We start from the raw sequence: 57,671 nt of genomic DNA, 5'->3' as shown, positions 1-57,671 counted from the left end.
TCTCTTGTCACGCCACTTCGATTAATCGCTCTGCCAACTGCTTCTTCATTTAAATAAGAGGCAGCGGTATCTATCAAACGATAGCCTGCCATAATAGCGTCATAAACGCTTTGTTCACATTCATTTGCATCTTGGATCTGATAAACACCAAAACCGAGTATAGGCATCTCAACCCCATTGTTCAAAGTTACTTTTTGCATATAAAATCCTCCAGTATTTTTAATTATTATGTGTAAATCAACTACAATCCATATTCATAACAGACACCCACTTCACATCCTTATTATGCACCAGATGACAAAGCGATCGTTATCCCGTTCGTGCCAAATGTTTGCCTAATCCTCTCACTACCACCTACAACTTAATTTAATTCGGGGTTCAACTAACGGAAAACGATAGTTGAATTTAGAACAGGGAGCACACTGCCGCGGCAAATGCTCCCTCTTTCATTGAAGTAACAGGCAGATTGGTGCAATATCCGTCAAAATTAAATACACAAAAAAATTGACTTCGAGTGTACTCGAAGCCGTAGACTATCTTCTAAGATCAAGCATGAACTTTTGACGCTGATTTGATATGTTCCGGTATATCGTACTTTTCTCCACATTCTGGGTTATTGTTAACTGGATTCCAGGTATCGTCTAATTGACCAGCCAAAACACTTTCGTAGTAAGCCTTCTTCTCTTTTATGTGCATTAATTGAAGGTTGTACTCATGGATCTTCGCTTCTAGTTCTTTTTCTTGTTTTACAACAAGCTCAGCCCTTTCAGGAATCGTCTCATCACCTTGCAAACACATAGCAATGTAATGTTTGACTTCTGAAATCGGTAATCCTGAAATACGAAAGCAATGCACCATTCGCAACCAATCCAGATCATGTTCAGAGAATAAGCGATTGTTTCTGCCGTCTCTCGAAACGAAAGGTATTAATTGTTGGTCATCATAGTAACGGATCGTATGTTTTGTAAGGCCAGTTATTTCAGATACATCTTTTACCGTATATTTTGGTTCATGTAATGTCTGATTCAAAATTTCGAACCTCCTTGCTATTGACTTCGAGTTACTCGAATACTTTATGATGTCATTGTACCAATGTTGTGAGCGCTCATCAACTGGTAATCTCCTCTGGGAATGCGAATAAATGCTTTAACTTAAGACAACAATTACTACAGTTTATAAATGAATAACTAGAAAGAGGTTAGAAAATGAACGCAAAATATAACAAACTATTTGAATCCTTTACACTCAAAAATGGAATCGACCTTAGAAATCGAGTCATTATGGCGCCTATGACAACTTGGGCCAGTAATGACGATTACACGATTTCAGATGAAGAAGTAAATTATTATAAAAAAAGAGTGAACGGTGTAGGTTTGGTTATAACAGGCTGTACGCATGTCCAACCAAACGGTATAGGTTTTACGCATGAATTTGCAGGCTATGACGATACCTTTATTCCAAGTTTACGAAAATTAGCCGATGCGGCGAAAAGTGGAGGAGCTCCTGCGGTACTTCAAGTTTTCCACGCAGGCAACAAAGCACTTCCGACCTTAACTCCAAATGGAGATGTGGTAAGTTCCAGTGCTGTACAGACTGAAGCTACGGCATTTGCTCCTTCTGTTTTGCCGAGAGCACTTTCACATCATGAGATCATGGAAGTAATTCGTGCATTTGGAGAAACAACAAGACGAGCCATTGAAGCAGGATTTGATGGCGTTGAAATTCATGGTGCACATGGATTTTTGCTGCAAAACTTCTTTTCTCCATTCTTCAACAGACGTGAGGATCAATGGGGAGGTTCTTTAGAAAATCGCTTGCGCTTTCCGTTGGCGGTTATTCAAGAAATGAAAAATGTGATTCGGAAATTTGCAACAAAACCGTTTATATTGGGTTACAGGCTTTCTCCTGATGAACCAATTGAAGGTGGTCTGCGAATGAAAGATACCTATACATTAATTGATCACCTGATTGAAGAAGGTGTCGATTATGTGCATGCTTCACTCGTAAATGCGTTCTCGTTAAAGCCGTTCGATAGTCAGGATGAAAAAACATATCTTGAATTAATTGTAGAGCATGTAAATGGCAGATTGCCTGTAATGGCAGCTGGTGCTATGGACACTCCGGATGACGTTGTAACGGCTTTAGATAAGGGGCTGTCCTTAGCGGCTATTGGTCATACGTTAATCATGAATCCAGACTGGGTAGAAAAGGTTCAAAGTGGACAAGAGTCTGAAATCCAAACAGCGATAAAGGCTTCAAAAGTTAGTGAGCTTGAGCTTCCGGAAAAACTTTGGGGTGTCATCCAAGCTTCAGGTCCATGGTTTCATATCGAAGAATAACATTTTTATTGTTATCACGTTTTCATCAAGAAAGGATGTGAATTATATGTCAAATATTCAAGATAAGGTTGTCATTATTACAGGTGCCTCAAGTGGAATTGGAGAAGCGACTGCAAAAGAACTTGCCTCTAAAGGTGCGAAGCTGGTACTGGCCGCTCGTCGTGAAGCTCGTTTGCAAAAGCTGCAAGAAGCAATTCAAAATAATGGCGGGCAAGCTGTTTATAAAGTGACGGATGTTTCCTCACATGAGCAGATGGAAGAGTTAGCGGATTATGCGCTTAAAGAGTTTGGAAAAATAGACGTAATGGTCAATAATGCAGGAGTCATGCCGTTATCCCCTGTTCATGAAAAGAAAATCAAAGAATGGGATTTGATGGTGGATGTTAACATAAAGGGTGTACTTTATGGTATTGCTGCCGTTCTTCCAACCATGAGAGAAAGAAGAGAAGGGCATATCATTAACGTTTCCTCTATAGCAGGGCACTTAGTATTCCCTGCTAGTTCAGTTTATAGTGGTACAAAGTTTGCTGTGCGTGCCATTACAGAAGGCCTTCGTAGAGAAGAGTGTATCAACAATATTCGAACGACTATTGTCTCGCCAGGATCGATTGATACAGAATTAACAGCAGCAATTTCAAACTCAGAGTTAAAAACAGCAATTAATGAGGATATGAGAATTGCTATCGAGCCTTCTAACATTGCTCGTGCCATAGCATTTGCAATTGAACAGCCAGCCGATGTAGCAATTAATGAGATGATTATTCGTCCAACAATTCAAGAACTATAAAAATAGAAAAATAATGAGACTGTTGATACTGCCCTAAAAATAGATTTTGGGGCAGTATTTATATTTGTACGGTTTACATGCCCCTTGCTATTGCTATGGGATAGATATGATTTGTTAGCTCTATAAAATGGGGGTTGACCAATACAAAGCATACCATTGGAATCAGCCCAGTTTATAGATGCTTTCAGCAGATTTTCCCCATACCCTATCCCCAAAATTCTTTACATACGCAGACTCCAAATTCTACTTTAGGAGCGAAACTATCTTAATAAATACCCTCGCATCTGAAAACCCAACGTATCGATTCCCCACTACAGCAGCTCAAAATAAATTCTCGATTTTATAGTGTCCGTTTGTATGATTTGTTCAAACCCCGATGTATCTAAAAATGCCTCCTTGCTCTCTATCTAAATTTCATTCTCTCCATCATCTGTAATCTTAATTCAGATAAATCTGTCGTAGCTTGGTTGATTGCCGATCTAACAGTATCCCTCTATTAGGTTGAAATCCTATATAAATCGGTTGAAAATGTTGATTTTACCAATGGACAAGGATTTGTACAATAGAGTTGTAACGCTTACATTTCCAAGGAGGTTGCGGCGAAATGAAGAGACTTCAGGTGATTGGCAAGCAAATCAGGACCCCGAGATCCAAAAGGAGGCCGTGTTGATGAAATTTAAGGGAATATTGGCGGCATTTTTGTTTTTAACCACAGCGTCTGTGTTGTTTGGGACGCATACGGCAGAGGCCCATGAACTATCCAATGACAAGCTGACGATTCAGACAGGTGAGCACGGTGAAATTTCATCCATACGTATCAAGGGAGATGCTTTCCCGACAGAGTACGTGATGAACGCAACGGTTACACCTGAGCAGAACACCGCAGATCATCAGTGGCTAGGGGAGCTGATGTTCACGTACCGCTTGGATGGAGGCAGCTGGACGAAGGCATGGACGAACAAGTCGGCAGACGCACGTAAGATCACAACCAGTGGTAACCGTGTCACTGTCACGTACGAGAATTCTACTAACGCAGAAGGCATACGCAATTTTAAAGTCATTGAAACGTATTCGGCAGAGTCGAATGGTTCGGTGCTGTGGAATATACAGGTGCAGAATACAAGTGGAAAAAAATTGGAGATTGGCGATTTCGGTTTGCCTCTGCCTTTTAATGAGCAGTGGACCAACGGTGATGCGATCTACGAAACTAGAGTGGTGACGCATTCCTTTGTCGGCAATAACAGCTCCTATATTACAGCTGGGCGTCCCAGCGGCATTGGTTCTTCCCTGCTGCTGATTCCTGATTCCACAACAGGTGCGGGTTTTGAATATCAGGATCACTGGCGGGATGAGGAGCATCCGGGCAGCAAATGGGCCTGGAATCCAGCCAACGAAGGCAAATGGCTGGAAGGACTCAATGTATTTTATATTCATTCCAATGTCATCAAGTCCACGAATCGGGGGTATTTGCCCAATACAAGCCTGATCCTGAATCCTGGTCAAAGCAAAAACTATGGCTTCAAGTTTCTGGCGGTGAAGGACGAGCATGATGTAAAAGATACGTTGTACCAAGAAAACTTGGTGGATACAACAGTCGTACCCGGCATGATCGTGCCTACGAATCAAAAGGCGAAGGTGGACCTGCGCTCCAAGCAGGCGATCAGCAAAGTAACCTATCCAGACGGAACCGTTATTCCGCAGACAGATAGCAAGGCCGGAGGACATTACATTTATGAACTGAAATTTACTAAGCTGGGTCCGAACTTCATAACGGTAGAATACGGCAACGGCAACAAAACGGTGTTACAGTTCTATGCCATCGAGCCGATTGATCAGGCGTTGCAACGGCATGCTACATTTATGGTCGACAAAACCCAATGGAATGTACCGGGTGATCTGCGCGACAAGGTATTTGATGATTGGATGATGCATACCAAATCCAAACGCAACATTTTTAACGGCTATTGGGGTTGGGGAGACGATTGGGGTCTGACCCACGGACAGTTCCTGGCTGAGAAAAACACACTGTCTCCAGTCGCCAAAGAGGTGCGGGCAGTAGACGATTATTTGGAGACGGCGATCTGGACAAATCTGATGAACGGACATCATGAGGATTATTTAATTCATGATTTCTTGATGCCAGAGCCTAACGATACACCGACCTATCGAGGGTATGCGTATCCGCACGTATACAACACGTATTTCAGCATGTACAAGATTGCCAAGGAATACCCGGATCTTGTCACTTACAAGCATCCAAAGGAAACCTATTTGCTGCGGGCGTATAACATTTTCAAAGCATTGTATGAAGGGCCAGTCGCGTACAACTGGGAAACAGGTTTGATGGGCGAACTGACCACACCGGATATTATTCAGGCACTTCATGATGAAGGCTATGATGATGAAGCGAATGATCTCAAGGAAAAAATGGATCGTAAATATAACAATTTTAAAAATACAAAGTATCCTTACGGTTCTGAATATAGCTATGACAATACAGGGGAAGAGGCTGTATATACGTTAGCCAAGCAGAATATAGATACAGAGGGCGAGCAAAGTAAAGCCCTGGAAATGATGAGTAAAATTAATGCCAAAACCCGTGCGGCACGCGGTCATATGCCCGTATGGTACTACTACACCGATCCGGTGACGATTACCGGGGAGAACTGGTTTAACTTCCAGTACACGACTTCGCTTGCCGGATATGCGATGGATGACTGGATTCGCCATCATGAGGACAATCACCGTGAGGAACAACAGCGGTTGTCCTATGCAGCTAAAATTGCCAATGTTGGAGCGATTAACTCCGGGCAAATCAGCTCCGACCCTGAAAACATCGGGGCGGTCGCATGGACGTATCAAGCGGAAAAAGGCAATAACGGCACGAACGGCACTGGCGGCGGTAAAAATGTTCCGCTCTTTAACGGCTGGCGCGGCATGAGCGGTGAGGCTGATCTCGGATTGTTCGGTGCGCTCAAAACATTAAGTGCTGATATCGCGATTGATCCTATTTTTGGATTGACGGGCTACGGTGCAGAGGTGAGCAAAAGCGGCAACGTGTATACGATCAAGCCACTGGACGGCCTGTTCAAGCGGGTCAATCTGATCACGGAAAAGCTGTATATCGAGCTGGAAAAGGACCAATATACAGAAGCCAAGTTGGCAACATCCAAGGATTATGTATGGTTCCAACTGAAAAATCAAACGCCGGGCCAAGCCCATTCCACGTACGTTACATTTGACGGTTTGAAGAAAGGAACGTATCTGGTTAAAGTGGGCGGTCAATCGCAAGGAAAGTTTAATGCGTATGCGACCACCAACAAACTTAAATTGGAGATTGGTACAGCATCCTCCTATACGATAGAGCTGACACCGACCACACCTGATCCGAACAAAGCACCTATCGTGGATGCTGGCAAAGATTCGAAGGTAAAGCTGCCGGATCAGATCATTCTGAAAGGCACGGCTACGGATGATGGACTTCCACAAGGTAAGGTGACGAGCGAGTGGAGTCTGGTCGAAGGACCACAGGACGCGAAGGTCACATTCAGTAACAAAACATCGCTGCGCACGAAGGTGGACGTTTCCGAGCCAGGAACGTATGTGTTCAAGCTGACAGCCAGCGATTCTCAGTTGTCAGCTGAGGCTAAAGTAACGGTGGTAGCTGAAGCGGCGGCTCCGTTACTTGAACAGCTTGCAGTTTACAAGTTTGATGAAACAAGCGGTTCTATAGTTGCGGATTCATCGGACAGTGGCAATGATGCTGCCGTGAAGGGAACGGCTGCATGGGCTGCGGGTAAAACAGGCAATGCTGTCAGCCTGAACGGCAAGGACAGCTATGTGCAGCTTCCGGCGGGTATTGTCAGTCGGACACAGCAATTGACCGTATCCGGCTGGGTCAAAGCGAACAGCCTGAGCGATTATGTGCGGATTTTTGACTTCGGCTCCGGGACGAATGAATATATGTTCCTGACGCCTAAAGCAGGAAACACCATGCTGTTTGCCATTACCAACCAAGGCAACGGGCAGGGACAGGAGCAGACGATTGAAGGCCCTGTACTGCCAACAGGCGTATGGAAGCATGTTGCGGTCACGCTTTCGGGTTCCACAGGTATTTTATACGTGGATGGAAAAGAAGTGGGACGCAATACCAACCTGACCTTGAATCCTACCAGTCTGGGTCAGACCAAAAATAATTTCATCGGCAAATCTCAGTACCCTGATCCGTACTTCAATGGTCTGGTGGATGAATTCCGTATCTACAGCCGTGCTTTGAATGCAACCGAGGTGGCAGGACTGGCCTCTGGTACAGCACAGAATCTGGCGGCAACTGAGAAAATCACCGCGTTAAAAGAAGTAAACGTGACGACTCGTGCGGGTGAAAAACCCGAACTGCCAAGCGTCGTGGAAGCTACGTATGGAGAAGGCTTCACCAAATGGGTGGCTGTGGAATGGGAGGATATAGACCCTGCACAATATGCTGCTCCAGGTTCGTTTGAGTTGAAGGGTAAAGTAGAAGGGACAGAGTTAAAGGCAATTGCGAAGGTAACTGTGATTGAGGCTGGGGCTGCGGATTCATCGGTAACACCGGTTAGTCCGGAGAATTCAGTAACCCCGCCAACTACGACACCCTCGGTAACATCTGCCTTACCGCTTCGGCCTGTTAGCTCCGCTAAATCAGCGGGGGTATCCTGAATGGGAGGCAACAACGCATAGTTATGAGTAACCTTTCCCATCGTCACTTTCCTCCTGTAAAGGGGAGAGTGGCGGTGGGTATCCTTGCATTTGGAGTGCAAAGCTGCGAACAAAAATGTGAATGGGGGGAAAAAGTATGAGCAAGATTACATTTCTGGGTGCAGGCAGTACGGTATTTGCTAAAAATGTGCTTGGCGATTGTATGTTGACGCCTGCTTTGCAGGGCTTTGAGTTGGCGTTGTTCGATATTGACCCCGTAAGGCTGAAAGATTCGGAAAATATTTTATCCAATTTGAAAAAAACAACAGGGAGCACCTGTGTGATTCGCTCCTACACTGACCGCAAGGAAGCACTGCGTGGGGCGACCTATGTGGTGAACGCCATCCAGGTAGGGGGCTATGATCCGTGTACAATTACGGATTTTGAAATTCCTAAAAAATACGGCCTGCGCCAAACGATTGCCGATACGGTTGGTATTGGCGGTATTTTCCGCAATTTACGTACGATTCCGGTGATGCTCGATTTTGCGGCAGATGTACGCGAGGTTTGCCCAGATGCATGGTTTCTCAACTACACGAATCCGATGGCAGTGCTAACGAATGTGATGAACGTTTATGGCGGTGTCCGTACGGTAGGGCTGTGTCATAGCGTGCAGGCGTGTATACCGGAACTGTTTAAAAGCCTCGGGCTGGAGCAGGAAGGTGTAAAGGCAAAAATCGCAGGCATTAATCATATGGCGTGGCTGCTCGAAGTGAGCAAGGACGGTGTGGATTTGTATCCTGAGATTAAAAAACGAGCCGCCGCTAAGCAGCAGGAAAAGCATCATGATATGGTGCGCTTTGAAATGATGCTAAAATTCGGCTATTACATTACGGAATCGTCCGAGCATAATGCGGAGTATCATCCGTATTTTATCAAACGGGCATACCCTGAGCTGATCGAGCGCTTCAATATTCCTTTGGATGAATACCCGCGTCGCTGTGTGAGCCAGATTGCACGATGGGAAACGATGCGTGAAGAGCTTTTGGGTAATCAGGATCTGCGTCATGAACGGTCAAACGAGTATGCCTCTTATATATTTGAGGCGATCGAAACGAATCAGCCTTTTGCCATTGGCGGCAATGTGATGAACACAGGCTTAATTACCAATCTGCCGAAGGAAGCCTGTGTGGAGGTACCTTGTCTGGTGAATCGTAACGGGGTTACGCCAACCTTTGTCGGGGATTTGCCACCCCAATGCGCTGCGCTGAACCGGACGAATATTAATACCCAGCTGTTAACGATTGAAGCTGCAATCACCGGGAAAAAGGAGCACATTTATCATGCTGCTATGTTGGACCCGCACACGTCCGCAGAGCTGTCCATGGATGATATCGTTTCTCTGTGTGATGACCTAATTGCAGCCCACGGGACATGGCTCCCAGCCTATGTGTAAGGGAGGCAGATGAATGGGAGGCCGTGGTCGTCAAAAGTTCGCCGGGATTCCTACAATCCGTGGGAAATTCATTGTACTGACGCTGGTACTCACCGTCATTCCGATGGTGGTACTGACCTTTACCTTTTACCGGATCGCGGCCCATTCCCTAGGTGAGAAATCGGAAGCGCTGGCTATGCAGTCCCGGCAAATGAGTGAAAATTACGTCAATGCGACGCTCTCCGATTTGAATGATCTAACCAATGCCATTCTCAGCAATCCTGATGTGCAGTCCACACTGGAGACCAAGCCGGAAGATGATTATGAATATTTACGGAACGATGAAACACTCAGTATGGTTGTCCGTACGCAAACCCAGACCAAGCCGTATATCACGTCCTCTCTCATATATGCCGCCAATGGCGGGCTTAAGCATTCTCTCTATCAGGGGAATGTTTCGGTCCGTTTTGGCGGCCTTCCTACATTAGAGGAAGCACGTGTGTACTATCGCCGCCTACTCGCCGAGCGGCCCATGATGTGGATGGCTCATTCGCCGTTTGAATCAGGACGCGGAATGGCGGAGGATCGCATCTATGTGGGGAAACTGCTCCGAAAAACGACTGGAGATTATGCACCACTCGGATTTTTGCTGCTGGAAATCGACAAGGCCAGTCTGTTTCGGGGGCTTGCTTTTCATGAAACAGATGGCAATACCCAGATGTGGGTGCTGGATCAGGAGGGCGAGCCTGTATACCGATTGCCGGAGCAGGGTGTTGCGGATCAAGCGCTATTGCGGCAGATTGCCAAATCGGCTGTGGATAGGCCTGTGCTTACGAAGGACTGGAGAACATGGAACGGCCGCCAGACGATGATCTCTTACGGCCCGTTAAATGAAGGACAATGGACGCTGCTGCAAAAAGTCGATCAGTCTGTGCTGTTCGAGGATGCGCGGAAAATTGGTGCCTGGACCATCTGGACTTTTTTGATTGCACTGATGTTGGGCTGGATGCTGTCTTATCGGCTGAGTGACACGATTCGTCGTCCCCTGCTTCAATTGAGCCGATTAATGGCGGTCGATGGGAGTGTGAGCGCTACAGGCTCAGCCCAAGCTTTCGAAGCTCCTACTTCCGTTGTTTTTAATCCTAAGGATGAGGTAGGGCAGATCGGGGAGCGTTTTCTTCATATGATGCAAAAAAATCATGAACTGTACGGTCAGGTCTACGAAGCGTTGCTGTCGCGTAAGCAGGCTGAGTTCCGCGCGCTTCAGGCGCAGATTAATCCACATTTTTTGTACAACACGCTAGAATCCCTGAATGGAATGGCCTTGGCGAATGGGCAACGGGATATGGCAGAGGTAATCGGTGCCTTCGGAAAATGCTTTCGCATTTCGCTAAGTTATGGCCGAGAGCAAATCAGTTTGGGACAGGAAGTCGAGCATGTAAGCGCCTATGTGAAGGTGCAGCAGTTCAGGTTTAGGAATTCGTTCGAGTGGATTTGCGAGGTCGAGGAGGATATTTGCGGATTTTATGTACCCAAACTGATCCTCCAGCCACTCGTCGAAAATGCTATTTACCACGGCTTAAAAGGGCGTACCGACCGTGGCTATATCATGTTATCCGGTACAAGGGAAGGGGATATGTTGCGTTTGACGGTCAGTGATGATGGGGGCGGTATTGGAGCCGAGCGTCTGAACGATATCCGGAAGTCGCTGGATGCGGAACGGGGGAATGCTATTGGCTTTGGGCTGCGCAATGTGCATGAACGTCTTCGGCATTATGGTCCGCAATATGGACTGTCCGTGACAAGCGAGCCGGGTCAGTACACCTCGGTTACCTTACTGGCACCCATTCGAACCGAATAAGAAAGGGGAGGATGGCATGTACCGGCTGCTGATTGTGGACGACGAATATCATATTCGGGAAGGACTGAAGCTGATGGTGGCGGAAAGTGGCCTGTCAGTGGAAGTCAGTGATGTGGCGGAGGACGGCACAACGGCATTACGTTTGTATACGGAGCAGCGACCGGACATGATTTTACTGGATATTAATTTACCGGATATGAGTGGACTGGACGTAGCAAAAACCATTCGGGAAAAGGATCAGCGGACCCCGTTATTATTTCTAACAGGGTACGAATCTATGACATATATTCGTCAGGCAGTTTCGCTTCAAGCGGTCGATTATTTGCTCAAGCCGGTGACCAGCGGGGATTTCGAAGCGGCTTTGAGCCGGGCTGAGGATCGCATTGCGCAATGGCGAAGAAGCGAGGAGGAAGCCATTCACCGCCATCGTTCATTGGAGCCATTGTACAGGGAGCATCTACTGCTGGATTTGCTCCAGCAGCGGCGTCCTGCAGCCGAGGTCATTCGGGAGATGGACGGGCTGGGATTTTTCGGCGAGACGAGTGGATCACCTTATACCGTGCTGTGCTGCGAGCTGGAGGAGGCGTCGCAGCAGGAGGCAACCGCCACTAGCAAGCCACACGGTTCCATGCATAAAAGCAGCCATGTATTCGCCGGACTGGCTGGGGAGGCTGCGGCAGCAGCCGGGGCGAAGGCGCATGGTGCGGCGGTTTCCCGCGATCGGCATGTTGTGCTGCTGGCGACGGCATCTTGCAGGGCGGCGGAACGGACGGCACAGCAGATTCGGCAGGCCGTGCAGGAACGATTGAGCCAGGGCGTGTCCATCGGGATTAGCCGTCCCGTACAACGGATGGAGCAACTTCCCGAAGCGTATGAGGAAGCTGTGCAAGCGGCGGAGCATCGGGGGTGGGTGGGCTATAGCCAGATCATCCCCTATGAGAGCATTCAGGCGGCCGAGCCGAACAGCAGTCAATTACTGGAGAAGGAACTGCTAATGATTACGGAAATTCGAGCAGGCAATGATGCTGCCGTACATGCGATTTTACAGGAATGGTCAGGACAGTTGGCAGGGTTGCCCGTCAAGCAGGTGAAAATGATTGTCACTCAGCTCGTGCTGTTCGTCATGCGGATCGTTCAGAGTGATGCATCTGTAGGACAAACGTCCATGCAGGAGCAGGACCCGTTGTTGGAGCTGTCCCGATTACGGCATGGACCCGAGATGATTGATTATGTATCGCGCTATTTTGTCCGGGTGGGTCGTCATGTCCGAGAATCACGTGAGAAGGGGATTCCACGCAAATTCCAACGGGCCAAGGAATGGATTCGGGAGCATCTTCAGGAGGATGGTGGGCTGAACCGTCTTGCAGAGTACATGAATATGAGCCCCAAATATTTGAGTGCCCGTTTCAAGCAAGTTACAGGTGAAAGCTTCGCAGACTACCAGACGCGTGTTCGCTTTGAGCGAGCCCGAGAACTGCTGCTGGACGCGAATCGTAAGGTGGCGGAGGTAGCGGAGGTTGTGGGATTCACAGATACCAACTATTTTAGCATTGCCTTTAAAAAGCATACCGGACTGACCCCGACGGAGTTTCGTAAAACATTTTTGTAAACGCGCTGTTAAAAAAATCATACCAAAACAAAGAGAGTCTGGAGTCGTTGGGTGGTCGGCTCTGGGCTCTCGGCGCATAATAGGCTTGTAAGGAGAAACCAGTTCAGGAAGGGGCCGGTTGATTTGCTGAAACGAAGGTTACGGACATGGATGGCTCTCGTGATGACGGCGATGTTGACAGGACTGACGGCTTGCAGTGGTAACGCTGGCGAACCGGCTAATCCCAATGCGGTCGAACTCAAGTTCATGTACTGGGGAAGCAATGACGAGAAGCAGGCGATGGAAAAAATGATTCAAAGCTTTAATGCTTCCCACCCGAACATTCGGGTGAAGGGCGAGCATGTCCCTGGTGACTACACGACGAAAATTAACACGTTAATGGCTGCCAATCAGCTTCCTGATATCGCCTACCTGGGCGATTCCCTCACGATGAAATGGGCAAGTGAAGGTAGACTCCTGGATTTATCCTCTTATTATGACGAATATCCCGAATTAAAAAACAAGCTCAAATCCTCTTATCTCTACAGCGAACCCGGCAAGTCTATTGGCAATTACACCGCATTGGAAGTGATGCAGTTATTTTACAACAAGGAGTTGTTTACAGAAGCAGGGGTACCCGTCCCTCCGGCTGATCCTCAAAAAGCGTGGACATGGGATGAATTTCTGGAAATTGCCAAAAAGCTGACCAAGGATCAGAGCGGCAAGCATCCGGGAGACAGTGGATTTGATCCGAAAAATATTGTGCAATACGGCTTTGCCTTTGGCAATGACCGCAGCTCCTGGGGGCCGCTTTTAGCGAGCAACGGTGGAGGTTTGACTGACAAAACAGGCAAGAAGTACACCCTGAACAGTCCTGAGTCGGTGGAGGTTTTTCAGAAGTTGCAGGATCTGGTTTTCAAGGAGCATGTTTCTCCTGATTTGATCCAGCAGCAGGACATGCCGTCCAATACGATTCGGCTTCAGACAAGAAAGGTCGCAATGGTTGTGGACGGGACATGGTCCCTGCTCGATTTTTCGAACAACAAGCAGCTGCAATGGAGTATCGGCGTTCTGCCGAAGCTAAAAGAGCCCAAAACGATGATTGTTGCGGGAGCCACGGTCATTTTCCAGAGCACTAAGCACCCGAAGGAAGCGCTCGAATTTTATTTGTACCATAACAATCCCGAAAAGGTGGATCTGTTCAAGTCTGGTCTTTGGATGCCTATCGAGGAAAAATATTATACCGATGAGCAGGCCATCCAGTCATGGACAAATAATGCCGCACATCCACCGGAATTTCAAAAGGCTGGCATTGAGTATGCCAGAGATTATGCGATCAAGCCGTCAACTTCGACCCTTCGCAACTGGCCTGATATCGGTTCCAAGCTGACCCCAGGGCTGGATCTGATTTGGACGAACAAGAAGACGCCGCAGCAGGCGCTGGATGAACTGGAACCTATCATTCAGCCATTGCTTCAAGGAGTATACCCGGATGAATAATGCGGCGGGACAGCTGCGAAAGGAGAACAGCCCATGAAGCGACCAAAATCAGGAATGATGCGCATGGAGCGAAACTGGGGTCTGCTATTCGCGCTTCCTGCCATCCTCGGATTAATGATATTTACAATTGGACCGATTGTGGCCTCGTTCGTATTCAGCTTAACCGATTGGACGATTGGCGGACAGATGACCTTTATCGGATTGGACAATTACCGAACCATTTTGACCGAGGATGCTACCTTTTCCCAATCCATGTTCGTAACCACATATTATGCACTGGGTAGCGTACCTCTAGGCTTGGCGGCAGCTTTTATCATTGCGTTGTTATTAAATCAAAAGGTGAAGGGTTTGTCGGTGTTCCGTACGATTTATTATTTACCTACCATTGTACCGAGTATTGCCAACACGATGCTGTGGCTGTGGATGTTCAACCCGGATTTTGGTCTGTTAAATTCGCTGCTGGAGAGCGTTGGACTGCCGGGGAGCAAATGGATTTATGACGAGAGCACTGCAATACCCTCGCTGATCATGATGAGCACCTGGGGGATCGGGAACACGGTCATTATCTTTTTGGCGGGACTTCAGTCGGTTCCCACCCATCTGTATGAAGCAGCTGAGGTAGACGGCGGCAATAGGTGGCACAAATTTTTTCACATTACCATTCCTTCGATGACACCAACCATTTTCTTCAATCTGGTCATGTCTTTAATCAGCACCTTTCAGGCATTCAATCAGGCGTATGTTATGACCAACGGGGGACCTAACAATTCAACCCTGTTCTATGTGTTCTACTTGTGGCGTACGGCCTTTACGGAGACTAAAATCGGCTACGCCTCAGCGCTGGCCTGGATCTTATTTTTCGTCATCATGGTCCTAACGGTTCTGATTTTCTCCACATCCAAAAAGTGGGTCCACTATGAAGGAGGGGAACGTTCATGAATCAGGTCACTTCTTCTGTCAATCCTTCAGAAACACCGCAACATCCGCTTCCACAGCCTGAACGCTCCCGAAGTCCTGCTACCGCCACCCGTTCCAAACCATTCCCAATCAGCCGTATTGTACTGTATGTCGTTTTAATGATAGGTAGTGTTTTAATGCTGTTGCCATTTGCATGGCTCATTCGTAGCTCTCTGATGGGGACATCTCAAATTTTCGTGTTCCCGCCAGAGTGGATACCCTCTCCTTTTCAATGGAGCAATTACCCGGAAGCGCTGACTTCAGTACCGTTCGGCAGGTATTTTATGAATACGTTCATCATTGAGGTATGTGTGCTGGCAGGAGTGATGTTGACCTCGATTGTATCGGCGTTTACTTTTGCCCGCCTACGCTGGCCTGGACGTAATCTGATCTTTTCTCTGCTGATCGGGTCGATGATGCTGCCTTACGCGGTGACGCTAATTCCCACTTTCGTGATGTGGCGTGAGCTGGGCGGTCTGAATACATTTCTGCCGCTGATTGTTCCTGCATGGTTCGGTGGAGGGGCGTTTAACATCTTTTTGATGCGACAATTCATGCTGACGATTCCACGCGATTTGGACGAAGCGGCTTATATGGACGGAGGTACGCCTCTGACTGTACTATGGCGCGTCATTATTCCTTTATCTTCGCCTGCATTGATCGTGATCGGAATATTTACATTTATTGATGTGTGGAATGATTTTTTGGGCCCGATTATTTACTTAAGTGACGAAAAGCATTTTACGCTAGCGCTGGGGCTAGCGACTTTTCGGGGATTGAACAATACCAACTGGCCTTACCTGATGGCGGCTTCCAGCACAATTTTGGCTCCCATCGTCCTGATATTTTTTATCGGACAGCGCTATTTTATCGAAGGCATCACATTGACAGGGATAAAAGGCTAAAAGGAAGCTGAGACGCGCTGGTATGCTTGAAAAAGAGACGGAGAATTGGGTGCAGGACTTACGGGAAAGCGGCAGCGAGAAGAGCATACATGTGTTCAAAAGCAAGTGGAGAGTATGTTCTAAGGCATATGCCCTGAAAAGAGATGTGGAATAAGGAGGCGTACGAGTGAAAGAGGAAGAGAGTCAAAAGACAAAACCGTTACAGGGTGTTCCAGGCAGACTGGCCCGGTTACGCTCGGAATTCCCGGCTCTAGGGATAGATGCACTGCTTATTACACATGGGCCTAATCGAAGATATATGACCGGATTTACAGGCTCCGCTGGAATTGCACTTGTTACGCAGGAAGAGGCTTTTTTAGTGACGGATTTCCGCTATATGATGCAGGCAACAGATCAGGCAGTGGAATATTCAGTGATTCGGCATGAGGCGCAAATCTTCCAAACCGTGGCCGATCTCACAAGTAAATTGGGTGTCCACAGACTGGGTTTGGAGAGCAGGCATGTCTCACTTCAACAGTCGGGACAGCTTCAAGCCGTGCTGGGCTCGTTGGAGTACGTGCAAACGGAGGATGTCATTGAACGGCTGCGCGATGTGAAAGACGAAGAAGAGATTCACACCATTAGCGAAGCTGCTCGTATTACCGATGCCGCCTTCACGGAGGTGCTGAATTATATTCAGCCTGGAGTTACAGAGCGGCGGATTGCGGCGGAACTGGAATATCAGCTTCGGCTCGCAGGCGCGGAATCAGGCGGTTTTGCGTTCATTGTCGCTTCAGGTGAGCGTTCGGCGCTGCCGCACGGACTGGCCAGTGACAAGGAAATTGGTCAGAACGAGTTCGTCACAATGGATTTTGGCGCAAATGTGCGTGGTTATCTATCCGATATCACGCGTACCGTATTCGTAGGCCAGCCTTCAGAACGACATGAGAAATTGTATGCCATTGTGCTGGAAGCAAATATGAAGACGATTGCAGGACTTCGTCCCGGCTTAAGCGGTCGGGAGGGAGACAGTCTGGGGCGGGATGTGATTGCCTCTTACGGCTATGGGGAGCAGTTTGGTCATGGGCTGGGCCACGGCTTTGGTCTCGAAATTCATGAGCAGGTACGGCTGTCCCGCGAAAGTAAGTCGGTGCTTGTACCGGGTCATGTCATTACCGTGGAACCGGGCATTTATATCCCAGGCTTCGGCGGGGTTCGGATTGAGGACGATGTGCTGATTACAAATGACGGTGTCAAGGTACTGACCTCTTCGCCTAAGGAACTGCTTTTATTATAAAACTAAGTGGCGTTATAGGTAACTGTCCATAGTTTGCAAGTCATTCAAAAATGAGATGGAGGGGATCAAATGAACACGCATAAAAGGCACACCAAAATATGGCTGACTGCGCTGGCGGCTTCTCTCATTGTGGCTTTGACACCAGCTATTCCGGGTCAACAGGCTTATGCCGAGGCGGAGTCGGATGTAAAAGTCATCGACATCTTTAGTCGGACGGTGAACGATTATGGTATAGATCTGGTTGATTGGCAAGGATATCTGGCGAACCCGTATGTGAAGCTAAAAGTGAAGCCGCCAGCGGATGCCGCTTTTCCGTTAACGGTTACGTTAAATGCGCAGGGCACGTCCCGGCTGATGATGGATTTGCCTAGTACGTTGTCGGCGCAAGGTGCAAGCAAAACGCTGACTTTTGCCAATGCACAGGAGGAAAAAGATTTTCGGCTAGCCATCCATCCTGACCGGATTGGAGGAAACGGTGAAATAGAGAACTATACGCTGTCTATGTCCGTTGCTGGAAATGATGGTCACACGACTACTCAGTCCATTCCGATTCGCGTGCTGGATCAGGACGATAATAAAGAACCCACCGTTCCCCTCCATTTTGACTACAGATTCGATACGATCAGGCCTTATTTCAATGATGCAGCTACCAAAAAAGCCGCAGAGCTGGCGGTGAAGGACTGGTTCTATTTCTTTGATCTGGCGCCGTTCGATGAGGTTCCTGCCAACGCGGAGGTAAACCATCTGCCAGGAGACGATTGGCAAAATGAAATACAGGTGACAAATGACAAACCCTACAAAGGCATGTGGGTGTTTATGAGAGGGCTGAACGGGCCTTATTCTACGGGCTTTCCAGCCACGAACGGCAATTATCATACACGTAACGGTGTGACCGTCCCGGGGAACCTGAACCGTTCCTATAGTCTGATTCTGGATTTCTATGATGATGCGATTCCATTTACATCCGTGGACGATGAAGAATGGTATCAATCCGATCTGTCCAAGGTGACGGATGTGCATGGGCTGATCATGCATGAATTCGGTCATGCCATTGTGTTCAGCGACACATTCCCGGGTGTCAAAGCGTTGAAGGAAGCGGCGGGCAATGACCCGGATATTATGGCTTATCAGCACAGACCGGCTGCATTGGACGACAGCTATCATCTCTCCGGAGAGCTTGCAGAAGTCGACCGATTGAGCGGTCAAAATGGAGGCTGGCGCCATCTGTTCCCGACCCGGCGCTGGATGAACACGAAGCTTTCGCTGCTGGTAGCAGAAAAAGCAGGCTGGCCGCTACGTAAGGACCTGACTCCTTTCCTCGCGACAGAAATCATGACGAAGGAATTGCCAGCACCCGTCAAAGGTAAAGCGTACACGGCCAAGCTGGAGGCCAAGGGAGGCGTTCCGTTTTACGATTGGACGGTGACAGGCGGTCAACTGCCCGCAGGGTTCACACTGAACCGCTTTACAGGAACGATTAGCGGAACAGCAGGCAGCGGAGCAGGCAACAAGACGTATACGTTCACCGTACAGTTACGGGATTATGATGAGCTGAGCAAGCCTGTGAAACAAAGCTTTACGCTTAAGCTGTAAAAAATACCTCTCAAACAGATTAAAACGGTCGAAGGGAGGGGAAGCGAATGAAATATGATGCCGCGGATCTGGTCATTGTAGGCGGTGGAATCATCGGTACAGCCATTGCTTATTATGCGGCTAAGTCTGGTATGAAGGTCGTGTTGGCTGAGCGAGGGGAGATTGCTGAAGGCACTTCGTCCCGTTGTGATGGAAATATATTGGCAATCGATAAAGAGCCCGGGTTTGACAGTCGAATGTCGTTGGTATCGCAGGAGCTGGTGGCAGAGCTGGCTAGGGAACTGGAGGATGAGTTTGAGTATCGTGCGCCTGGCAGTATTCTGGTCTGTGAAAACGATCAGGAGATGCAAGCGGCTGAGCAATGGGTAACCCGTCAAGAGCAGGAAGGACTTCCATTTCGCATGCTGGATCAGCAGGATTTGCGAGAGGAATGGCCGCATTTAGCCAAAGATTTGCCGGGCGGGCTGGAGTGTGCGACAGATTCCACTGTAAATCCGGTGTTGATGACGTATGCACTGGCCAGGGCCGCGCGTCGGATGGGGGCCAAGTTATTACCGCGCATGCCGATACAGTCCATCCTTCAGGACGAAAGGGGGAACGTCCGTGGGGTAGAGACGCCCAATGGCGTTATCCATGCAGGTGCAGTGGTATTGGCGACAGGTGTGTGGACACGCAGCATCGGTCATTCACTCGGTTTGGACCTTCCGATCATGCCGCGCAAAGGGCATATACTGGTGTCTGCCCGAATGCCTTCCATTGGGAACCGCAAGGTAATGGAGTTTGGCTATCTGATGAGCAAGTTTGGCGGTCAGCGGAGTGTGGATGAGCTTTATGAAAAATACGGTGTAGCGCTGGTGTTCGAGCCAACCGCATCCCAAAATATTCTGATCGGCAGCAGCCGTCAGTTTGTCGGTATGGACACAGGTGTCGATCAGCAAGTGATTCGCTTAATCGCCCGCAGAGCCATTCGCTTTTTCCCTGCTTTAGCCAATATACCGCTGATGCGGGCGTATACCGGCTTGCGTCCATGGACACCTGATCATTTGCCAATTGTATCGGCAGTGGACGAAGTACCGGGGCTGTATATCGCTTCTGGTCATGAGGGGGATGGCATTAGTCTTGCGGCGGTTACGGGTAAGCTGGTGACCGAAATGGTACGCAGTGAATCCACTTGTATTCCGGTGGAGCCGCTGCGATATGACCGATTTGGGGAGGCTTTTACCAGCCACGAGGTTCACGGGGAGGTAACCGGATGAGTGTACCGGGCAGAATTACTACCATTGATACCCATACGGGAGGCAATCCGACGCGGACGGTCATTCACGGCGCGCCTAAGCTGGTAGGTCATACGATGCTGGAAAAAATGACTTATATGGCAGCACATCATGATGATTTTCGCCGTTTGCTGATGTTCGAGCCGCGAGGGCATGAGGTGATGTCGGGCTGCATTTTAACAGAACCTTGTCATCCAGATGCAGATATCGGTGTGGTTTTTATAGAGACTGGCGGCTATTTACCGATGTGCGGTCACGATACGATTGGAGTATGTACAGCACTGATGGAAGGCGGGCTGATTGCTGCGGATAAAAAGTCTATATTGCTGGACACTCCGGCAGGCCCGGTTCAAGTGCGGCTGGATGTGGATGCGGGCAAGGTGCGACAAGTAACGTTCACGAACATCCCTTCTTTTGTGTACCGCCGTGAGGTTGAGGTCCAGGTAGAGGATATCGGTCAAGTCACGCTGGATATTGCGTATGGAGGCAACTTTTACGGCATTGTAGAGGCGGCTTCCATCGGTCTTGCACTGGAGCAGAGCAATGGGGCAAAAATTGTACGAACAGCAGTGCAGATTCGGGAGGCAGTGAATGCTGTTGTTGAGGTAGTACATCCTGAAAATCCGGTTATTCAAGGATTGACGCATATTGAATTCTACGGGGAGCCTGTGGCTCCACAGGCCGATTGCCGCAATGTCGTCGTCATCCCACCGGGAGGTATCGATCGTTCCCCTTGTGGCACAGGAACCTCGGCCAAGGTAGCGGTGCTGCACGCCAAGGGAAAACTGGGCTTAAATGAGCCGTTTGTACATGAAAGCATCACAGGTTCCATGTTTCGGGCTGAAATCGTGGGCGAGACGCAGATAGGTCCATATCCGGCAGTCATTCCACAAATTACAGGCTCGGCTTGGGTGACGGGACATCATCAATTTGTGTTGGGCCCCGAGGACCCGCTTAAAGAAGGTTTTTTGCTGATGTGAGCATTTTGCATCAATCCCGAATGCTGAATATGAAAATAAAGATGGGAAAGGGTTGGTAAGCATATGGCACGTTTTGAAGGTGTATATGTGGCCTTAGTTACACCGTTCACGGCAGAGCTGGAGGTAGACCATAAGCGTCTGACCGAGCTGTGCGAGCATCTGATTGCAAGCGGCATTAGCGGACTGGTTCCTACGGGATCGCTGGGAGAATATGCGGCTTTGTCCCCGGAGGAACGGTCGCAGGTTGTGCACACCGTAATTGACGCTGCGGCAGGGCGTGTCCCGGTTGTTGTCGGCTCGGCGGCTCCGTCCACCAAACAGGCGGTGCATTGGATTCAGCATGCGAAGGATGCCGGGGCAGCGGGTGTCATGGCACTGCCGCCCATTAATTACAATCCACTGCCTCACGAAGTAACGGCCCATTATGAAGCATTGTCGGAGGTGGGCTTGCCGATCATTGCGTATAACAACCCCCATGATTACAAGGTTGACTTGACTCCAGATATTCTTGCGGACTTGTCGCGAATTGAAAATATCGTAGCAGTCAAGGAATTTTCCGGTGATGTACGGCGTATTCACGCTATTTTGGATCAGACAGAGCTGGAGGTCATGGTCGGAGTAGATAATCTGGCGATGGAGGGGGCATTATTCGGCGCGACAGGCTGGATTTCGGGGGTACCTAATGCGCTGCCCAAGGAAGGGGTAGAGCTGTTCCGACTTGCGCAGGCGGGAAATATGGCGGAAGCGTCCGCGTTGTATCGCAGGCTGCTGCCGCTGTTCCACTATGATGCCAGCCCGCAATTGGTACAGTCCATCAAATATATGATGGAGCTGGCTGGATTTCCGGTCGGTCCGACACGTCCGCCCAGACTTGCGCTGCCGCAGGCGGATTATGACCGCATTCGCGAAGCATTTGAGGTGGCGGTTCGTCCAAGCGAAGTTTCATCCTGAATGGAGGTGAAGACGATGGAGAGCCGAAATTGGATCGGCGGTGAGTGGCAGAACCCTTCAGGCGAGGAAATGGTGGTTCACAATCCTTCGGCCTTGAAGGAGGAGGTCGGAGTCGTCCATTTTTCAGAAACGGGCGATATTACACAGGCCGGGGATGCGGCACGGCTGGCTCAGGCGGGTTGGGCCGCGTTAAGTCCCGCAGCACGGGGAGTTTATCTGTTCAAAGCAGCCGGGTTACTAGAGGCAGCATTACCTGAATTGGCTGAGCTGGCCAGCCGTGAGATGGGCAAGCCGATTACCGAGATGCGCGGAGAGGTCATGCGAGGTGTCCATCTGCTCCGATACTACGCGGCAGAGGGCGTACGATCCATCGGTACAGTCATTCCTTCGAATGAGCCGGGGGTGCTCCAATACACGAAGCGCATTCCGCTGGGTGTAACGGCAGTCATTACGCCGTGGAATTTTCCGGTAGCTATTCCGCTATGGAAAATCGCCCCTGCACTCTTGTGCGGAAACACGGTCATCTGGAAGCCTGCCGAACATGCTTCATTAACTGCAGTGCGGGTCGCCGAGCTATTCGAGGCGGTGCAGCTTCCGCCCGGCGTACTGAACTTAGTCATTGGGCAAGGTAACCGTATTGGCGATGCCTTACTGGAGCATCCGGTACTGGATGCGGTCAGCTTCACGGGTTCTACTGCTACAGGTTTGGGCATTGCCGAGCGATGCGCGCGCCGTAACATGAAGTACCAGACCGAGATGGGCGGTAAAAATGCCGCCATTGTGCTGAAGGACGCGGATGTAGCACAGGCGGTGGCGATGATTGTTAGCGGAGCTTTCCGTTCAGCCGGGCAAAAATGCACGGCCACCAGCCGGGTGATTGTGGAACAGTCTGTCTATGAGACATTCACGGAAGCCTTACGCCAAGCGGTGGAAAAAATACAGATCGCTCCGGCGCTTGACCCCAGTGCGTATCTTGGACCTGTGGCATCGGCAGGTCAGTATGAGAAGGTCATGTCCTATGTATCACTCGCCCGCCGGGAAGCCGATATTTTAGCCGAAGGTGGAGCCGCCGCCGGGACGGATAACGGATATTATGTGCGTCCGATGGTGGCGACTGGACTTGATTCGTCCCATCCATTGATCCAGGAGGAGATTTTTGGACCTGTGATGGGGGTAATGCAGGCGGACGACTTCGAGGATGCGATTCGACTGTGCAATGATTCTATTTATGGATTAAGCGCCTCTCTATTTACCAGCGATTTGCGGCGGGCTCACCGGTTTCTGGATGAGGCGAACGCCGGTATGGTCCGGGTTAATCAGGAGACGGCTGGTGTCGAATACCAGGCTCCGTTCGGCGGTCTGAAGCAATCCAGTTCACATACCCGGGAACAGGGCCAGGCGGCGCTGGATTTTTATTCAGCGATTAAAACCTGCGCGATCAGCTATGAGTAAGCGGGCGACGGGACGAAGTGAGACGGTTGAGAGCGCATCAGGTCATTTGCTCGTATGTCGCTGTGAAGAAGTGAGTATCGCACAGATGGAGCAGGCCTGCCGCATGGGCGTGGACACCGTGCGCCAGCTTAAAATGGCTACGCGGGTGACGATGGGGGCATGTCAGGGCAGGGTATGCCGACAATTGGTGGAGTCATGGTTTTACAATCAGGTTCCTGCCGCCCGCCGGGAGGCGGAGCTGTTATCCCAAAGGCCTCCCGTGCGTCCCGTAACGTTCGGGCAGCTGGCAGAGGGAGGTTCCTTATGAGCCGCATGCGTATTGTAAATCACCCTATTTTGGGACCAAAGCCGGAACGGCGGCAGGTATCTTTTATTTTTGACGGTCGTCCTATGCAGGGATTGGCCGGAGAGCCATTGGCAGCAACGCTGCTGGCCAGCGGTGTCCGTTTGCTGAGAAGGCATGAGGAATCCGGTACGGCTAGAGGTGTATACTGCGCCATTGGGCATTGTAACGAATGCCGCCTGACGGTTCATCCGTTCGGTACCGTCCGTTCCTGCCTGACCAAGCTGGAGGAAGGTATGGTGGTGGAAACCGGACGGCAACTTTCGAATGAAATCACAGGGAGAATTGTGACATGAATGAAATGGCGCATCTCATCGTCATTGGGGCGGGTCCCGCCGGATTGTCCGCAGCGGTATCGGCTGCTGAGCAAGGATTGCCAGTCACGGTACTGGATGAGTTTACAGAGCCGGGTGGACGCATGCCCGGGCAATATCATGAGGAAGGCAGTCAAGGCTGGTGGGTTGGAAAACACGTTTCGGATGAGCTGATTACCCGTTGCAGGGAACTTGGGGTGGACATTCGCTGCGGCGTTTCCGTACATGGTATGGAATATACAACGACGTGGGAAATTTCCACTTCCTGTGGATTGTTCACTGCGGATTACGTATTGCTGGCGACTGGAGCTGCTGAAATTCCCGTTCCGCTGGATGGCTGGACGCTGCCGGGCGTGATGTCCATCGGGGCCGCGCAGGTGATGACCAACGTTCATTACGTTAAGCCAGGAGAGCGAGGCATCATAGTGGGCATGAACGTATTGTCGATGGCGATTGCCCGCGAGTTGTCCGTCGCCGGAGTGAAGGTGGCGGCGATTACACTGCCGTGCGCTAATCCGCTGGCTGGTACGGCGGCAGATCCGACAGCCTCCGCGAAGCTGCTGCTTCAGCTGTCGGGGCTGGCCCCTGCCGCCTGGATGCGTGCAGGCGGCAGGCTCGCAGCTGCGATGCGGATGGAGAAACTCATCGCGTGCTGCTATCCCCATAGAGGCTTCCGTCTGTGGGATATCCCGATCCGGTTGCGGACAGCAGTGCTGTCCGTCAACGGGCAGGACCGGGTCGAATCTGTGACCCTGATCCACGTTAAACCGGACGGCTCGCCTATTCCCGGCAGCGAGCGCGTCGAACCCGCCGACTTCGTGGCGCTGAGCGGCGGCTTGTACCCGCTCGCTGAGCTGGCGGCGGTAGCCGGGTGCAAGTTCGTGTACAGCCCTGAGCTAGGCGGGCATGTTCCACTGCATGGTGAGCGAATGGAAACCTCGCTCAAAGGGCTGTACGTTGCCGGCAATATTACCGGCATCGAAAGCGGGCTGGTCGCGATGGCCCAAGGTCGATTAGCCGCCGCTTCCATGCTCCATGCCGCTGGACTCGGCGGAGCAGGCGGGGAACAGCGGGTACAGGAGGCGATCCGTGAGGTCCATTTTGCACGCAAGCATGCGCTGATTCAGTTTCATCCCGGCATTACAGAGGCGAGAACGCAGCTGTACCAGCAGTGGGGGCAAACCTCTGGCAGCGGCGCGTAACGGCTCATTGTGTTTGATATGCGTTTTTTTATCCCAAATTCGCCTTAAAGGAGGAACGGAAAGTGACTCTTAAAGCAAAAGCCCATATGAAAGCAAGGCCGTTCGCACTGAATGAGGTGGTATTGGCTGAAGGTCCCTTCAAACAGGCGATGGAGCTGAACCGATCTTATCTGTTGGAGCTTCAACCAGACCGCCTGCTGGCGCGTTTTCGGGAATATGCCGGACTTACGCCCAAAGCGCCTCAGTATGAAGGCTGGGAAGCGATGACTATTTCCGGTCATACACTGGGACATTACTTGTCCGCTTGCTCCATGATGTATGCTTCAACGGGCGATGAGCGTTTTAAAGAAATTGCACATTACATTACGGATGAACTAGCCGTTTGTCAGGCGGCGCATGGTGACGGATATGTATCCGGTATTCCAGGGGGGAAGGAACTTTTTGAAGAGGTGTCTGCTGGAAATATTCGCTCGAAGGGCTTTGACCTGAACGGTGCCTGGGCACCCTTGTATACACTGCACAAGTTATTCGCTGGCCTGCGGGATGCGCATCATTTGACAGGCTGTGATAAGGCATTAGATGTAGAGCGCAAGCTGGCGGACTGGCTCGAAGGAATTATGAAGCCGATGAGCGATGAGCAGCTCCAGCAGATGATGTTTTGCGAATATGGAGGCATGAATGAGGTATTGGCCGATTTGTATGCGGATACCGGGGAAGAGCGCTACTTGTGGCTGGCTGAATGCTTCTGGCACAAGCTGGTGCTGGACCCGCTTAGCTCGCAGGAAGACTGTTTGCAGGGCATTCACGCCAATACACAGATTCCGAAGCTGATCGGGCTTGCCAAGGAATATGAGCTGACCAATGATACGAAACGCCGGGCAACGGTGGAGTTTTTTTGGGAGCGGGTGGTGGATCATCATTCGTATGTCATTGGCGGGAATAGCTTTGGAGAATATTTTGGCGCGCCAGATGGCTTGAATGATCGCATCGGGCCTCATACGACGGAGACGTGCAATACCTATAACATGCTTAAGCTGACCAATCATCTGTTTCAATGGAATGCTTCCGCCAAGGAAGCGGACTTTTATGAGCGAGGTCTATTCAATCATATTTTGGCTTCGCAGGACCCGGTTCACGGGGGCGTAACGTATTTTCTGTCGCTGGCGATGGGCGGGCACAAGCATTTTGAAAGCAAATTTGACGATTTTACGTGCTGTGTCGGCACAGGAATGGAAAACCATGCGAGCTACGGCAGCGGCATTTATTTTCACGATCACGATAAGCTATATGTCAATCAGTTCATTGCCTCCACGCTGGAATGGAAGGACACAGGCGTTACGCTAAAACAAAATACTTCCTATCCAGATACAGATCATACGACGCTGGAGATTCAATGCGATCAACCTGCCTCATTTATGCTGCTCATCCGTTATCCATATTGGGCTGAAAAAGGAATTACCATTCGTGTAAATGGCAAGGAGCAATCGGTTGTATCGGAACCGGGCAGCTTTGTCTCCATCGCCAGAACGTGGATTGACGGTGACGTTGTAGAGGTGACGATTCCGATGTCGCTGAGACTGGAGCAGATGCCAGATAACCCGGATCGGGCGGCTATCATGTATGGACCGTTGGTGCTGGCAGGCGACCTTGGACCCTTAGAAGATCCTAAAGCCAAGGATTTCCTGTACACACCAGTATTCATCCCCCAAACGGAAAAGCTGGATGCCTGGATTCAGCCCGTGGAGGGCAAGACCAATACGTTTCGTACCTTGAATGCAGGGCATCCCCGGGATGTGGAATTATCTCCTCTGTATAAAATGCATGACCGTACGTATTCCGTATACTGGGACATTTTTACCAAGGAAGCGTGGCAGGAGGCGGAACAGGAATATACAGCGGCACGCGAAAAGCTGGCGATTCTGGAGCAGTGCACGATTGATTTTGCCCAACCCGGAGAAATGCAGCCGGAGCGAGATCATAACTTCCAGGGAGATGCTTCGACTCGCACCGGATATGTGAATAACCGACCTTACCGGAATGCGGGAATTGACGGCTGGTTTTCTTTTGATCTGAATACAGATCCGTCTGCTCCGATGCTGTTGGTCATTACCTACACAGCTACGCTGGAAATGCCTAACTGCGGTTTTGATATTTTGATTAACGGTCATCCGCTTGAGCATTTTAGTGAAGGCTTTGATGAGGCCGATAAGTTTTACAACGTTAATGCTGCTATTCCGGCTGCATATCTGGAGGGTAAGGATCAAGCGACAGTGACCTTCAAGGCCAAGCCGGGACAGCGTATCCGCAGATTGTTTGGGCTGAGGATGGTCAACAAGGACGTGTATGAGCAACGCTATCAAGCTGGAAGTTCAGGTATACATGAATGATCTTTGAAATGTTTCGTGAGAGAAAAGTAACGTTTGATTTTTAGTCCGGTATGATTTATGATGTAAGAAATATTGGATGATGCTGGAATAATCCATTTGGTGGTATGAGCTGATATATTCATAGTTTTGTTGCGCGTGAAGCACACGGGCTGTTTCTTCCTTCATAGGGAGAGGCAGCCCTTTTTTGTTGATATTTTGCGGAAATATAAACTTTTTTAAAGAGTCAGTTCTATGATTTAGGGGGAGGGATTGCTCAATAGAGTCTATTTGTTTGGAATGCTTTGTATTAGAAGTTTTTCTTATAGATTTTGTAATAGGGAAACCCTATAATATATAAGTTGTATCCAGTATTTTCCGAAAGTGGGGATGCGATAAGTTTATGAGATTAGAGATGATATACATAGTTTAAAGTTTAAGCTGACAAAGGGGATAGAGAGATGAGTATGAAAAAATGGATGTTGAGTTTGACCGCAGTCACGTTGCTATGGGGGGCGACAAGTACGATTCCAACGACGGAGGCAGCAAGCAGCACCAAACCGATTGAAGTCTTGTTAAACGCGAAAAAAATACAGTTTCCAGATGCTAAACCTTTTCAGGATAGTAACGATTATGTGATGGTTCCGATTCGTTTTGTATCCGAAGCGCTAGGGGCTAAGGTAGGCTGGGAGAAAACAGGCGGTCAATTGGCTGTGTCGATTAAGAACGACGCCCATGCTGTTAACATGACAGTGGGTCAAAACACCGCTACCGTGGATGGGCAGACCAAAACGTATGAAACGAAGATTATTTTGAAGCAAAACCGTACTTTTGTGCCGCTGCGGTTGGTAAGTGAAGGCCTGGGGCAAACGGTGGAGTGGGATAAAGTTAGCCGCTGGGTCTGGATTGGAAAGAAGGAAATTGCTGCGCTGGAGGATACGGGGCATCAGGCGGTGAGTATTGAGCCGTATAAGAAGGCGTTCGGTTCAATACCTGCTCTTTTAAATAATAGCACTGACCAGCCATACGATAAAATAATGGTCTTTAAGCAGTCTGATCTACCTATTAAGCTGATTCGGGATGTTTATTCCGTTGAGCCCTACACAAGTCCGAAGGGTGTACCTTACTTAAAGATGAGAGTTAAAACGAAATCTACAGCAGGTAGCATTTTTTTCATAACCAAAAACCAGAATGCACGTCTCCGTCCTCCATTGAGAGAAATGACACAAGATAACGGGGACGGCACAAAGATGGTATATTACCCGATTTATTCATCTGCTGATGAACTCTTTCATGGAATAAAAAACTATAAATCTCTGAAACTAAAAGATATTGAGTACATTGGATTCCGCTTGCAAGCAGATAGTTATATTCCATTGATGGTCAATCCGTGGAAAGGAAATTAACAACAGCATGAAGAAGACGCAACGCATTCTGGCCGTATTGCTGGTGGGGGTACTGCTCTTATTGCAGCTCCCACCATTTTCTTTTCCTACCGACAAGGCGGTAGCTGATAACGAAATTACACCGCTGTCTTACTATGCCGATAAGAACGACCGTTATTTTGTTGGCATGATGTACTTCGACATGTGGAAAAATACCGCAGGTACTTGGGTCACAGGTGGCAAGGAGCCTGACAAGGACATGCAAGGTGAAGCAGAATTCACTTACAAATTTAATTTCCCTGGTCGTAAGATCAAGAAGATTGACGCACAATTGTATGATCCAGTAGCAGAAGTTAACAAAGGTAATCCTAATTATAAAAATTATTTTACAAAATCCCGATCCGATCTTTATGACGATTACAAAGACTACATGAGTAAAGGCACACAGGATTCAGATATTCGGCCTTTTCAAAAAAAGGGGATTGGAACGGATACAGCTACCATTCCAATCACTGTGAATATAAGATTAAATGCAGCAGTTCAAGCAGAAAATATAAAAGAAGAGAGTTGCCCTACCTGTGCAAAGGAAGTAGAAGCCTGGCGCATCTACCAACCCATCCTGTTCAAGATCGAACTGCAGAGCAGTCTAATCGTCAAGCATTTTACAACTGATGGAAAATCACTTAACAACGTATTTACACCATTAGAAGATGAACTAAAAGCTGATCAACTGTATGATTTCACCCCGCCAACCAACCCGAAATATGAGTATGTGGGTTATAAGAAAAGCACGACCGGTAAACCGCCAAGCGGAGATATTTTGCCGGGAATTGTACCCGGATTTACTTATGACGGTTCTTTTGAGCAGTTTACCGCTTATTTGTATTACAAAGAAGCTCAGGGCTGTCCTAAGCCTGGAGAAAGTCAAGAGGGAGCACCCTCAGATTGCCAAGATAATGAACAGCCAACAAAAGGTGTTGTCTGCTCCCGCCCCGTTCCAGGTCTGCGCTTGGAAACTGCCGAACTGGACCCGACAGTATCTGCCGTTATCAAAGCGGACCAGCGTGGTCGGGAACGATTTGACGTATCCAAAGGTATTCCTACATCTGAAAGCCTATACGGTCATGTGCAAGCGAAGAGATACCTTTTTCAACATAAGTTTGTGAACATGACAGGCCAGTGTACATATACAGTGAACGTAAAACGGGAATATCGATTGACCTGGCGGCCTAAGAAAAAATCTCGGCGGAGTGAGACCGTGAAGCGAACCTATACTTACCAAATCGTCCGTCCATACTCATATTGGACGATAGATAATTTGGAGGTGTACGGAATTAAGGAGGCTACGCTCCGAAATTATGCGTTACCTAATGAAACAATCACTTTGCGTCCGCAATCCTATACACCCCCTTCCTATATTGCAGCGACTCAGGGCAATTTTTATCCGCCCCCTGCACCCGGGACAGTGGATGGCGGTAGCCGTAGCAAAAACGGTGGCAGCAGCAAGCCGAGTGTACCTGATGACCGTAGTGCACTGAAATCCAAGGCAGAGGGGGCTGTTAAGGAAATCGAAGTGGAAAACGACACTCTAACCTTTGAAAACAAGATCATTATGAATCCGGAGCGCGTTAAGGTGAATGGCCCTAGGCCAGGCGTTATACCCTCTTCCGGAGCGATTGGGCCGGATGTGCTGTACAGTCCGGATCATGTGATTGATAAGTATAAGATAAATAAGTCCAATACGCCCAGCAGCGGTGACATCACTTACGCTATTCTCAAAGGAAATATCAATGGAGGTGCGGATAAAACGTTTCCGATACAGGGAATTAATACGGTGACTGTCCACACTCCCGTAGTGAATCTGTCTAAAGTGTCGGACGATGCTGCTCATAACCAGAAAACCCAACCTACGAAAGGACGATCCGCGCTTATCTTGGAGCGCCCTTTCCGGGTAACGATCTCGACAGCAGGCCCACATTTGAACATTCCTGGCTATGGTGATCGGGAGTATGCCAAATATGTACGAACCAAGCAGGTGCGATTTCCGTTCGATGTCTACGACAAAGGGAAGACACAATTTTATCCGCGGGGTACCTGGATCGACATTCCGGTGCAGCAGCTCGACACAGACTTTTATTTGCCCGTATGGGTGGATGAAGGCAACTATACAGTTGAGTTCCGTACCATTGCCGAAAATGCACCGGACGGGTTCACCGAACAGCGCCATGCCAACACGGATATCGCCCATCATGTTGCCAATGATGTGGTGAATATTGAGGTCATCGGACGGATGTACGATTTTCATATCACGGATATTGCTGATTACCATTGGGAGCGGGTATTTCGACAGCGAAAAGGAAGCCCGACGCATAGTGGCCTGTCCTATTGGACGGGGCTTGGCAATATTGACGGGTTGCCTAGAGGGAACCCGGAGCCGTTCACCTTGCCCGTTCGTCCCGGCAGTCACCCATATGAAGGTTATGCAAATGTGGCGGTCAAGACAGGCTATCATTTCAAGTTTGACCTCAAAACCAAAGGCAATATGTTTAGCGCCAAGGACGGTATTCGCATCACGCCATCGTTCTATTGGGTGAGCAAAGATGGGCGACAGCGGGAAGAGGTGGATCTGTATACACATTCCGGCAGTCGAAAATTTATCCGTTTGGGATCGGCGGAGGACCGGGAAAAGCGATATGTTATTTTGAATGAACGGCTACGCAATGTGCCGATGGAGGAAATGCAGGACACGTCAGCCTACCAATACAAGCATGAGCTGAGTGAAGCACAGCAAAGCCAGTTGACACTGGAACGTTATGTTTCCCTGTATGCCCACCGTATTGCACGCAGCAAGACCTGGATTGGACGTTACGACTGGCTGGTACTGCCTGCGGCTGTGCGTACCTTGATTGGTCCGAAGACAGACCTGCCAGATGGGGTCAACGTGGATCGCGCTAATGCGTCGATTCAGCGCTGGTATGGTGAATATAGCCTGCCTGCTGATGTATACGCAGTCACCAAAGGCACGGATTTGCGCGAGGTCAGTCGCCGTCAGGAGCTAAACGAGCATACAGATATATTCAAGAAAACGGGCTTTATCGTCGTCAACTTTAATGTGGAGTCACTGCGTCAGGGGGACACCGAGCATCCGCATTTACAGTATATAAATGGTCCGCTATTGAACCAGTGGCAACTGGAGGGTTACCGCCGAGAGATAAAAGACCCGTACGGGCATACCTTTCATTTACAGGATGGGGATGTAGTATTTTATCATGCGGATCAGTCCAGTCGGGACGATTTCAGTTCATTTGTCCCTCACTAGCTTGCAGTAATCAAGACGAATCCTAATCCATAACTAGCGCGAAAAATACGAAAACGGACAATGGAACAATCCACTGTCCGTTTTTTTTATGCCTAAGTTTTTCATACGTTATAATAGACCGATATATCTGGGCTTTTTTTACGGAGAACAAAGGAACGGCTAAACAAAGGAATGATTGAATTGAAGGAGTGATCATGGTGGATGAAAAGGATTGTTTAATGTTGTGCTACATTGCAGAAGAACAGAGCATGAAACGTGCCGCCGAACGTCTATATATTACACAGCCTGCCTTGACCTACCGTCTGAACCAATTGGAAAAGGAGTTCGCTGTACCTCTCATTGTACGCGGGAACAGAGGAACGAAGCTGACCATGGAAGGGGAACGACTGGTGGAGTATGCCAAACGGAATTTGAGGGAACTGACCGAATTAAAAGAAGCTGTCATTCACCTGAGAGGGGAAGTAAAAGGTACGCTGCGCTTGGGGATTTCAAGCTATTACGGACATTATCGGCTACCGCCGATTCTTAAAAGCTTTAAAGATATTTATCCTGACGTGCAATTTTCAGTCACCTGCGGACTCAGTGCGGAAATCTATGAGATGCTGCGCGGGGATGAAATTCATCTGGGTGTTATCCGCAATGATTACCCTTGGTCTGAGGGAAAGCATCTTCTTCATGAGGAGCATATCTGCGTGATCTCCAAAGAAGCTGTAGAGCTTGAGCAATTGCCGGAGCTTCCAATGATTCGTTATAAGGACCCGGGGAAGCCGCAACTTTCCGGTCATATGTATTCCTCGTTCAACGAATCGGTACAGGCATGGTGGAGTGAGAGAATAGGCCGTGCACCACGAGTTTCTATGGAGGTGGATAGCTACGAAACCTGCAAGGAAATGGTTCGGCACGGACTGGGATATTCAATCGTACCCGAAATATTTATCTCTCCCAAGGATGAACTGTATGCATTTAATTTGATTCGTAAAAATGGAGATCCTGTCCTGCGTAGAACATGGATGTTGTATAAAAATAAATCCAGCCGTCCTATGGCAGTGGAAAGATTTGTAGAATGGATGCTCCAGTCTTGAGGCTGTAAATACATTGAATATACGTAATTAATGGTGAAAAATAGCGTATATCAAGGACAAATATGTCATATATAAAATAATTTTAAGGATAAAGCCAAAAAATATTAAATTTACTTCACTGGTCTTCGCTTATACAATGTTGAATATTGGTTGTATAATTATTCGTTATTGCGAATGAAAGGCGGTATTCCATTGATGGATTTAACAACGAACGGACATAATGGCAGAACGTCATCCCATGAAGAGATTTTGAAGGCTGTAGATGCAAAGGATCATGAGTTGCGGGAGCTTGCCCGAACAATACATACCCATCCTGAATTGAGCTTTCATGAATATCAGGCTCAGGGATGGCTCACGAGTACACTGGAGCAAGCTGGTTTTGCTGTGGAAAAGGGGATTGCAGGACTGGAAACCTCCTTCCGCGCCGAATGGGAAGGGAAGCCCGGCGGACCGACAATTGCTTTGCTGGCAGAGTATGACGCACTTCCGGTGATCGGACATGCCTGCGGTCACAATCTGATCTGTACCGCATCGGTCGGAGCAGCCATAGCCCTGAAAGAAGCGATACCGGACCTACCCGGACGTATTGTGGTATTGGGCACACCCGCCGAGGAGGAGGGTGGCGGCAAAATCATGATGTGCGAGCACGGTGTGTTTGACAGTGTGGACGCCGTGATGATGGTGCATCCACAGAACAAAACGATGGTTTTACGCGGGGGACTGGCCTGCGTCGACGCCACCTTCACGTTTCATGGCAAGCAGGCTCATGCCGCATCCTCTCCGGAGAAAGGCATTAGCGCGCTGGATGCTATGATCAATGCCTTTGTGGCGATTAATTCCGTTCGCCAGTTCGTTACCAGCGACGTACGTATCCACGGCATTATTACCAAAGGCGGGGATGCTCCCAATGTCGTGCCGGAGCTGTGCGAGGCTGTGTTTATTTTACGGGCGCAAACCGTCGTCGGTCTGGCTGAGGTGAGGGACAAGGTGTATCGTGCTGTTCGTGCGGCGGCAGAAGGTATGGGCGCGACGGTGGATATTGTCGAGGGGCTTATTTATGCGGAGCGCAATACCAACAAGAAGCTGGCGGCTTTGTTCCAGAGCAAGTTGGAGCAGCTGGGTTTGGAGGTTCACGAGCCGCCTGCGCAGGGAGGGATCGGCTCGTCGGATATCGGCAATGTCAGCCAGATTACTGCAGCGATTCATCCTTATATCCGATTGGGTGACGCGTCCACGCATACGCCAGAATTTGCCCGGCTTGCAGGAGCAGAGGAAGGCATGATTGAAATGAATTATGCCGCCAAAGCGCTGGCGCTGACCGCTTATGATCTGGTAACCGATCCGGTGGCTTTGAGAGAGGTACGGACTGAATTTGAACAATGGCAAGCGTTGAGAAACGGGGGAGCATCCGAATGAGTAGCAACACGACCATACCGAGCGGTCCGAAGAAATGGCTGAAAATGCCGCACACCTTTGTCATTCTTATTTTCCTGACCTTAGTGGCTGGAATATTGACTTATGTCGTTCCCGCTGGAGAGTTTGAACGGGTTAAAAATGAAACGACCGGCAAAACGCTGCTCGTTCCCGGTTCGTACGCTCATGTCGATCCGAATCCGGTTACGCTGTGGGACATCCCAAAATCCATCGTATCCGGTCTAGTCGATTCGGCTGATGTTGTCTTTTTCATTCTAATCATTGGCGGTGTCTTTCAGATTATTACTTCCTCGGGCACAATTGAGGCGGTGACCGGAAGAGTTGCGAGGTCTTTTTCCAACAAGGGGTTATGGGTCATTCCCGTGTTTATCACCTTGTTTTCCGTAGGTGGTTTTACCATGGGAATGTCCACTGAGGTGATGGTATTCGTGCCGATTGGTATTGCCATCGCCCGGGCGTTGAAATTTGATGCGTTGACGGGTACAGCCATGATTTCGCTGGGAGCCTCCTGCGGGTTTACCGCCGGGCTGCTGAACCCGTTTAATGTCGGATTGGCACAGGCGATTGCGCAAATTCCTATTTTTTCAGGGCTGTGGCTTCGTGCCATCCTGTTGGTCATCCTGATCGTTATTACGAGCTTATATATTATGCGTTATGCCAGTAAAGTGAAGAAAAGCCCGGAAAGCAGCCTCGTTTACGAATTGGAAAAGAGCGCTGAAGACAAGCCGGTGGATCTATCCAATCTGCCTTCCATACAGCTTAAGCATATCCTGATCATTTTGACCGTTATAGTAAGCTTCGCGATGTTAATCTGGGGAGTGTCCAAAAAAGATTGGTGGATGGAGGAACTGGCTGCCCTGTTTCTTTCGATGGGAGTCATTTCCGGCTTTTGTGCAGGCTATGGGCCAAGTCGCATTGCGACAGAGTTTGCCAAAGGGGCCAAAGATATCACTTATGGTGCCCTGATCATTGGTTTTGCACGTTCCATCGTCGTCGTGCTGGATCACGGCAATGTGATTGATTCGATCGTTAACAGCCTTGCTATCATGGTGGGACATCTGCCGGAATCCGTGCAAGTGCTGGGTATGTATGTGTTCCAAAATGTCATGAATGTATTTATTACCTCCGGTTCGGGGATGGCAGCGACGACGATGCCCATTATGGTGCCGCTGTCCGATCTGTTGGGTATTACACGGCAGACCACAGTCCTTGCATTCCAGTTGGGAGATGGATTTTCGAATATGATTTTGCCTACTTCCTCTGCCTTAATGGGGAGTTTGGCGGTGTCGGGTATTCCATATCAGAAATGGGTTCGCTTCTTTTGGCCGTTACTGGCCGCTTGGTTCGTACTGGGTGCAGTATTCGTGGTTGTAGCTCAAATTATTGGGTATCACTAAAATATAAAAGGAAAATTAGATATATATTGAGTCCTCAGTATGCCGTTAACAGGATTGGTGAGGGCTGTTTTATTTGGAATGAGTAAACAACACGGTTTTGTGTAGAGAAATCCTCGGATATTTAAACGCGTTTGGGGGAACGGCAAAACTATAATAATAGGGAATTTAATTTATGTAAGCGCAATCATTTCAGGTATTTGCTTGTCATCACAATACATTCGAGGAGGACGACCTGGATGGCTCAAGGGAAAGGCGCATGGCGAAAGGGAAGCTTGACCGCCGCGTTGGCAGCGATGCTGGCGATGACGGGGACGACTGGAGGAGTGGCTGCGGAAGACTTGTCCGAACCGACGCTGCAGGCGGAATCAGCAATCGCAGTTGAACAGAACCGTAGCGGCAGCATTCAGCTGGAAAAGCTGGATCGCGGACTGGTAGCTGCGGCAACGCAGGAGGGGGTATTTTTAAGCTGGCGGTTATTGGCTCAAGAAGTGAACGGTTACGGTTCAACGGGGCTGACAGGAGCGGACTTTAACGTATATCGTGACGGTAAGAAGATCGCGACAGTGACCGACAGTACCAACTATGTGGATAAGGAAGGGAATGGGAAATCGGTATACAGAGTAGCTTCAGTCGTTAATGGACGGGAAAAGGATCGTAGCGCCAAAGTGAAGCCATGGCAACAGGGTTACTATGAACTTCCTCTCCAAAAGCCTGCTGATGGCGTAACACCAGCAGGTGAATCCTATACTTATTCGGCCAACGATATGAGTGTGGGGGATGTGGATGGAGACGGACAATATGAATTTTTTGTAAAATGGGACCCGTCGAACTCCAAAGATGTATCTCAGAAGGGGTATACCGGAAATACGTATGTCGATGCGTATACGGCCGAAGGCAAGCTGTTGTATCGGATCGATCTGGGCGTGAATATTCGATCAGGTGCGCATTATACACAAATGATGGTGTACGATTTTGACGGCGATGGTAAAGCCGAGCTGATGTTCAAAACGGCTCCAGGGACCAAAACGATTTCTTTTGATAAGAAGGGCAAGCCGAAAAAAGAAAAGTATATTACTCTTCCACGTGAGGATCGCAAAGCAGGGATTACACATGAGGACGATTACCGTTTGAGTCGCTCGGATTATTATGAGCATGTGGTGAACATGTTTATGAACTGGACGAAGCATGAAGAAGTGGTCAAGGGACAATGGCCTGCTACGCTGGAGGAATGCTTTGGTATCGCTCCGAAGTACAATTATCCGTTATCCCGAAAGGATGCGGAAAGCCTGACAGACTACTTTATGGACGTATACGCGCCTTCACGGAGCGACAAAAACAAGCTTAGAGAGTTCGAGGGCTTCATCGTCGATGGACCGGAGTATTTGACGATTTTCAAAGGGAAAACGGGAGCTGAGCTGGATACCATCCGCTATGAGCCGGAGCGTCATGACGATGGCCTCATGTGGGGAGATTACGCCATGGCCCGCATTGAACCCGCCAACCGTGTAGACCGCTTTCTGGCAGGTGTGGCTTACTTGGACGGACGCAAGCCGTACGCTGTATTCGCACGCGGCTATTATACGCGTTCCACTTTGGCCACCTACACATGGGATGGTCGCCATCTCCAAAAACATTGGATGGTGGACAGTGGCTGGACACCGATGACCAATCCATTTAACGATAGTCCGCACGGGCGTGATGGAACGGACCCGAAATTTGGCACCTTGACCACACAGGGAGCGCATTCTTTGAGCGTGGTGGATGTGGACGGTGACGGCAAGGACGAAATCGTATACGGTTCCGCCACGATTGACCATGATGGCAGCCTGTTGTACAGCTCATTTGATGTCATGCCTCCTGAAAGCGCAACTCCAGGTCAAACCGCCAGATTGGGACATGGCGATGCGCTGCATGTGACCGATATTGACCCGGATCGCCCCGGCAAAGAAATCTTTATGGTACATGAAGGTGGCACCTACGCTCCATATGGCTATTCTTTGCGGGATGCCAAAACGGGTGAAATCATTTACGGCGCATATTCCGGCAAGGATACAGGTCGGGGAATGGTCGGTGACATAGATCCGGATCAGCGAGGTCTGGAGACGTGGGCCATAGGCCTGTGGACCGCAGCGGGTAAACAGCTGGATACGAAGATGCCAGGTACCAATATGAGTATCAAATGGGCAGCTGATATGACCACACAAATCGTAAACGGTGCAATTGATGTAACCCCAACCATTGAGGATTGGAAACGAGGTACATTGATGACCGCCACTGGAACCAAAACGAACAACTATACGAAAGGAACTCCATCGCTGGTAGCCGACATTTTCGGAGATTGGCGGGAGGAAATGCTCGTCCGCACAGCGGATAGCTCGGCAATCCGTATCTATCTGAGCACAGAGCCTACGACGCATAAATTGTACACGTTGATGCATGATCCGCAATATCGCACGGATGTGGCGCGTCAAAATACCGGGTATAACCAACCTTCCTATACGAGCTTTTACTTTGCGTCCGATATGGATTGGGCGAATGTACCGATTCCCAAGCTCTACACGCCAAAAGCCTTGATGGAGGAAGAGAGCAGTGATGAGGTGGATGAGGCAAAGACAGCGGAGGTAGATGAAAAAGAAGTCGATGAAACGAAAATCGATGGGGCGGAAATAGATGCGAAGGAAATAGAGGGAGAGCCAGTAGTTCCAGTAGTTCCAGCAGAGGATTTATAAACCAATAGCTGAAGACTAAGATCTATTTCGGCGTATAAATTAGTTAATGGATTTAGAAAAAGGCAAGCCTCTGGATGATTTAGGGGTTTGCCTCTTTGCTTTCTTAGAGCTTTCACAGTAGAGGTAGCTCTATCCAAGGTCTGTATTGATGGTTAGAAAAGCCTTAATAGTGAGGGAAACGCTGAAAGTAGCGGAGAGGACGGAACGATTGAGAAAAAGCGTCAGCGGTCGCCTTTGTATCCGGATTTTTACCACTAAGCCATTAAATAAAATCCGGATACAACAGCGATTGGAGCAACGTTCCGTTCGCGGAGCGTCGTCAGAACATCTTTTTACTTTTCTATTTGTAACACTGGAGTGGATTCTCTAAATATCGGCTCTGTTCTGATATGCGTGATCTGATAAGGTCTAGAAGGATTTTTGACCCGCGCCAATAGCATCTCAGCCGCCGTAATGCCCATTTCGTTGTTGTAGATATGCACGGTGGATAAATGAGGTTCCACAATCCGGGATTCAGGAGCGTTATCAAACCCAAACACAGCAATATCGTCAGGAATTTTCAAGTTTTTATTTTTGAGCGCTTTCATGACACTGACGGCAATAAAATCATTGGCGCACACGAACGCAGACGGTAGCACGTTCATGCCTTCCAATTGTTTATCCATCCAATCCGACTCGGAGAAAAAATTCCGGTCCTGATCGACGATACAGCAAGATAAATCCACATGTAGACCTGCTTCGATTAAAGCTCTGTTATATCCAACCCACCGCTCGTTGAAGCTTTTGCAATGCTTATAATCCCCAGCAAACCCGATCCGCGTAAATCCACGATGAATCAGGCTTTTGGTGACAGAATAAACGCTATGTTCATTTTCCATCAGCAATAAATCCGCTTTCAAATCAGGATAAGAAATGTCCACAGAACAATCAATAAAGATCGTGGGCAGTCCCAAATCCGTAATAAGCTCACTATATTGTGGATCAAACATTTCAATACAAATAATTCCATCCACCTTGGAAGCTTCAAAATTATTAGGAAGCGTTCCTGCATGGATTTCATTTTCCCGCACAATATGAATCGACAGATTATACCCTTCTGCGCTTATTCTTTTCTCCAAACCACTGATGAGTAAGGAGCCAAAATGTGAGCTGTTCGGCAGATTACATGTGACCAGGGCAATGTTACCTTGATTTTTCGGGATGATGCTCTCCGTTTCCACATAGGCAAATTGCTTATATTTAAGTTCTATCGCTTTTTTAATGACCTTGTTCCGAGTATCAACCGGGATGCTATCATTACCGTTAATCGCTTTGGACGCGGTATTTCGAGAGATTCCCAAAGCGTCAGCAATGTCTTGAATGGTGACTTTTTCTTTCTTCATAGACAGGTTCCACCTTCACTAATAATGGATTGCCTGAGAGGTACAGTTGCCTCTTACAGCTCTCCGTTTAGACCTTAAATGTATAATAGTTCGCATGAAATAGCAATGTTTGCATTACAAACGAACAAATAATATTTACATTTGTAAATCTTGTTTGGTAACTTATATTTATCTCCATCGGATCGACAAATAAATTTAAATCCAATCTTATATAAGCTGGACAAAAAAAGTGCGCATGGGAAACAGAGAGGACAGATCCATGCTGTATAAGTAAAGCGGTCATTGTTTATGGTTAACTTTTAAAGTTGGATTATATACTATATCGGTTATCATTTCTTCTTACAGAAGCATAATTTATTAATGCTATATTTAGTCAAATGTCAATTATTTTTTTACAAAAAACATTGACGAATGACATTTCGATTTGGTAAATTGAAGATGAAAAATGTAAGCCTTTTCAAATTTGTTGTACAGGCGATTTATTACAGATTGGGGGAATTGCGAGTATCAGAAAAACAGGAGATGCTCGTCGGTTATGCTTCCGATACGCAGGAAGTATATGTAGACCGGACACGGTCAGGCTGTTCGGATTTCCATGAAGACTTTGCGGGAAGACACGCAGCCTCACTGGAAACAGTAGAAAACCGATTGGACATTCATATCTATGTGGATCGTTCGCCGTTGAAATGAGACGTTCTCCATGAAGATCTAAACAGCGGATTTTCCAATTATTTTGTAGTGGATGCGCGGTGTTGATCCGTACTAGAAGGTAGGGGGATGAAGGTGGAGTTTACTAACACGCGAACGAACCTGACCAATTGGCAGATTAAGGGACAGGGGCACAAAGAAGATAACATCCAGGGACTTTTGCTGAGGTCGGAGCCGCAAGAAAATGTGATGGCTATGTCCGGAACAACGTCTCAGGATTTTACTTTTGAGGCGGATGTGATGGTCACAGACACACAGTCGGATGCTACGCTAGTATTCCGTTCCAGTGAGGACGGGTGGTCTTCCTATATGCTCCAAATCGTGCCGGCTGCCGGATTGTTGCGGTTGCGGGATGCTGCCGGGGATATTGGAAGACTGAAAGAGGAACGTCAGGTCAATTTAAAAAAAGGAGCTATTTATCATCTTAAGGTGAGCGTAGAGGGCTCCCATCTTAAAGTGTTCTGGGATGAGGGATATAAGCCGATTATAGATGTGGTCGATACGACTTATACATCAGGATATTTGGGGCTGAATGTCTGGAATGGATCGGCGTTATTTCAGAACATTCAAGTCAGTGATATGGATACGAATCTAAGCGGACCGCTTCTGATCCGTGGAAAATGGCAACCTGACCTGAAAGGGCAAAGGGCTGAGGGAACAAGTGCAGAAGATGCGTTGAAAATATATAGCTCCGCAGCTACAGACCTGGTGCTGGAAGGCGGTGTGACGCTGAATCCTTCTGAACCGGGAATGGAAGCAGGACTATTTTTCAGAGGGAGTCAGGATGGGAAAAATGGATATGTTGCTTCTGTGCAAGGCGAAGGCAATCAGGTTCGCGTACAACTGAAGAAGGCGGACGGAACGTTGATTACAAAGTCGGCGCAGACATATCCGGGTGGGTTCAGCAGCAAACACCACTTGGAAATCATCGCTCATGGAGAGCGGATTCAGGTATTTATAGATGGATATACTCCTGCGGCAATTGATATCATGGATAGCAGCAATACCAACGTCTTTGCAGGCTTGAAAGTGACCGAGGGAACTGCTTATTTTCAGGATATCTACCTTACCTCTGTCTCGAATTACTATACAGAAAAATATCGCCCGCAGTATCATTATTCTCCTGCCAGAGGCTCGGCGAGCGATCCGAACGGATTGGTTTATTTCGAGGGGGAGTATCACCTGTTCCATCAGGATGGTGGACAATGGGCGCATGCGGTCAGCCAGAATTTGCTGGATTGGAAAAGGCTTCCGTTTGCATTGAAGTGGAATGATCTTGGTCATATCTGGTCAGGCTCGGCTGTAGCCGATCTAACCAATACTTCCAGCTTGTTCGGTGACTACGGAGGAGCAGGGCTGATTGCCTATTACACTTCCTTCAATCCCGATCAGCTCAAGGGCAACCAGAGAATCGGCCTTGCTTACAGCACAGACCGGGGACGTACATGGCAATACCCGAAAGACCGTCCAATTGTAATAGAGAACCCGGGCCAAAGTGAAAACGATCCTGGCAATTGGGATTTCCGTGATCCTAAAGTAGTGTGGGATGAAGTCTATCAGCGCTGGATTATGGTAGTGTCGGGAGGCGATCATATCCGTTTTTTTACCTCCACCAACCTAATAGATTGGCGCTGGACGGATAACTTTGGTTATGGTGATTATATACGTGGTGGAGTATGGGAATGCCCGGATCTATTTCAGCTTCCAGTAGACGATGGTAATACTTCTAAATGGGTGCTGATGATTAGCACTGGAGCCAGCACAAACACTCAAGGCTCGGATGCGGAATATTTTATCGGTGAACTGACGTCTGATGGCAAATTTCAAAACGATCATTCACCGGGGAAGGTGTTGAAAACCGATTGGGGCAAGGAATTCTACGCCTCAATGTCCTTCTCCGATGTACCCGACGGGCGGCGTATCATGCTGGCATGGATGACGAATTGGGACTATCCGTTCAGCTTTCCGACTTCTCCCTGGAAGGGACAGTTTAGCATCCCGAGAGAGTTATCGCTAAAAACAACTCGTGAAGGCATCCGTTTGATACAGCATCCGATATCCGAGCTGACTTCGCTGCGTTCCCGTTTATTTGCGATAGAAAATCAAAGTGTCACGGAATCTTCTCCGAATATACTGGAAGGTTTGGATGCAGGTGCCTATGAGATTGAAGCGGTGTTCGAACTGCCTTCTGTTGGGGCTGCTTCAGCATTCGGGTTTTACGTGCGGGATGGCGGTGAGCAAAGAACGGCGGTCGGCTATACAACAGACATACAACAAATGTTTGTAAACCGTGCTGATTCAGGGCTTACAGATTTCTCTACTCTATTTTCAACGCTTCATAAAGCATTACTTGCACCTATCGGAAATCGAATCCAAATGCGTATATTTGTGGACGAATCCTCGGTTGAGGTGTTTGGGAATGATGGAGAGGTCGTATTTTCGGAGATTATTTTGCCCGATTCGGCGCGAAGAGGGATGGGCTTTTACACCCAGGGTGGTGAGGTGAAGGTTGTTTCCCTCCATGTTTATGCCTTGCGGAACAGCTGGAGGCTACCAGATGCTTCGTCTGCCAGTGTGATCATGGATCACACTTATGTGGAGCTTGCGAGGGAGCAGACGAAGCGTCTGTACGCGAGTGTGGGGGATGAGTCTGGAGAAAAAGAAATCTCGCTGATTTGGGTTTCTAACAATCCTGAGATTGTAAAGATCAATGCGTCCGAGGACGGGAGTGCGTTAATGGAGGCGGTTGCCCCGGGAGAAGCTGTTGTTACGGCTTCCGATTCGGAGGATAAGGTCCGCGGTAGTACCTTGGTTAAGGTGCACGGTGGGGTGTTTCATACCAACCTTACAGGTTGGAAGCCGGATGTTTCTGCATCGCGGTGGATCGTGACAACGGATGGGATACGAGGAAGCTATATCAGCGATGCGAATTATATGGCTGCTGAGCAGGCGGAAGATTTTACGTATGAGGCTGATATGAAGCTGCATGGAAATGGAAGTGCTGGATCCATGATTTTCCGCGCCAATGCTGACGGATCGAGTGGCTATTATCTGAATTTGGACCCCAATCTGAAATCGATTCGCCTATTTTTTAAAAAAGAGGGTCGATTTGAGGAGCGACAGGTGCTTGCCAAGGTGCCAAGATTCGTTTTGCCGGAAATGTTTCATCATATTAAAATCGTGGCGGAGGGCCTGCGCATTCGCATTGATGTAGACGGTGAGCAGGTCATCGACCTGGAAGATAGTACGTTCACCGAGGGACTTGTGGGTGTGAATGTATTTGGAGGGCAGGCGTTTTACCAACATGTAAGGATCAAGCCAATTTGAATTTCTTATTTCAAAAGGAGAGCCGTCTTAACGGACTCTCTTTTTTTACGTCTTGATGTTATTGAGAATATGAAATGTAACCGCGCACATGTGAAGGATGTGATATCTTACCTAACGTAAAATTTGACACATATGTGAAATGAGGATAAATGTCAGAGATTTCATGGAGAAGCGAATTGACTGGATTTGTCCCTGTCTCTAAGATGTAATTATATTCCAGACAAAAACAGAGATTTGTGTAAGGGAATATAACGTGGAGAGGAGGGAATGAATGGACTCTTTAGCTGATCTCTCGGAAACCCCCTTAGCATTGGAAACCCTCAGACGACATCCCTGTTATAACGAAGAGGCACATCGCTATTTTGCGCGCATTCATCTTCCAGTAGCCCCGGCATGCAATATTCAATGCCATTATTGCAACCGCAAATTCGATTGCGTCAATGAAAGCCGTCCCGGCGTTGTTAGTGAACTGCTCACGCCGGAGCAGGCGGCGAGCAAGACCTATGGCGTAGCGGCACAGCTGATGCAGCTGTCCGTTGTCGGCATTGCGGGACCTGGAGATCCGCTGGCCAATGCGGAGGCAACCTTCGATACCTTCCGCCGGGTCCGTGAGACAGTTAAGGATGTCATATTCTGTCTCAGCACAAATGGCCTTACCTTGATCAGGCATATCGACAGGATTGTAGAGCTGGGTATTTCGCATGTCACGATCACGATCAATGCTGTAGATCCAGTGGTGGGGAGCCGCATTTATGGATGGGTCTACGATGAAGGAAAACGCTATGCAGGAGAGGAGGCCGCGCGGCTGTTGATTGACCGCCAGCTGGCAGGCTTGAAGATGCTGGCTTCGAGAGGCGTATTGTGCAAGGTGAACTCGGTGCTGATTCCCGAAGTCAATGATGCCCATCTGCCGGAGGTAGCCAGGGTGGTCAAGGAGCACGGTGCAGTGCTGCACAACATTATGCCGCTCATCATCGCACCTGGTAGCCGGTATGAGCAGGAAGGGATGCGGGCTCCCCGTCCCCGTCTGGTCCGGCAGCTGCAGGAGCAATGTGCTGAAGCGGGGGCTGTCATTATGCGCCATTGCCGTCAATGCAGGGCGGATGCGATTGGACTGCTGGGCGAGGATCGCAATCAGGATTTTACATGGGAGAACATAGCGGCTGCTCCTCCCATGGATGAAGGGGCAAGGGCACAATTTCAGAAAGAACTGGATGAGAAGGTGAGAGTGAGAATGGAACGCAAGGAGGGACAATCACACCACAAACAACCGTCAACCGGGGCTGGCTGTAGCTGCCCGTTATCGGGAGATAAGCCTGAAGCGAGCTTCACCTCAAAGCCAGTCCTAATCGCAGTGGCCAGTCGTGGCGGAGGGAAGGTGAATCAGCATTTCGGCCGTGCCAAGGAATTTATGATCTATGAAAGCGACGGGACCATCGTAAATTTCATAGGCATTCGTAAGGTGCAATCCTACTGCCACGGGAAAGCCGATTGCAATGGGGACAAGGTCGAGACGATGAAGGAGATCCTTTCCATGGTGCATGACTGTGCATTGCTGCTGTCGTCCGGCATAGGCGAAGCCCCCAAAGAAGCATTGCAGGAAGCTGGCGTGCTGCCTATTGTATGCGGCGAGGATATTGAGGAATCGGTTCTGGAATATGTGAAATTTCTGCGTTATATGTATCCTGTGCAGAGCAATAAAGGAAGTAAGCGCAATAAGGGAGTTAAGGGCAATCATTCGGATTTACCCATTAAACATTTTGGAGGCTGAGAAAATATGAGACAAATTGCGTTTTACGGTAAGGGCGGTATCGGCAAATCGACAACTTCGCAGAATACACTGGCTCAGCTCGCGACCAAATTCAAACAAAAAATTATGATCGTAGGCTGTGATCCCAAGGCAGACTCCACCCGTCTTATTCTGAATACGAAGGCCCAACAGACAGTGCTACATCTGGCTGCTGAAAGGGGCACGGTAGAGGATTTGGAGCTGGAGGATGTTGTCCAGAAGGGCTTCGGTGACATTCTGAACGTGGAATGCGGCGGGCCAGAGCCCGGTGTCGGCTGTGCAGGACGCGGCATCATCACAGCCATTAATTTTCTGGAGGAAGAGGGCGCCTACGAAGGGCTGGATTTCGTATCCTACGATGTACTTGGGGACGTCGTGTGCGGGGGCTTCGCCATGCCGATCCGGGAGAAGAAGGCGCAGGAAATCTACATCGTATGCTCAGGCGAGATGATGGCTATGTACGCTGCCAACAATATTGCGCGCGGGATATTGAAGTATGCCAACAGCGGCGGGGTGCGTTTGGGCGGCTTAATCTGCAACAGCCGGAATACGGACCTGGAAGCGGAATTGATTACAGAGCTTGCGAGAAGACTGAACACGCAGATGATCCACTTTTTGCCGCGTGACAATGTTGTACAGCACGCTGAGCTGCGCCGTATGACCGTTACCCAATATAACCCGGAACATAAGCAGGCTGCGGAGTATGAAGAGCTGGCAGGTAAGATTTTGAATAACGATATGCTAACGGTTCCCACTCCCATTTCCATGGAAGATCTGGAGGATCTGTTGATGGAATTCGGCATTATTGAGGATGAAGAAACCGCAATTAACAAAGCTGAGGCGTCCGGGCAGTAGGCTCCAGCTAGAAGGCTTAATGACGGAACCAACGTGTGATGATGGAGGGAGCTGAACGCGTAGCTCGCAGGAGGGAGGAATAGGCCAAATGAGCAGTATTGTGGATAAGGGAAAGCAGATCGTAGAGGAGATACTGGAGGTATATCCCAAGAAGGCCAAGAAGGACCGGACCAAGCATTTTGAGATCGCGGATGAGGAGCTTGTGAACTGCGGAACCTGTTCCATTAAGTCCAACATGAAATCACGGCCCGGCGTCATGACAGCAAGGGGCTGTGCTTATGCAGGCTCCAAGGGTGTGGTATGGGGCCCGATTAAAGACATGGTGCACATTAGCCATGGTCCCATCGGCTGCGGGCAATACAGTTGGGGTACCCGACGCAATTATGCGAATGGGGTATTGGGAATCGATAATTTTACCGCCATGCAGATTACAAGCAATTTTCAGGAAAAGGATATCGTGTTCGGCGGAGATAAGAAGCTGGAGGTGATCTGCAGGGAAATTAAGGAGATGTTCCCGCTGGCTAAGGGCATCTCCGTGCAATCTGAATGTCCGGTCGGACTGATTGGTGATGATATCGGGGCCGTGGCTAAGAAGATGACAGAGGAGCTGGGCATTCCGGTCATTCCTGTACGCTGTGAGGGCTTTCGCGGGGTGAGTCAGTCTCTGGGCCATCACATTGCCAATGATGCTATCCGCGATTTTCTGATGGGGCGCCGCGAGCTGAAGGAGTGCGGGCCTTATGATGTCTCCATTATCGGGGACTACAATATCGGCGGTGATGCCTGGGCTTCGCGCATTTTGCTGGAGGAAATGGGATTGCGGGTTATAGCGCAGTGGTCGGGTGACGGTACGATCAATGAGCTGGGGATTGCGCATAAATCCAAGCTCAATCTAATCCATTGTCATCGTTCCATGAATTATATGTGTACAACGATGGAGCAGGAATACGGAATTCCCTGGATGGAATATAACTTCTTCGGCCCGACCAAGACGATGGAGAGCCTAAGAGCGATTGCTGCCCGCTTTGACGAGACGATTCAGGAAAAATGTGAGCAGGTCATTGCCCAATATATGCCGCAGATGGAGGCGGTCATCCGTAAATACCGCCCACGTCTGGAAGGCAAAAAGGTGATGCTTCTGATTGGCGGACTGCGGGCAAGGCATACCATCGGTGCCTATGAGGACCTGGGGATGGAAATTGTGGCTACAGGCTATGAATTTGCCCACAAGGATGATTACGAAAAGACATTTCCCGATGTAAAGGAAGGCACCATTCTGTACGATGATCCAACTGCCTATGAGCTGGAGGAATTGGCCCAGCGGCTGAATATTGACTTAATGGGTGCCGGAGTCAAGGAGAAATATGTGTATCACAAAATGGGCATTCCCTTCCGTCAAATGCACTCCTGGGATTACAGCGGGCCTTATCATGGTTTTGACGGCTTCAAGATTTTTGCACGTGATATGGATATGACCATAAACAGTCCAGTATGGAGCCTGCTGCCGTCCCGGCAGACTGCGGAGGTGCCGGTATGAACGAGCGTCTGAACATTGTCGATCACAATCAGCTGTTTCGGCAGGATAAATATGTGCGCCAGCGTGAGGAGAAACGGGCCTTCGAGGCCCCTTGCTCGCCAGAGGAGGTTACCGCCACCCTAGAGTACACCAAGACCAAGGAATACAAGGATAAGAATTTCGCTCGTACAGCTGTAGTCGTGAACCCGGCCAAGGCTTGTCAGCCGCTGGGAGCAGTTATGGCTGCGCTGGGCTTCGAAAAAACGCTCCCGTTCATTCATGGCTCACAGGGCTGTACGGCTTATTTCCGTAGCCATCTTGCCCGCCACTTCAAAGAGCCTGTTCCTGCCGTCTCCACCTCGATGACCGAGGATGCCGCCGTATTCGGCGGCATGCGCAACCTCATTGACGGTATAGAGAACTGTATTGCCTTGTATCAGCCGGAGATGATTGCGGTATGCACGACCTGTATGGCAGAGGTGATCGGAGATGATCTGTCTGCCTTCTTGGCTAATGCCCGTCAGGAGGGAGCCCTTCCCGAGGATATGCCGGTTCCTTTTGCCAATACCCCCAGCTTCTCCGGTTCACATATTACAGGCTATGACGCCATGCTGCGCTCTGTACTGGAGACGCTGTATAACAAGTCAGGCCGGACGCCGCAGCCTGGTCATGAATTGAAGCTGAATGTACTGCTCGGGTTTGACGGGTATACGGGCAATTTTGCGGAAATGCGGCGCATACTGGGGATGTTCGGCGCTACGTATACCATTCTGGGTGACCACAGCAGTAATTTTGATTCAGGGGCCACTGGAGAGTACAGCTACTATTACGGGGGAACGCCGCTTAAGGATGTGCCCGAGGCCGCAGATGCTGCCGGCACGTTGGCGATCCAGCAGTACTCTCTTCGTAAAACATTAGGCTATATGAAGCGAACCTGGGGGCAGCAGGTGTCTTCCATCTCCACGCCGCTGGGCATCCGCGCTACTGATTGCTTGCTTGAAGAGATCAGCCGTCTGTCCGGAAAGGAAATTCCCGAGGCATTGAAGCAGGAGCGCGCCCGAATTGTGGATGCCATGATGGATTCGCATGCTTATCTGCACGGCAAACGAGTGGCTATGGCGGGAGACCCGGATATGCTCATCGGCCTGATTGGCTTTTGTCTGGAGTTGGGCATGGAGCCGGTGCATATTGTTTGCTCCAATGGGGACCGGAAATTTGAGAAGGAAGCAGAGCTTCTGCTGAAGTCCAGCCCTTACGGTGCAGAAGCCACGGTTCATTCCGGTCAGGATTTGTGGCATATGCGTTCGCTGCTGTTCCAGGACCCGGTGGACCTGGCTATTGGCAGCTCCCACCTGAAGTTCGCGGCCAAAGAGGCGAAAATTCCTTTGCTCCGTGTGGGCTTTCCGATCTTCGACAGGCATCATCTGCATCGTTATCCGATTATCGGCTACCAGGGTGCGCTGAATCTGCTTACCCAATTCGTGAATACCGTACTGGATGTCATGGAAGAGCAGGCTCCGGATCATAGCTTTGATCTGGTGCGCTAATTGCTGTACCGCGTAGATGGAAGTTGGCAGCTATTTCAATGGATTCTATCTGAAATAAGGGGGGTGTGCGGATGGAGCCGGCTGTGTCTAACGGAAGGCTGGAGGTATCCTGCGGCAACAAAATTCCCAAAAGCACGCCCTGTCCCCGGCCTGTGCCGGGGGAGGCTTCGGGTGGCTGCTCCTTTGACGGGGCCCAGATTACACTGATCCCCATTGCAGATGCGGCTCATCTGGTGCACGGGCCGATTGCCTGTCTCGGCAATAGCTGGGAGAGCAGAGGCAGCCTGTCCAGCGGCCCGGAGCTGTCGGCGTATGGCTTCACTACTGATCTTGGAGAACAGGACATCATTTTTGGTAGTGAACAGAAGCTGCATGAATCGATCCGCTACATTGTCAGCCGCTTTGCTCCTCCCGCTGTGTTTGTCTATACAACATGTGTCACAGCCCTCACTGGTGAAGATATCGAGGGGGTCTGCAAGGCTGAATCGGAGCGGCTGGGGACGCCGATCATTCCGGTGAACAGTCCGGGATTTGTGGGGAGCAAGAATCTCGGGACCCGGCTGGCCGGAGACGTGCTGTTCCAGCATATTATCGGCAGCACCGAGCCGGAACAGACAACCTCCCATGATATCAATCTCATTGGGGAATACAATATTGCGGGCGAGATGTGGCATATCGAGCGGCTGATGCAGCAGGCGGGAATGAGTATCCTGTCCCGAATTACCGGGGACGGTCGGTTCCGTGAGGTGGGATGGGCGCATCGTGCCAAGGCCAATATGGTCGTATGCAGCCGGGCTTTGCTGGGCCTGGCAGTCCAAATGGAGCGTAAATACGGCATTCCTTATTTTGAAGGTTCATTTTATGGAGCAAAGGAGACGAGTTATTCCTTGCGGCAGATGGCTTACCTGACTGGAGATCGTGATGTAGAGCGACGGGTGGATAAGCTGGCCGCACGGGAGGAAATGAGGCTATCGCTGGAGCTGGAACCCTACCGCAAGCAACTGAAAGGAAAGCGGGCAGTGCTCTATACCGGAGGGGTAAAGAGCTGGTCTGTCATTACGGCTTTGCAGGAGCTGGGCATTAAGGTAGTTGGTGTAGGCACGAACAAGAGTACTGCCGAGGATGTATCCCGGATTGCTGACCGTATCGGAGATGATGCGGAATACATCCCGGAAGGCGGCGCCCGGCAGATTCTCAAGACCGTACGGAGCCGCAAGGCAGACATGGTCATTGCCGGGGGCCGGAACATGTATATGGCGCTTAAGGAACAGATTCCTTTTGTGGACATCAATCAAGAACGGCACAAAGCCTATGCGGGCTATGACGGGCTGTTATCTCTGGCGAAACAGCTTGTGCATACGCTGCAGCATCCGGTATGGGAGCTGACCGCCAAATTGGCTCCATGGGAGGAGGAGACGGAATTTGCCGATTAAATCCGCCACGAAGCCTGTCAGTGTCAACCCGCTCAAGGTAGGACAGCCTCTGGGCGGCGTGCTGGCTCTGCAGGGGATGTATCGCTCAATGCCTTTGCTGCACGGCGCTCAGGGCTGCTCGGCCTTCTCCAAGGCGCTGCTGACTCGCCATTTTCGAGAGCCGATTGCCGTTCAGACCTCTGCGCTGCAAGAGATGGACGTTATATTTGATGCAGACCGGAATCTGGAGGAGGCGCTGGATCATATCTGGTCCAAACACCATCCAGATGTCATCGGCGTTATCAGCACGGCCCTCACCGAGGTGGCAGGCGTTGATTTTCAGTCCAGGGTAAAAGCGTTCAAGCGAGAACGGGCCTTGAAGGAAAGTCTGCTGTTTTCTGTATCGCTGCCTGATTTTCACGGTTCTCTGGAGACGGGCTACAGCAGTACAGTAGAGTCGCTAATGGATGCCGTACTCGGGTTAGCCGGAGGCAAGTCCCCCAAAAAACAGCGCCGGACGCAGGTCAATCTGCTGCCGGCTTCTTATCTGACTGCCGGAGATGTCATGGAAATCAAGGATATTATCGCTTCCTTCGGCCTGGAGGTTATCACACTTCCCGATATCTCCACTTCCTTGTCCGGTCACCTGCTGACAGGTTTTTCCCCTTTGACGAGAGGGGGGACTCCGCTGGATTCAGCCTGCCAGATGCTGGAGTCTTCCTGCACCATTGCCATTGGCGCGAGCATGGAGCGTCCGGCGCGCAGGCTGACTCATGCCGCAGGCATTCCCTACCACTTGTTCACGGGTCTGTCTGGCTTGGCCGCGAGCGATGCGTTCATACATTTTCTGCAGAAAATCAGCCGCGAGCCAGCCCCTGTTCGCTTCCGCTGGCAGCGTGAAAATCTGTTGGACAGCATGCTGGATGCCCATTTCTATTATTCCGGCGCTTCCGCTGTAGTGGCGCTAGAACCGGATCATATGCTGTCGACCGCAGCCTGGCTAGAGGAGATGGGAGTGGAACTGAAGCGGCTAATTACACCCTGCAGCACGCCCGCACTGCAAAAGACAGAACGGGAAGTCTGGATCGGTGATCTGGATGATGCAGAGGAGAGCGCGCAGGGCGTTGATTTGTGGATCAGCAATTCACATGGAAGAAAGGGAGCGGCACGGGCTGGGGCCTCATTCGTACCGGCAGGCTTGCCGGTGTATGACGAGCTGGGCGCCCACACATCGGTAAGCGTCGGATACCGTGGAACCATGGAGTGGGTGAACAAGGTGGGCAATGTATTGCTTACCGAGAGGGGGAGGGGAGGATGAAGGTTGCATTTGCGACGGAAGACGGTGTGCATGTGAATGCTCATTTTGGGCAGAGTCCCATGTTCACTGTATTCGAAATTCGGCACTCAGGCGTCCAGTTCCTGGAGCATCGGCGGATAGCCCTGGGGAGCGATGAGAATGAGGCGGGCAAGATCGCCAGCCGCATTGGCCTGATCGAGGATTGTGCCTTGATCTTCCTGGTACAGATTGGCGCTTCGGCCGCCGCCCAGGTTACCAAACGGACCATTATGCCTGTGAAGGTGGCCTTCGGTAGCACCATTGAGGAGCAGGTCCAGCGTCTCCAGAATATGCTGGCTCGTAATCCGCCCATGTGGCTTGCCAAAATCCTGCATGCTGAGGAGGGAAGCGGCAAAGCCGAATCATGAGCCTTCTGTAAGGAAGAGCAACCATATATGATGTCAAGATCCTGCGGACCGAATATCTTAAAGGCGGGGGCCGCACATGGAGGAGGTGGACGAATGGTACAGCTGCTGGAAGACAGTAGATACGGACGCCAGTTGAAGCTGCTGGGAACGGAAGGTCAGAACAGGCTAAAGCAGGCTACTGTTATGGTTGCAGGCATCGGAGGATTGGGAGGGACAGCGGCCATGTACCTGGCCGCTGCTGGAGTGGGAAAGCTGATATTGGCCCATGAGGGCGTAATCCATCTGCCCGATATGAACCGGCAGGTGCTGATGGACAGCGGACGAATCGGGGAGGAACGGATGGAGACGGCATTGCAGCATTTGCACCGTATCAATCCGGAGACCCAGCTTGAAGGCCACGCCGACAGAATCACGGAAAAATCCTCTGGACCATGGGTAGAAGCGGCAGATATCGTGATTGATGCACGGTATGACTTTCCGGAAAGATATGCGCTGAACAGACTATGTGTTCGACATGGCAGACCGATGATAGAGGCGGCCATGTACGCCTATGAAGTATCATTGATGACCATTGATCCCGGTAGGACGACATGCTTGGAATGTCTCTACCCAGAAGGCGGACAGCCTTGGGAGCCTCTGGGATTCCCGGTCCTGGGAGCCACCTCTGGCTTGATTGGCTGTATGGCTGCACTGGAAGCGGTCAAATGGATTACAGATGCGGGCAATCTGTTCACTGACCGCATGTACCGTATGAATGTGCTGGATATGAGCAGCTGCACCATAGCGGTCAAACGCAATCCGCGTTGTCCGTGCTGCGGAACGGGAGGGAATACAGATGAGTCGATTGCATATTTGTGATACGACACTTCGTGACGGAGAACAGGCTCCGGGCGTTGCCTTTTCGGCCGAGGAGAAAACTGAAATTGCCATCATGCTGGACTCGGCGGGGGTGGAGCAGGCTGAGATCGGAATTCCGGCAATGGGAGAGGCGGAGTGCAGGTCTATTGCCAGGATTGCTGCTCTCGGACTTCAGATGAAGCTAATGACCTGGAATCGCGCGGTGTTCACGGATATTGATGCAGCTGAATCGACAGGTGTCGGCTGGGCCCATATTTCGGTTCCCGTGTCGACGGTGCAGATGAAGGCCAAGCTGGGTATGAATCCTGAGCAGGTGACGGAGCTGATCCGCAAGTCAGTCGATTACGGTCTGTGTAAAGGATTGACTGTTTCCGTAGGCTTTGAGGATGCTTCAAGGGCAGATGACCTGTTCCTTGAGCAGTTGGCGAATCAGCTCTATAGGGATGGTATCCGGCGCTTCAGATATGCCGACACGCTGTCCGTTCACCATCCCGCTGCCATAGCTGCCCGTATAGACAGATTTGTATCGCGCGTGCCGCAGGATGTGGAGCTTGAGATTCACTGTCATAATGATTATGGCCTAGCGCTTGCCAATACTTTGGCAGCTTTGCAGGCGGGAGCTGTCTGGGCCAGTACCACAGTGTCGGGCCTTGGGGAAAGGGCAGGTAATACGGCGTTGGAGGAAGTGGTGATGTCGTGGAGGGATCTATATCAAGGAACCTGCAGTGTCCGCCCCGAACTGCTGAACCCGCTGGCTGCACTGGTCTCCAAAGCCTCCAACCGAATCATTCCCGAAGGTAAGCCAATTGTGGGAGACATGGTATTCGCCCATGAATCCGGCATACATATCAACGGTCTGCTAAAGGAGCGCGCCGCCTATCAGGCCCTTGATCCGACTGAGCTGGGTGCTGACCATTCGTTTGTACTCGGCAAGCATTCGGGCAGAAGTGCAGTTCAATATATGCTGGAGCAGGAAGGAATCGAGGCGGGCTCCGGTGAAATCAAGTTCCTGCTGGAGCGACTTCGCCTAGTCGGTGAAGATCCCAAGCGTGTCATTCATAGCGCGGATTTAAGGCGCTGGCTGCAGTATTATCCGGCAGAGCTGCCGAAATAATCGAAAAAGCGTTCCCGTCCGGTAAGTGTGACCGTGACTGGAACGCTTTCTTGCATATCTTTTAATTTCACAACCGGAGTCTCCAATTTGCTGGTTAAACGAAGCCGTTCAGAAGGGTATAATAAAATATAGTGCTGTATAAAGTGCGTATATATGGTTTTACAGCAGACAGGTTCGAATCTTATAACCATTACACGCTGATCTGGAAGGACGGCTATGGGCAATTGGAGGAATGCTTGTGGGAATGATGTTTTCTTTTCTAAAAAAATATCGGGTTCCAGCCATCGCAGCGCTCGTGATGATGTTGCTGGAATTGACGGTAGAGCTATCACAGCCATATTTGATCTCTAAAATCATTGATGAGGGCATCCGACAGCAGGATTTGTCCGTCGTCTGGTTATGGGGCAGTGTATTGGTGGGGAGTGCCGTTATCGCTTTTATGGCGGGGATATCCAGCTCTTTTTTTGCTTCACATGCAAGTCAGGGCTTCGGCTATGATTTGCGGGAAAAGCTGTACCGTAAAGTGCAATCCTTTTCGTATCCTGTGTTTAAACGTTTTGCCACTTCGTCGCTGATTACGCGCCTGACCGGGGATGTCACGCAAGTACAGGATACGGTGTTTATGAGCCTGCGTTTTATGACACGGGTTCCGCTTGTAGTCATCGGCAGTATTGTGATGGCACTGGTTGTACATTTCAGGCTTGGACTGCTATTGGCGGTTATGGCCCCAGTGCTGTTCGTGTTTGTGTTGGTGATGATGCGGAGGACGGTCACTTTGTTTAAAGGTGTCCAGCGACGCTTGGATGACGTTAACGGAGTAATTCAGGAGAATCTGACAGGTATCCGTCTCATCCGGGTTTTTGTGCGGATGCGGCATGAAATCGAACGTTTTGCCCATTACGGAGGCGAGTTGATGAAAGGGACGGTGTCCGCTCTACGCTGGACAGAAACGACGATGCCGTTCATTTTGTTTACGATGAATGCAGGGATTATTGCAGTACTTTGGTTCGGACGCGGCCAAATTTCCACTGGGGATGCCAGTGTAGGACAGGTGGTCGCAGTCGTCAATTATTCACTGCGGACAATTGGAGCCCTGTCTGCCTTATCAGGTATCGTTGTTGTATTTTCCCGGGCAACTGCATCTACGGGGCGGATTCGAGAGATATTGGAAACATCTAATGAAGATGGGCAAGAGCTGGAGCCTGTTTCAACACATCATACACAGATTGAGGGACAGGTGGAAATGGACCGGGTAAGCTTTCATTATCCGGGCAGTGATCTGGCTGTCCTAAAGGATATATCTTTTAAGGCGCAATCGGGCGAGCGGATAGCTATTATGGGGGCCACTGGCTCGGGCAAATCCTCACTTGTGCAGTTGATTACACGTCTGTATGAAGAAGATGAAGGTTATGTGCGCTTTGACGGAAAGGACGCTCGTGAACTGGATGCGTCCATATTGCGAGAGGCTATTGGCTATGTGCCTCAGGAGGTACTGCTATTCACCGGCTCGATTCGGGATAATATTGCTTGGGGGCTGGAGAATGCCAGCCTGGAGCAAATTAAGGAAGCTGCACGGATGGCGCAAATCCATAATATGATTGAACGCTTGCCGCAAGGCTATGACACGATGCTCGGGCAGCGTGGTGTCAATCTGTCTGGCGGACAGAAACAGCGGCTTTCGATTGCCCGCGCACTGGTGCGCCAGCCGACAGTGCTGATTTTGGACGACAGCACAAGTGCATTGGATGTAGGGACAGAAGCAGCACTACTGAATGCACTCGATGGCCTGTCCTGCACGACATTTCTCATTACGCAAAAAATCAGCTCGACGGCCTCAGCAAATCAGATTTTACTGCTGGATGAGGGTCGCCTGATGGCAAGTGGAAGTCATGAGCATCTCATGGATAGCTCGGATCTGTATCGGCGTATCTATGAATCACAATACGGAAAGGAGGAGTCGCATGTTCAAGGAACTCATTGAACCGTTCCGTCAGCCTACACCGCCGTCCGGTGTGCTGCGAAATCCGGTGGGAGCGGAAGGACGCCGCAAGGCCAAAGCGAAGAACTGGTCTGGCACGTTAGGACGGATATGGGCTTATCTGGCCCGCCGTAAGGCCAAACTGATGCTGGTGCTGTTCATGGTACTGCTCAGCTCCGGGCTGGCTCTGCTGGGTCCATATCTGGTCGGCGTAGCGGTGGATGATTTTCTCGAAGGTCCGGGTGGACGCACGTGGATTTATTTTCTCATCGGATTAGGAGCTGTATATCTGCTCAACTCGCTGACCTCCTGGCTGCAAAATATCTGGATGATCGAGATTG

At 49.7% G+C, this 57,671-nt stretch carries 41 protein-coding genes (2 of these 41 only partly in view); 38 read left to right on the top strand and 3 right to left on the bottom strand.

The window, feature by feature from the left end; all coding sequences use genetic code 11:
* Positions 1 to 200 carry the start of an aldo/keto reductase gene (locus NSS66_RS06275; protein ID WP_340958586.1) on the bottom strand. Its footprint begins 652 nt before the window's first position, so 200 of the gene's 852 nt are visible here — the first part of the coding sequence; it begins with the start codon at positions 198 to 200; the stop codon falls past the left edge of the window.
* Between the two features lie 346 nt (positions 201 to 546).
* Positions 547 to 1,029 (bottom strand): MerR family transcriptional regulator, encoded by a 483-nt coding sequence (locus tag NSS66_RS06270; protein ID WP_023987240.1) that lies wholly within the window; start codon positions 1,027 to 1,029, stop codon positions 547 to 549.
* Positions 1,030 to 1,205: 176 nt separating this feature from the next.
* Here NSS66_RS06270 and NSS66_RS06265 point away from each other — a divergent pair, with 176 nt between their 5' ends.
* From NSS66_RS06265 to NSS66_RS06145, 25 genes are all read left to right on the top strand, one after another.
* Positions 1,206 to 2,339: an NADH-dependent flavin oxidoreductase gene (locus tag NSS66_RS06265; RefSeq protein ID WP_068938447.1), complete on the top strand. Its 1,134-nt coding sequence runs from the start codon at positions 1,206 to 1,208 to the stop codon at positions 2,337 to 2,339.
* Positions 2,340 to 2,385: 46 nt separating this feature from the next.
* The gene (locus NSS66_RS06260; protein WP_340958585.1) at positions 2,386 to 3,126 is read left to right on the top strand and encodes an SDR family oxidoreductase; all 741 of its coding nucleotides are present in this window, start codon (positions 2,386 to 2,388) and stop codon (positions 3,124 to 3,126) included.
* Positions 3,127 to 3,795: 669 nt separating this feature from the next.
* Positions 3,796 to 7,821: a DUF5695 domain-containing protein gene (locus tag NSS66_RS06255; protein ID WP_340958584.1), complete on the top strand. Its 4,026-nt coding sequence runs from the start codon at positions 3,796 to 3,798 to the stop codon at positions 7,819 to 7,821.
* Positions 7,822 to 7,957: 136 nt separating this feature from the next.
* Complete coding sequence (locus tag NSS66_RS06250) at positions 7,958 to 9,256, top strand: alpha-glucosidase/alpha-galactosidase (RefSeq protein ID WP_069079686.1); 1,299 nt, start codon at positions 7,958 to 7,960, stop codon at positions 9,254 to 9,256.
* Between the two features lie 13 nt (positions 9,257 to 9,269).
* On the top strand, positions 9,270 to 11,096 hold the full coding sequence (locus NSS66_RS06245; protein WP_340958583.1) for a cache domain-containing sensor histidine kinase: 1,827 nt from the start codon (positions 9,270 to 9,272) through the stop codon (positions 11,094 to 11,096).
* 16 nt (positions 11,097 to 11,112) lie between these two features.
* Positions 11,113 to 12,705: a response regulator gene (locus NSS66_RS06240; RefSeq protein WP_340958582.1), complete on the top strand. Its 1,593-nt coding sequence runs from the start codon at positions 11,113 to 11,115 to the stop codon at positions 12,703 to 12,705.
* 123 nt (positions 12,706 to 12,828) lie between these two features.
* Complete coding sequence (locus tag NSS66_RS06235) at positions 12,829 to 14,184, top strand: ABC transporter substrate-binding protein (protein WP_235322371.1); 1,356 nt, start codon at positions 12,829 to 12,831, stop codon at positions 14,182 to 14,184.
* 33 nt (positions 14,185 to 14,217) lie between these two features.
* Complete coding sequence (locus NSS66_RS06230; RefSeq protein ID WP_338533297.1) at positions 14,218 to 15,123, top strand: carbohydrate ABC transporter permease; 906 nt, start codon at positions 14,218 to 14,220, stop codon at positions 15,121 to 15,123.
* Positions 15,120 to 16,046: a carbohydrate ABC transporter permease gene (locus tag NSS66_RS06225; protein WP_340958581.1), complete on the top strand. Its 927-nt coding sequence runs from the start codon at positions 15,120 to 15,122 to the stop codon at positions 16,044 to 16,046. The genes NSS66_RS06230 and NSS66_RS06225 overlap by 4 nt, the downstream gene beginning before the upstream one ends.
* Positions 16,047 to 16,212: 166 nt before the next feature.
* On the top strand, positions 16,213 to 17,322 hold the full coding sequence (locus NSS66_RS06220; protein WP_279832124.1) for a M24 family metallopeptidase: 1,110 nt from the start codon (positions 16,213 to 16,215) through the stop codon (positions 17,320 to 17,322).
* Positions 17,323 to 17,391: 69 nt separating this feature from the next.
* On the top strand, positions 17,392 to 18,915 hold the full coding sequence (locus NSS66_RS06215) for an Ig domain-containing protein (protein ID WP_340958580.1): 1,524 nt from the start codon (positions 17,392 to 17,394) through the stop codon (positions 18,913 to 18,915).
* Positions 18,916 to 18,962: 47 nt separating this feature from the next.
* On the top strand, positions 18,963 to 20,171 hold the full coding sequence (locus NSS66_RS06210; RefSeq protein WP_340958579.1) for an NAD(P)/FAD-dependent oxidoreductase: 1,209 nt from the start codon (positions 18,963 to 18,965) through the stop codon (positions 20,169 to 20,171).
* Positions 20,168 to 21,169 (top strand): proline racemase family protein, encoded by a 1,002-nt coding sequence (locus NSS66_RS06205; protein WP_340958578.1) that lies wholly within the window; start codon positions 20,168 to 20,170, stop codon positions 21,167 to 21,169. Before NSS66_RS06210 ends, NSS66_RS06205 begins: the two co-directional genes overlap by 4 nt.
* Positions 21,170 to 21,232: 63 nt before the next feature.
* Positions 21,233 to 22,120, top strand: a complete 888-nt coding sequence (locus tag NSS66_RS06200) for a dihydrodipicolinate synthase family protein (RefSeq protein ID WP_028543234.1) — start codon at positions 21,233 to 21,235, stop codon at positions 22,118 to 22,120.
* Positions 22,121 to 22,135: 15 nt separating this feature from the next.
* Positions 22,136 to 23,572, top strand: coding sequence for an aldehyde dehydrogenase family protein (locus tag NSS66_RS06195; RefSeq protein WP_076264461.1), 1,437 nt, complete (start codon positions 22,136 to 22,138; stop codon positions 23,570 to 23,572).
* Positions 23,565 to 23,879, top strand: a complete 315-nt coding sequence (locus tag NSS66_RS06190) for a (2Fe-2S)-binding protein (RefSeq protein ID WP_068938458.1) — start codon at positions 23,565 to 23,567, stop codon at positions 23,877 to 23,879. Before NSS66_RS06195 ends, NSS66_RS06190 begins: the two co-directional genes overlap by 8 nt.
* On the top strand, positions 23,876 to 24,211 hold the full coding sequence (locus tag NSS66_RS06185) for a (2Fe-2S)-binding protein (protein WP_028543232.1): 336 nt from the start codon (positions 23,876 to 23,878) through the stop codon (positions 24,209 to 24,211). Before NSS66_RS06190 ends, NSS66_RS06185 begins: the two co-directional genes overlap by 4 nt.
* Positions 24,208 to 25,431, top strand: a complete 1,224-nt coding sequence (locus tag NSS66_RS06180; RefSeq protein ID WP_340958577.1) for an NAD(P)/FAD-dependent oxidoreductase — start codon at positions 24,208 to 24,210, stop codon at positions 25,429 to 25,431. Before NSS66_RS06185 ends, NSS66_RS06180 begins: the two co-directional genes overlap by 4 nt.
* Before the next feature lie 86 nt (positions 25,432 to 25,517).
* Positions 25,518 to 27,818: a glycoside hydrolase family 127 protein gene (locus NSS66_RS06175; RefSeq protein WP_340958603.1), complete on the top strand. Its 2,301-nt coding sequence runs from the start codon at positions 25,518 to 25,520 to the stop codon at positions 27,816 to 27,818.
* Positions 27,819 to 28,255: 437 nt separating this feature from the next.
* Entirely contained in the window at positions 28,256 to 29,200 is a 945-nt protein-coding gene (locus tag NSS66_RS06170) for a copper amine oxidase N-terminal domain-containing protein (RefSeq protein ID WP_340958576.1), read from the top strand.
* A 7-nt stretch (positions 29,201 to 29,207) separates the two neighbouring features.
* Positions 29,208 to 32,498: a DUF5704 domain-containing protein gene (locus NSS66_RS06165; RefSeq protein WP_340958575.1), complete on the top strand. Its 3,291-nt coding sequence runs from the start codon at positions 29,208 to 29,210 to the stop codon at positions 32,496 to 32,498.
* Positions 32,499 to 32,692: 194 nt separating this feature from the next.
* Entirely contained in the window at positions 32,693 to 33,580 is an 888-nt protein-coding gene (locus NSS66_RS06160) for a LysR family transcriptional regulator (protein WP_048481493.1), read from the top strand.
* A gap of 195 nt (positions 33,581 to 33,775) precedes the next feature.
* A complete protein-coding gene (locus tag NSS66_RS06155; protein WP_340958602.1) occupies positions 33,776 to 34,996 on the top strand; it encodes a M20 family metallopeptidase in 1,221 nt (406 codons plus the stop codon).
* On the top strand, positions 34,993 to 36,411 hold the full coding sequence (locus NSS66_RS06150) for a YfcC family protein (protein ID WP_340958574.1): 1,419 nt from the start codon (positions 34,993 to 34,995) through the stop codon (positions 36,409 to 36,411). Before NSS66_RS06155 ends, NSS66_RS06150 begins: the two co-directional genes overlap by 4 nt.
* A 236-nt stretch (positions 36,412 to 36,647) precedes the next feature.
* Positions 36,648 to 39,140 (top strand): rhamnogalacturonan lyase, encoded by a 2,493-nt coding sequence (locus tag NSS66_RS06145; RefSeq protein ID WP_028543226.1) that lies wholly within the window; start codon positions 36,648 to 36,650, stop codon positions 39,138 to 39,140.
* Between the two features lie 332 nt (positions 39,141 to 39,472).
* Here the strand turns inward: NSS66_RS06145 and NSS66_RS06140 are convergent, their stop codons facing one another.
* Positions 39,473 to 40,522, bottom strand: coding sequence for a substrate-binding domain-containing protein (locus NSS66_RS06140; protein ID WP_023987266.1), 1,050 nt, complete (start codon positions 40,520 to 40,522; stop codon positions 39,473 to 39,475).
* 438 nt (positions 40,523 to 40,960) lie between these two features.
* Between NSS66_RS06140 and NSS66_RS06135 the strand changes: the two genes are divergently transcribed.
* The 13 genes from NSS66_RS06135 to NSS66_RS06075 form a co-directional block, all read left to right on the top strand.
* A complete protein-coding gene (locus NSS66_RS06135) occupies positions 40,961 to 41,212 on the top strand; it encodes a GH32 C-terminal domain-containing protein (protein ID WP_028543225.1) in 252 nt (83 codons plus the stop codon).
* An 87-nt stretch (positions 41,213 to 41,299) separates the two neighbouring features.
* Positions 41,300 to 44,557 (top strand): GH32 C-terminal domain-containing protein, encoded by a 3,258-nt coding sequence (locus NSS66_RS06130; protein ID WP_340958573.1) that lies wholly within the window; start codon positions 41,300 to 41,302, stop codon positions 44,555 to 44,557.
* Positions 44,558 to 44,828: 271 nt separating this feature from the next.
* On the top strand, positions 44,829 to 46,328 hold the full coding sequence (gene nifB / locus NSS66_RS06125; protein ID WP_340958572.1) for a nitrogenase cofactor biosynthesis protein NifB: 1,500 nt from the start codon (positions 44,829 to 44,831) through the stop codon (positions 46,326 to 46,328).
* Between the two features lie 6 nt (positions 46,329 to 46,334).
* On the top strand, positions 46,335 to 47,201 hold the full coding sequence (nifH, locus tag NSS66_RS06120) for a nitrogenase iron protein (protein ID WP_023987270.1): 867 nt from the start codon (positions 46,335 to 46,337) through the stop codon (positions 47,199 to 47,201).
* A gap of 88 nt (positions 47,202 to 47,289) precedes the next feature.
* Positions 47,290 to 48,738: a nitrogenase molybdenum-iron protein alpha chain gene (gene nifD, locus NSS66_RS06115; protein WP_075153829.1), complete on the top strand. Its 1,449-nt coding sequence runs from the start codon at positions 47,290 to 47,292 to the stop codon at positions 48,736 to 48,738.
* On the top strand, positions 48,735 to 50,264 hold the full coding sequence (gene nifK, locus NSS66_RS06110; protein ID WP_028543223.1) for a nitrogenase molybdenum-iron protein subunit beta: 1,530 nt from the start codon (positions 48,735 to 48,737) through the stop codon (positions 50,262 to 50,264). The genes nifD and nifK overlap by 4 nt, the downstream gene beginning before the upstream one ends.
* Positions 50,265 to 50,335: 71 nt before the next feature.
* A complete protein-coding gene (nifE, locus tag NSS66_RS06105; RefSeq protein ID WP_023987273.1) occupies positions 50,336 to 51,697 on the top strand; it encodes a nitrogenase iron-molybdenum cofactor biosynthesis protein NifE in 1,362 nt (453 codons plus the stop codon).
* Positions 51,687 to 52,994 carry a nitrogenase iron-molybdenum cofactor biosynthesis protein NifN gene (gene nifN, locus NSS66_RS06100; RefSeq protein ID WP_053324762.1) on the top strand — a complete coding sequence of 436 codons (1,308 nt, stop codon included), beginning with the start codon at positions 51,687 to 51,689 and terminating at the stop codon, positions 52,992 to 52,994. The genes nifE and nifN overlap by 11 nt, the downstream gene beginning before the upstream one ends.
* Complete coding sequence (locus NSS66_RS06095) at positions 52,991 to 53,380, top strand: NifB/NifX family molybdenum-iron cluster-binding protein (protein WP_028543220.1); 390 nt, start codon at positions 52,991 to 52,993, stop codon at positions 53,378 to 53,380. The genes nifN and NSS66_RS06095 overlap by 4 nt, the downstream gene beginning before the upstream one ends.
* Positions 53,381 to 53,407: 27 nt before the next feature.
* Entirely contained in the window at positions 53,408 to 54,238 is an 831-nt protein-coding gene (locus NSS66_RS06090) for a HesA/MoeB/ThiF family protein (protein ID WP_340958571.1), read from the top strand.
* Positions 54,216 to 55,352, top strand: coding sequence for a homocitrate synthase/isopropylmalate synthase family protein (locus NSS66_RS06085; RefSeq protein ID WP_076264452.1), 1,137 nt, complete (start codon positions 54,216 to 54,218; stop codon positions 55,350 to 55,352). The genes NSS66_RS06090 and NSS66_RS06085 overlap by 23 nt, the downstream gene beginning before the upstream one ends.
* A gap of 244 nt (positions 55,353 to 55,596) precedes the next feature.
* Positions 55,597 to 57,333 carry an ABC transporter ATP-binding protein gene (locus tag NSS66_RS06080; RefSeq protein ID WP_081391153.1) on the top strand — a complete coding sequence of 579 codons (1,737 nt, stop codon included), beginning with the start codon at positions 55,597 to 55,599 and terminating at the stop codon, positions 57,331 to 57,333.
* On the top strand, positions 57,314 to 57,671 hold the start of the coding sequence (locus NSS66_RS06075; protein ID WP_076264450.1) for an ABC transporter ATP-binding protein. 1,481 nt of this gene lie beyond the right edge of the window; 358 of the gene's 1,839 nt are visible here — the first part of the coding sequence; the start codon lies at positions 57,314 to 57,316; its stop codon lies off the right edge, out of view. The genes NSS66_RS06080 and NSS66_RS06075 overlap by 20 nt, the downstream gene beginning before the upstream one ends.

The sequence above is a fragment of the Paenibacillus sp. FSL R10-2748 genome (genome assembly GCF_038005565.1).
Classification (GTDB): domain Bacteria; phylum Bacillota; class Bacilli; order Paenibacillales; family Paenibacillaceae; genus Paenibacillus; species Paenibacillus polymyxa_B.
Note: the sequence above shows the minus strand (reverse complement) of the source record. Positions and strands in the feature narration are given on the sequence as shown.

What these genes read in the sequence shown, in the direction of transcription:
- NSS66_RS06265 (WP_068938447.1), top strand. Translation starts at nt 1,206, where the DNA reads ATGAACGCAAAATATAACAAACTATTTGAATCCTTTACACTCAAAAAT.
- NSS66_RS06260 (WP_340958585.1), top strand. Translation starts at nt 2,386, where the DNA reads ATGTCAAATATTCAAGATAAGGTTGTCATTATTACAGGTGCCTCAAGT.
- NSS66_RS06255 (WP_340958584.1), top strand. Translation starts at nt 3,796, where the DNA reads ATGAAATTTAAGGGAATATTGGCGGCATTTTTGTTTTTAACCACAGCG.
- NSS66_RS06250 (WP_069079686.1), top strand. Translation starts at nt 7,958, where the DNA reads ATGAGCAAGATTACATTTCTGGGTGCAGGCAGTACGGTATTTGCTAAA.
- NSS66_RS06245 (WP_340958583.1), top strand. Translation starts at nt 9,270, where the DNA reads ATGGGAGGCCGTGGTCGTCAAAAGTTCGCCGGGATTCCTACAATCCGT.
- NSS66_RS06240 (WP_340958582.1), top strand. Translation starts at nt 11,113, where the DNA reads ATGTACCGGCTGCTGATTGTGGACGACGAATATCATATTCGGGAAGGA.
- NSS66_RS06230 (WP_338533297.1), top strand. Translation starts at nt 14,218, where the DNA reads ATGAAGCGACCAAAATCAGGAATGATGCGCATGGAGCGAAACTGGGGT.
- NSS66_RS06225 (WP_340958581.1), top strand. Translation starts at nt 15,120, where the DNA reads ATGAATCAGGTCACTTCTTCTGTCAATCCTTCAGAAACACCGCAACAT.
- NSS66_RS06215 (WP_340958580.1), top strand. Translation starts at nt 17,392, where the DNA reads ATGAACACGCATAAAAGGCACACCAAAATATGGCTGACTGCGCTGGCG.
- NSS66_RS06210 (WP_340958579.1), top strand. Translation starts at nt 18,963, where the DNA reads ATGAAATATGATGCCGCGGATCTGGTCATTGTAGGCGGTGGAATCATC.
- NSS66_RS06205 (WP_340958578.1), top strand. Translation starts at nt 20,168, where the DNA reads ATGAGTGTACCGGGCAGAATTACTACCATTGATACCCATACGGGAGGC.
- NSS66_RS06200 (WP_028543234.1), top strand. Translation starts at nt 21,233, where the DNA reads ATGGCACGTTTTGAAGGTGTATATGTGGCCTTAGTTACACCGTTCACG.
- NSS66_RS06195 (WP_076264461.1), top strand. Translation starts at nt 22,136, where the DNA reads ATGGAGAGCCGAAATTGGATCGGCGGTGAGTGGCAGAACCCTTCAGGC.
- NSS66_RS06190 (WP_068938458.1), top strand. Translation starts at nt 23,565, where the DNA reads ATGAGTAAGCGGGCGACGGGACGAAGTGAGACGGTTGAGAGCGCATCA.
- NSS66_RS06185 (WP_028543232.1), top strand. Translation starts at nt 23,876, where the DNA reads ATGAGCCGCATGCGTATTGTAAATCACCCTATTTTGGGACCAAAGCCG.
- NSS66_RS06180 (WP_340958577.1), top strand. Translation starts at nt 24,208, where the DNA reads ATGAATGAAATGGCGCATCTCATCGTCATTGGGGCGGGTCCCGCCGGA.
- NSS66_RS06175 (WP_340958603.1), top strand. Translation starts at nt 25,518, where the DNA reads ATGAAAGCAAGGCCGTTCGCACTGAATGAGGTGGTATTGGCTGAAGGT.
- NSS66_RS06170 (WP_340958576.1), top strand. Translation starts at nt 28,256, where the DNA reads ATGAGTATGAAAAAATGGATGTTGAGTTTGACCGCAGTCACGTTGCTA.
- NSS66_RS06165 (WP_340958575.1), top strand. Translation starts at nt 29,208, where the DNA reads ATGAAGAAGACGCAACGCATTCTGGCCGTATTGCTGGTGGGGGTACTG.
- NSS66_RS06160 (WP_048481493.1), top strand. Translation starts at nt 32,693, where the DNA reads ATGGTGGATGAAAAGGATTGTTTAATGTTGTGCTACATTGCAGAAGAA.
- NSS66_RS06155 (WP_340958602.1), top strand. Translation starts at nt 33,776, where the DNA reads ATGGATTTAACAACGAACGGACATAATGGCAGAACGTCATCCCATGAA.
- NSS66_RS06150 (WP_340958574.1), top strand. Translation starts at nt 34,993, where the DNA reads ATGAGTAGCAACACGACCATACCGAGCGGTCCGAAGAAATGGCTGAAA.
- NSS66_RS06145 (WP_028543226.1), top strand. Translation starts at nt 36,648, where the DNA reads ATGGCTCAAGGGAAAGGCGCATGGCGAAAGGGAAGCTTGACCGCCGCG.
- NSS66_RS06140 (WP_023987266.1), bottom strand. Translation starts at nt 40,522, where the DNA reads ATGAAGAAAGAAAAAGTCACCATTCAAGACATTGCTGACGCTTTGGGA.
- NSS66_RS06135 (WP_028543225.1), top strand. Translation starts at nt 40,961, where the DNA reads ATGAAAAATGTAAGCCTTTTCAAATTTGTTGTACAGGCGATTTATTAC.
- NSS66_RS06130 (WP_340958573.1), top strand. Translation starts at nt 41,300, where the DNA reads ATGAAGGTGGAGTTTACTAACACGCGAACGAACCTGACCAATTGGCAG.
- nifB (WP_340958572.1), top strand. Translation starts at nt 44,829, where the DNA reads ATGGACTCTTTAGCTGATCTCTCGGAAACCCCCTTAGCATTGGAAACC.
- nifH (WP_023987270.1), top strand. Translation starts at nt 46,335, where the DNA reads ATGAGACAAATTGCGTTTTACGGTAAGGGCGGTATCGGCAAATCGACA.
- nifD (WP_075153829.1), top strand. Translation starts at nt 47,290, where the DNA reads ATGAGCAGTATTGTGGATAAGGGAAAGCAGATCGTAGAGGAGATACTG.
- nifK (WP_028543223.1), top strand. Translation starts at nt 48,735, where the DNA reads ATGAACGAGCGTCTGAACATTGTCGATCACAATCAGCTGTTTCGGCAG.
- nifE (WP_023987273.1), top strand. Translation starts at nt 50,336, where the DNA reads ATGGAGCCGGCTGTGTCTAACGGAAGGCTGGAGGTATCCTGCGGCAAC.
- NSS66_RS06095 (WP_028543220.1), top strand. Translation starts at nt 52,991, where the DNA reads ATGAAGGTTGCATTTGCGACGGAAGACGGTGTGCATGTGAATGCTCAT.
- NSS66_RS06090 (WP_340958571.1), top strand. Translation starts at nt 53,408, where the DNA reads ATGATGTCAAGATCCTGCGGACCGAATATCTTAAAGGCGGGGGCCGCA.
- NSS66_RS06085 (WP_076264452.1), top strand. Translation starts at nt 54,216, where the DNA reads ATGAGTCGATTGCATATTTGTGATACGACACTTCGTGACGGAGAACAG.
- NSS66_RS06080 (WP_081391153.1), top strand. Translation starts at nt 55,597, where the DNA reads ATGATGTTTTCTTTTCTAAAAAAATATCGGGTTCCAGCCATCGCAGCG.